This is a genomic window from Ruixingdingia sedimenti (assembly GCF_031432425.1).
GTDB lineage: Bacteria > Pseudomonadota > Alphaproteobacteria > Rhodobacterales > Rhodobacteraceae > Ruixingdingia > Ruixingdingia sedimenti.
This window is the reverse complement of sequence record NZ_JAVKPH010000002.1, coordinates 1-54,333: the sequence shown is the minus strand read 5'-3', so window position 1 is coordinate 54,333 and position 54,333 is coordinate 1. Positions and strand designations below refer to the sequence as shown.

Genomic DNA, 54,333 nt, shown 5'->3' with positions numbered 1-54,333 from the left:
CAGTACCTGCCGGCCGGAAGGGGCGGATTCTCCGGCTCGGCTCACCGCCGGTCACCGCCGGTCACCGCCTATGCGCCGCCGATGACCCCGTGCTGCGATTGCGGTGTCACAGCAGGAGGTCCCGGATGACACCCATACAATCGCGGTCAAACAAGAGAATGCGCTGGTCTCTGCACGCAGGAGGCTGCCGACAGGTCCGGAGAGCGCCCATGAGGGATCAGCTCGGGCGCGCGCATCCTCCTCATCACGGCACGGACGGAAAGCGCTTCGCTCTCGGCAGCCGGTCCGACATGCGTGCGAGGATCAACTGAGATGCGCCGAAATTCTTACATGAACTTCCATGCCGCGCGCTGGGCGGCTGGCGTTGGCGGGCTCGGCACCCCTGGCAGATCAATCCTGCTGACCTTGGCACACATGTCCGATAATCACGGTGTGTGCTTTCCCAACTGGCATACGCTGGCGGTTCAGTCGCAGTGTTCGAAAAGAACTATTGCACGCCATCTCACGGTTTTTGAGGAACGCAATCTTGTCGTCCGTCAAGCTCGCTTTGCCAAGCACCATGGCCGGATCAGCTCTTTCTATATTCTGATCGGTTGGCCGGGCCGGGATCTCATCCCACCGACCGGGCACCCAAAACATGGGATGGCGATCCTGGAGACGCCAAGTACGCGCTTCCTGTACGAGGACCAGCAGTCGGGATGGCATGGGGATGGTGCCACAGCGGCAGTGCGAAAGAATAACAATTTGATTTTAGACTCTACTACCGCTGCAGAGATTGCTCTGTCTCTGGAGCGTTGCCTGGACGCCCTTGGCCCTTGGGCGAATGACGAAAACCGCAGAATGCTCTCAGGTGATGTGGAGGGTTTGTCCGCGTTGCTTGAGCACTTCGACCTTGAGCAACATGTCCTGCCCGTCCTGGCAGCGAAAAGCAGTCATGGAACGAAGGCACCGCCTCTTCGAGTTTGGGGGTACTTTCGGGAGGCGATCGGAAATCTTGCGCTGAAGCTGGAGCGCGGCAGATCCTGCAGGAATTCTTCAAGGCGCGGTGGGGCGACACACGGGCAGGAGCGTCCGTGATGCGCAGCTCTTTCCTCAGGCTCTGGGTTCTCGGCGGTCTTTCCGAGCGGGAGGATGTCAACGGGTCCTTCCGGCTGCGCACCGCATACGGGGGGCTACGGCCCGGTAAGACGCTAGTGACAAAAGATAATTCTGGGTTCGCGGCTTTGGGTGCGCGGTGCCGCGCACCCAAGGGTTGGTTGTTTCGACCGTGTGATATCTATGGGACGAATTCCGATCACTTGCAGTGCTTCGTCTTTTCCAACGCGGAGGCGGCATGACCATGAAGCTTGCCGGTCCCAATCCTCTTTCGCCGTTCCAAATGACCCCGGGCGAGCGGCGTGCCGAGCTCTGCGCGATTCTTGCAGTTGGTCTCCTGCGGCTCAAGATTCGGAAAAGGTGAATATAAACAATGGAATATGGAGATCACTCGACTACACAATCCCGCCGGATCATGCCGTCATGCAACTCCAACTCACCGGAGAAATGCATGAACAAGCCCGATCCCATCCCCGCGCGCCTGGCCGCGCTGAAGACCACGCCGACGCCAGATTTGAAAGCGCAATGGCGCGAGTTGTTCGACAGCGAGCCGCCGCCGTTCAATCGCCGCTACCTTGAATCCCGGCTGGCCTACCGCATTCAGGAACTCAGCCTTGGCGGGTTGAAACCGGAGACGATCCGGCGGCTGGAACGGCTGGGCGAGGAACTGGATGGCGGCGACCGATTGAGGCGCAGCATCCGCGCCGACCGCAACCGCCCGATCACCGGCACGCGGCTGCTGCGCGAGTGGCAGGGCGTCGAACAGATCGTCACCGTCACCGCCGACGGATTCGAATGGCAGGGGCGGCCCTACAAGTCGCTGTCGGCCATTGCCCGCGCCATCACTGGCACGCGCTGGAACGGCTGGGTGTTCTTCGGGCTCAAGAACCACAGGGGGCGGAGATGACCAAGCCCATGGAAAAATCGAAACCCGTCCGCAAGCTGCGCTGTGCCGTCTACACCCGGAAATCGTCTGAGGAAGGGTTGGAGCAGGAGTTCAACAGCCTCCACGCCCAGCGCGAGGCATGCGAAGCCTACATCGCCAGTCAGCGGTCGGAAGGGTGGGTGCTGGTCCGCGATCAGTATGACGACGGCGGTATCTCGGGCGGCACGCTGGAACGGCCCGGCCTGAAGCGGCTGCTGGAGGACATCGAGGACGGGCTGGTCGACGTGGTGGTGGTCTACAAGATCGACCGTCTCAGCCGCTCGCTCGCGGACTTCGCCAAGCTGGTGGAGGTGTTCGACCGGAACGGGGTGACCTTCGTCTCCGTCACCCAGTCGTTCAACACGACCACCTCCATGGGCCGACTGACGCTGAACATCCTGCTGTCCTTCGCCCAATTCGAACGCGAGGTGACCGCCGAGCGCATCCGCGACAAGGTCGCTGCCAGCCGGAAGAAGGGCATGTGGATGGGTGGGGTGCCTCCCTACGGCTACCGTGTCGAGAACCGGAAACTGGTGGTCGACGAAGAAACCGCCGCGCATGTGCACTGGATCTTCGCCCGCTTCCTCGAGATCGGCTCCTGCACGGAACTGGCGCGAGAGGTCGGCGGACGCGGCATCCGGACGCCGCGCGGCAACCGGATCGACAAGAAATACCTCTACCGGATGTTGAACAACCGCGCCTACATCGGGGAAGCGGTCCACAAGGGCGACAGCTACCCCGGCGAGCACGACGCCATCATCGACCGCGAGACGTGGGACCGCGTTCACGCTATCCTCCAGGAGAGCCCCCGCATGAGGGCCGCCCGCACCCGCGCCGAGACGCCTGCGCTGCTGAAGGGGCTGCTGTTCGGTCCCGATGGTGCCGCGTTTTCGCCGACCCATACGCGCAAAGGCGACAGGCTCTACCGCTACTACGTCAGCCAGACAGTGCTGAAGCACGGTGCCGGGTCATGCCCCGTGGGCCGCGTGCCAGCAGGGGAGATCGAGGCCACGGTCATCGACCAACTCCGTGCCGTTTTTCGCCAGCCCGAGATCGTGGCGGGGACCTTGAAGGCGGCGCGTGCCCACGCCGACGGCATCAGTGAGGTCGACGCCCGCGCGGCATTGCAGCAGCTCGACCCGTTGTGGGAGGAACTGTTCCCTGCTGAACAGGCGCGCATCGTGGCGCTGCTGATCGAGCGCGTGGAGATCGGCACGGACGGGCTGAACGTCCGGCTCCGCATCGACGGCCTCGGTGACCTCGCGCGGGAGATGCTGGCCGGAGATGTGGGCGCAGCAGCATGACCCGCGGCGCGCCGATCCCCGACACCGTGACGCTCCACGTCCCGTTCCGCGTCGTGAAGCGCGGCGGGCGGAAGGAGATGCAGTTGCCCGAGGGCGCCACGCAATCGCAGCGGACTGACAGCACGCTGGTCAAGGCGCTGGCCCGTGCGTTCCGATGGAAGCGGATGCTCGAGTCGGGCGAATACGCCACCATCGCCGAACTGGCCGAACGAGAGGGCATCGCGCCCTCCTACATGACCCGCGTCCTGCGGCTCACGCTGCTCGCGCCTGACATCATCGACGCGATCCTGGACGGGAAGCAGGGGCCGGAGGTGACGCTCGCGCAGGTGCTGGAGCCGTTCCCGCTCACATGGCAGCATCAGGCGCTGCATTTTTCTCTGTAGGGTGAAAACTGCAATTTGAAGGATTGACTCTAGGGGCGGGTTCTCCTAGATCTCTGTAAATCGCCTTACAGAGGTTTCTTTCATGCGGCTCGCGGAGCTCTCGGACATTCACTCCGGCTACACGGCGCGCGGCAGGCTCGATCCGCTGTCGGAGGGTGGCGTGCCGGCGCTTCAGCTGCGTGACGTCGGAACGAACGGCGAAGCGCCAGGACCAGACTTCCAGAGGTACGACCTGGCCAAGCTGTCCGACCGATACTTCGTCCGCGGCGGCGAGGTCGTCTTTCGATCGCGTGGCGAGCCGAACGCCGCGGCGGCCATTCCCGCTTCGCTGCCGGAGCCCGTCGTGGTCATCGTTCCGCTGGTGATCGTTCGCCCTGACAGGGCCCGCGTTCTCCCAGAATACCTCGCTTGGGCCATCAACCAGCCCGACGCGCAGCGCAGGCTCGGCGCGGAAGCGCAGGGCACAAGCCTCAGGATGATCCCGATGGGGGTCCTCGAGAACCTCGAGATTGCCGTGCCTGACCTGCCCACGCAGAAACGTATCGTTGAACTCGATGCCCTCGCCCGGCAGGAGGGACAACTGCTCCGTCAACTCGCCGCTCGCCGCGAAGAACTCGTAAGCGCCATTCTCGGCGAGGCCGCAAAGGCCGCCGACCAGAAGGAAATTGCCTGATGACCGATCAGATTACGCAACAGCAGATCAACCAGACCGCCTGGGCGGCCTGCGACACCTTCCGGGGCGCCGTCGATGCCGGCCAGTATAAGGACTACATCCTCGTGATGTTGTTCCTGAAGTACATTTCGGACCTCTGGAACGACCATCTCGAGACCTACCGCAAGCAGTATGGCGACGACGTGGCCCGCATTCGCCGCCGCCTCGAGCGCGAGCGCTTCATCCTGCCAGAGGGCGCCAGCTTCTACGACCTCTACGCCCAGCGGAACGAGGCCAATATCGGCGAGCTGATCAACATCGCGCTGGAGAAGATCGAGGACGCGAACCGGGCCAAGCTCGAGGGCGTCTTCCGCAACATCGACTTCAACTCCGAGGCCAACCTCGGCCGCCCGAAGGATCGCAACCGCCGCCTGAAGAATCTTCTCGAGGACTTCGCCAAGCCTGCGCTCGACCTGCGCCCGTCGCGGGTGACCGAGGACATCATCGGCGAGTGCTACATCTACCTGATCTCGCGTTTCGCCTCGGACGCCGGAAAGAAGGCGGGCGAGTTCTACACGCCCACCGCCGTGTCGCGGCTGCTGGCCAAACTCGCAGCCCCGCAGCCCGGCAGCACGATCTGCGACCCGGCATGCGGCTCCGGCTCGCTGCTGATCCAGGCCTCGCAGGAGGTCGGGTCCGAGAACTTCGCCCTCTACGGGCAGGAGGTGAACGGGGCAACCTGGGCGCTGGCCCGGATGAACATGTTCCTGCACGCCAAGGACGCCGCACGTATCGAATGGTGCGACACGCTCAACAGCCCGGCGCTGGTCGAGGGCGACCACCTGATGCGGTTCGACGTGGTGCTCGCCAATCCGCCGTTCTCGCTCGACAAGTGGGGCGCGGAGGATGCCGACAGCGACCAGTACAAGCGCTTCTGGCGCGGCGTGCCACCCAAGTCAAAGGGCGATTATGCCTTCATCACTCACATGATCGAGATCGCCAAGCGCCAGTCCGGCCGCGTGGCGGTGATCGTGCCCCACGGCGTGCTGTTCCGGGGCGGGGCCGAGGGGCGCATCCGGCAGCAGCTGATCGAGGAGAACCTGCTCGACGCGGTCGTGGGATTGCCCGCCAACCTGTTCACCACCACGGGTATTCCGGTCGCCATCCTGATCTTCGATCGCTCGCGCGAGGAAGGCGGCGCGAACGCGGACCGGCGCGACGTGCTGTTCATCGATGCCAGCAAGGAGTTCACGCCGGGCAAAACCCAGAACGTGATGGACGACGCACATGTGGCGAAGGTGCTAGAGACCTACAGCACCCGCGCCGAGGTCGAGCGGTATTCGCACCGGGCCAGCCCCGAGGAGATCGCCCAGAACGGCTTCAACCTCAATATCCCCCGCTACGTCGACACCTTCGAGCCCGAGGAGGAGATCGACGTGGCTGCCGTGCAGAAGGATATCCTGCGGATCGAGGCCGAGCTGGCCGAGGTTCGGGCGAAGATGGCTGGGTATCTGAAGGAGCTCGGCGTTGATGCTTGAAGGTTGGCGTCATACCGAATTGGGCGAGCACATCGACTTGCTCACAGGCCACCCATTCAAGAGCGCTGAATATTCGCAGGATAGCGATGGCATCAGGCTCCTGCGTGGGGACAACGTTATTCAAGGCGTCATCCGTTGGGACGACGCTCGCCGCTGGCCGCGAGACAAGGTCGATGGTCTCGAACGATATCAACTTGCCGAAGGTGACGTCGTCGTTGCGCTGGATCGAACATGGGTGAAGGCAGGACTGAAGGCCGCGGCAATCACGCGTGGGGACTTGCCCTGTATGTTGGTTCAGCGAGTTGCTCGTATTCGAGCAGCTGACACCCTCGACCAACGGTTTCTCGCGGCGATCATTCAGTCGCACCGTTTCGTCGAGATGGTGAAGTCTTCCAAGACAGAGACGGCGGTTCCGCACATCAGCCCAAACGACATTCGCGAATTCGTCATTGACCTCCCCCCGCTCCCCGAACAGCGCAAGATCGCCGAGATCCTGCGGACCTGGGACGAGGCGCTCGAAAAGCTCACCGCCCTCCGCGCGGCGAAGGCGCGGCGGCTGGCTGGGGTGGGCCGAGCCCTTCTTGCCCGGGCGGCGGATGATCCAGCGACGGTGACGAAACCGCTCGCCACCCTGACGCGCATCGTCAAGGGTCAGCAATTGAACAAGCTCGACATTTCGGATGGCGACTACCCCGTCTGGAATGGCGGCATCACCCCTTCAGGTTTTCATAACGAATGGAATACCGAAGGCGGCACGATTACCATAAGCGAGGGCGGAAACTCCTGCGGGTTTGTAAATCTTGCCCATCAGCCATTTTGGCTCGGCGGCCATTGCTACGCACTTCAAGGCCTTTCGCCGATAGTCGAACGGGATTTTCTGTTTCATACGCTGAAATCTCGCGAGCCTGAGATCATGCGCCTTCGCGTTGGGTCCGGGCTCCCGAATATTCAACGCGCTGACCTTGAACGTCTAACGGTGGTGGTGCCGCCCCGTGACCTTCAAGAAAAGATCGCCAGTGCCCTCACCGCGGGCAACGCTGAAATCGCTCTTCTCGGTGATGAGATCGAAGCCCTAACCCGCCAGAAACGCGGCCTGATGCAGAAGCTGCTGACGGGCGAGTGGCGGGTCAAGCCGGAGGCACCGGTTGCCTGACTTCTCGGACTTCATCGTCTATGCCGACGAGAGCGGCGATCACGGGATGGTCAGCATCGACCCGCAATATCCCGTCTTCGCGCTGACCTTCTGCGTCATGCGCAAGGACGAATACGTCAGCGCCATCGTGCCCGCCATGCAGCGGTTCAAGTTCGGCATCTGGGGCCACGACTCGGTCGTCCTGCACGAACATGAAATCCGCAAGAGCCTCGGCCCCTTCGGCCTGCTTCGCACCGACCGGGCGCTGCGCACCCGCTTCTTCGACGAACTGAACGCGCTGATGGACGCGGCCCCGATGAAGATCTTTGCCTCGGTCATCGACAAGGAGAAGCACCGCGCGAAATACGCGAACCCCTGGAACCCCTACGAGATCGCCCTGCATTTCTGCATGGAGCGGCTGCAGGCGATGATGAACCGCTTCGAGCAGCACGGGAAGACGGTGCATGTCGTGTTCGAGAGCCGGGGCGCCAAGGAAGATGCCGAGCTTGAACTGGAGTTCCGCCGCATCGCCAGCAACCAGAGCCATTGGGGCTACCGCCGGCACGACTTCAGCCGCTTCGACTTCCAGCCGGTTTTCATCCCGAAGGCCGCGAACGCCTCGGGTCTGCAGCTGGCCGACCTGACGGCCCGGCCCATCGCGCTGTCGCGGCTGCGCCCGGGCCAGCCGAACCGCGCGTTCGAGATCATCGAGCCCAAGCTGGGAGGGCTCAAATGCTTCCCCTAAGCGCTTGTCAGACAGGAAAAAACAAAGGGGCCCCGGAAGCTCCAGGACCCCTTTGTCGACCGGGAAATGCCCAATCCTTTGATCCGTATATAGCCACAGAGCCCCTTAACTGCAAGTTAATCTGGGCCGGGGAGCGCGCCCCATGACCTTCAATGCCGCCGAGAAACACCAGTCCCAGGTGCCAGCACTGCAGCTGCTGGTGGCGCTCGGGTTCACTCCGCTCTCACAGGAGGAAGCCCTGCGCCTGCGCGGCGGGCGCCTGCGGAACGTGGTGCTGGACGATATCCTCGCCGAGCAACTCATGCGCATCAACCGCTTCACGCATCGCGGCCGTGAATACGGTTTCGACCTCGAAGACGCGCACGAGGCGATGCGAAGGCTCAAGCCCACGCCCGATCGGCTGAAGGGGCTGCGCGGCACGAACCAGGACATCTACGACACGCTCGTCCTCGGCACGACCATCACGAAGTCCATCGACGGCGACTCGAAGAGCTACTCGTTTCGCTACATCGATTGGGATCGGCCGGAGAACAACGTCTTCCATGTCACTGCCGAGTTCTCGGTCGAGAGGACAGCGTCGAGCCAGACCAAGCGTTGTGACATCGTCGCGTTCGTGAACGGCATCCCGATCCTGGTGATCGAGAACAAGCGGCCGACCGAAAGCCTGAAGAAGGCGGACAGCCAGCTGATCGGCTACCAGAACGAGGACAACATCCCGCAGCTCTTCCACTTCGCCCAGCTGCTGATCGGCATGAACCGGAACGAGGCGCGCTATGCTACTGTCGGGACGCCGAGGAAGTTCTGGCAGACCTGGCGCGACGAGGAAGACACTGACGAGGCCATCGCGCCCTTTGCGAACCGCGTTCTCACCGGGGCGGAGAAGGACGCCATATTCTCCGGAGACTTCGCAGGTGCACGTGCATACTTCGACGCGATGGCCGCCGAAGGCGACCGCGCGGTCACGGTTCAGGACCGGACAGTCTACGCGCTATGCCGCCCCGAGCGGCTTCTCGATCTCATCCGTCGCTTCACGGTGTTCGATGGCGGTGTCCGCAAGGTCGCGCGCCATCAGCAGTTCTTCGGGATCCGGCGCGCGGTCGAGACGGTCAAACAGCATGATGTCGGCGGCGCCCGCAAGGGCGGCGTGATCTGGCACACGCAGGGTTCAGGGAAGTCACTGACCATGGTGATGCTGGGGCGCTCGCTCGCTCTCGAGCGCAGCATCGAGAACTCGCGGATCATCATCGTCACGGACCGCGACGATCTCGACAAGCAGATCAAGGACACCTTCAAGTCCTGCGACCTCGAGCCGGTCCGCGCGACGAGCGGGGCTCACCTTCTGGAGCTCGTCCAGAACAAGGCTCCGCTGGTCACCACAATCATCAACAAGTTCGACACGGCGCTGAAGAACAGCAAGCTGATGGACGAGGACCCGAACGTCTTCGTGCTGGTCGACGAGAGCCACAGGACGCAGACGGGTCGCTACGGCGGCCACAGCCAGTTCGCCGCCAAGATGCGACGCCTCCTGCCCAAGGCCTGCTACCTCGGCTTCACTGGCACGCCCCTGCTGAAGAAGGAGAAGAACACGCTTTCGACCTTCGGGCGGCTGATCCACCGCTACGCCATCGACGAGGCGGTCGCCGACGGCGCCGTCGTGCCGCTGCTCTACGAGGGACGGCTTGTCGAGCAGCAGGTCTCGGGCACCGTGATCGACCGCTGGTTCGACAAAATCAGCGAGGGCTTGACTGACAGCCAGAAGGCCGACCTCAAGCGCAAGTTCTCCCGGATGGATGCGCTGTCGAAGACCGACCAGGCGATCCGAGCCAAGGCGTTCGACATCTCCGAGCACTATCGCCAGCACTGGCAGGGGACCGGCTTCAAGGCGCAGCTCGTTGCCCCCTCGAAGGCCGCGGCCGTCCGCTTCAAGGAGGTTCTCGACGAGATCGGCCACGTCTCGAGCGCGATCGTTATCTCGCCGCCGGACGAGAACGAGGGCAACGAGGAGGTCGACCAGGAGTCCAAGGACCTCGTGCGCCGCTTCTGGTCGCAGATGATGGCGCGGTACAAGACCGAAGAGGAGTACAACCGCCAGATCATCGATGCCTTCAAAGGCTCCGGCGATCCGGAGATTCTAATCGTCGTTTCCAAGCTCCTCACCGGCTTCGACGCGCCCCGGAACACGGTGCTTTACGTCTGCAAATCCCTGAAGGAACACAATCTCCTGCAGGCGATTGCGCGGGTGAACCGGCTCTACGAGGACGGCGGAACGGAGAAGCAGTTCGGCTTCATCGTCGATTACGAGGGGCTACTCGGCGAGCTCGACAGCGCCCTTACAACGTACAGCGCCTTTGAGGGTTACGAGGCGGCCGACCTCGCCGGGACGGTGCATGACATCCGCGAGGAGATCCGCAAGCTGCCCCAGCTGCACGACCAGCTCTGGGACCTCTTCAAGCCGGTGCGGAACAAGAAGGACATGGAGCAGTACGAGCAGCATCTTGCCGACGAGTCGCTTCGCCATGAATTCTACGCGCGCCTCAAGGCATTCAGCCGGTGCCTGCACATCTCGCTCTCGTCCGACAAGCTGTTCGATGTCTTCGACGAGACCAAGGTCGATGCCCTGAAACGCGACTGGAAACAGTTCTCCGAACTCAAGCGCTCGGTCCAGCTCCGCTACCAGGAGACGGTCGATGTCCGCGAGTTCGAGCCGAAGATCCAGAAGCTGCTCGATGACCATGTCGTGGCGATGCCTGCCGAGACCATCATCGAGGTGGTGAACATCAACGATCCTGATGCGCTGAAGGCGGTCGTCGAGGAGACGGGCGTCTCCGAAGCCTCGAGGGCGGACCGCATCGCCAGCGCCACCCGGCGGGCAATCACCGAGAAGATGGATGAGGACCCGACGTTCTACAAACAGTTCTCCGAGCTGCTCGAAGAGACCATTCGCGCCTATCGCGAGAAGCGGCTCTCCGAGCGCGAGTACCTGAACAGCGTCGTGGACCTCGCGAGCAAGGTGGCACGCAAGGATCGGGGCCGGGATGTTCCCGAAAGCATCCGGGGCGATGAGGATGCACAGGCGTTCTTCGGCGTCCTGGAAGGTCAGCTCAAGATCAAGGACGATGAGCCGGTGGCCGGCGACGAAGCAGCATCCATCGCCCTGGAGATCATCGACATCATCAAGTCCCACCTGATCGTCGACATCTGGTCGAACGAAGTGGCCCAGAACAAACTGCGCAATGCCATCGATGACTACTTCTTCGATGTTCTGCGTGACGAGAGGGGCGTCGACCTGCCCGTGGAGGTGCTCGACGACCTCGAACTCAAGATCATGGATCTTGCTCGGGCCCGGTTCGCGGCATGACGCGGGAACTGCACTGCCTGCAGTACGGCGAGCAGGAGATCCGGTACGAGATCGTCCGCCGTCCGAGGAAGACGCTAGAGATCGCTGTCGAGCCGGATGCTTCGGTGGTGATCGCGGCCCCGGAGGACGCGACGCTCGACGCCATAGAAGCAAAGCTGCGGAAGCGCGCGGCATGGGTGACGCGGCAGCAGCGGTACTTCGCCCAGTTCCTTCCAAGAACACCGGAGCGCAGGTTTGTCGCCGGTGAGACGCATCTCTACCTCGGGCGCCAGTACCGGCTGAAGGTAGTCCCGCATGTCCAGGAAAGCGTGAAGCTGATCCGCGGCTTCATCGTCGTGCAGACACACCGGCCGACCAGACCGGAGGTGACGCGCGAACTGGTCGAGGCATGGTACCGGGATCGGGCACACATCAAGTTTCCGGAGCGGATCGAACTCTGTCTCGGTCTCTTCCCCGATCCCGAGGCATTCCGGCCGATGGGGCTCATCGTGCGTCAGACCCGGCAGAGGTGGGGATCCATGTCTCCGGCAGGACGCCTGCTGCTGAACCGCCGCCTCGTGCAGGCGCCGGTCGATGCCATCGACTATGTGATCACCCACGAACTCTGCCACGTGGCCGAACCCCATCACGGGGCAGCCTTCTTCGATCTCCTCGACAAGGTGATGCCCGACTGGGAGCGCCGGAAGCAGAGACTGGAACGGGCCATGGCCTGAGAACTTCCGAACCCGGTCGCGGCAGCCCCAAACGCGACTCCAATCCAAGCAATTTCAATGGCTTGGATTTCGCCAATATCTACAGGGGCTTATGAGAAATTCACCAAAATGGCGCAGTCATCAGGTCCGGAGAATATCAGCCCCGAGAGACCGCTTCGGGGCCTCGCGACGGCAGGGCCAGTGCTCAGCCCCTCCCGCATAACCCTCGAAAACAACGGAAAAATCCGGCCGGAGCCGGATCGGGAGAACGCTTTCGCGAGGGCAAGTGGCGGAGGGGATGGGCCTGACGTCGAACCTTCTCCACCCTAAGTCATTGATTTTAAATGACGCGCCTCAGTCCACAGCCGAGCTTCACTCAGCGGCTGGCATAGTTTGCTACGCCCACAACGCTGAACGACAAGAGCCGCGATGCTCTCATAAGCTGTTGTCGATCGCCCGAGCTCGCGGCTAGGGTCAGGACCCATTGATCTGCTTGAGGCTGCCGTTGCTGCGTGATTCAAGGCCCCGAACTGACGGGGGTGACGATGAGCAATCTTTACTGGCTGACGGACGAGCAGATGGAGCGGCTGAGGCCGTTTTTCCCGAAGAGCCATGGCAAGCCCAGGGTTGATGATCGGCGGGTTCTGAGCGGGATAATCTTCATCAATCGCAATGGCTTGCGATGGTGCGATGCGCCTCGGGAGTATGGACCGCCCAAGACCCTCTACAACCGCTGGAAGCGGTGGGGCGACATGGGGGTGTTTGCCCGGATGATGGAGGGTCTGGCCGCCGAAGGCACCGAGCACAAGACCATCATGATCGATGCGACCTACCTGAAGGCGCACCGCACGGCTTCGAGCCTGCGGGCGAAAAAGGGGGGCCCGACGACCAGCGCGGGCGTCTGATCGGGCGCACGAAGGGTGGCTTGAACACCAAGCTGCACGCCGTCACGGACGCCAAGGGTCGTCCGCTGAAGTTCTTCATGACCGCAGGACAGGTCAGCGACTATACCGGTGCCGCCGCCCTGCTGGGCAGTCTGCCAGCCGCCGACTGGATGATCGCAGACCGGGGTTATGACGCCGATTGGTTCCGGGATGCGTTGAAAGACAAGGGGATACGCCCCTGCATCCCCGGCCGGAAGTCGCGCGGCAAAGCCGTCCGTTACGACAAGCGGCGCTATCGCCGCCGCAACCGGATCGAGATCATGTTCGGCCGGTTGAAGGACTGGCGCAGGGTCGCCACCCGTTACGACAGGTGCGCCAAGACCTTCCTCTCCGCCGTCGCCCTCGCCGCAACCGTCATGTTCTGGCTTTGACAATCAATGAGTCTAGAGCCTAGGACTTGGCGAACCCACCGCAGCCCCCGCTGGCGACCTGATCAAGGACGGCACCGAGGCGACGTTCATGGCCGACGTGGTCGAAGCCAGCCGCGACGTGCCGGTGATCGTGGATTTCTGGGCCACGTGGTGCGGCCCGTGCAAACAGCTTGGCCCGGCGCTGGAGGCCGCGGTGACCGCCGCCAAGGGCAAGGTGCGCATGGTCAAGATTGACGTCGATCGCAACCAGGCCATCGCGGCGCAGATGCGCATCCAGTCGATCCCGACGGTCTACGCCTTCTTCCAGGGCCAGCCGGTCGATGGCTTCCAGGGTGCGCTGCCGGCCTCCGAGGTGAAGAAGTTCGTCGACAAACTGGCGGCCATGGCCGGCGACGGTGGGCTGGCCGATGCCCTCGCCGCGGCCGAAGAGATGCTGGAGCAGGGCGCGCTGGCCGATGCCTCGGAAACCTTTGCCGCCATCCTCGGCGAAGAGCCGGAGAACGCTGCTGCCTATGCGGGCCTCGTGCGCTGCCATCTGGCGGCCGGCAATCTGGATCAGGCCGAGGCCTTCGCCACTGCCGCGCCCGCTGCGGTCGCCAAGTCCAAGGAGCTTTAGGCAGCCAAGGCGCAGATCGAACTGGCCCGGCAGGCGGCCAACGCCGGCCCCGAGGCCGAGTTGCGCGCGGCGGTCGACGCCGACCCCGCCAACCATCAGGCCCGCTTCGACCTTGCCGTGGCGCTGAACGCGGCCGGCAAGACCGAAGAGGCCGTGGATCAGCTGCTGGAACTGTTCCGGCGGGACCGCGAATGGAACGACGGCGCGGCCAAGGCGCAGCTGATGACCATCTTCGAGGCGCTGAAGCCGCAGGATCCCATCGTCCTGAAAGGCCGTCGCCGCCTGTCGTCGATGATCTTTGCCTGATCGTCCGGGCGGACTAGATTACCTCCCATGATCCGGCCCGCTGACCTTCCCGAGACGATCCCGGTCTTCCCGCTTCCCGGGGCGCTCTTGCTGCCCCGGGGCCGGTTGCCGCTGCATATCTTCGAGCCACGCTACCTGGCGATGGTCGAGGATTGCCTGAAGACCAAGACCCGCCTGATCGGCATGGTGCAACCGCGCGAGACGCCGGGCGGCGAAACCCGCCTGCAATCCATCGGTTGCGTCGGCCGGCTGACCTCGTTCTCGGAAACCGAGGACGGGCGCTACATGATCACGCTTTACGGCATCAGCCGGTTCCGGATTCGTGAAGAGGTTCAGGGCTTTACCCCCTATCGCCGCTGCGCGGTCGACTGGGCCTCCTTCACCCGCGACCTTGGTCAGGCCGAAGAGGACCCGCGCTTTGACCGCCCGGCATTTCTGGAGCTTCTGGCACGGTTCTTCACCGCCGAGGGGCTTTCGGCCGATTGGGACAGCCTGAAAGAGGCCGAGACCGAGTTGCTGATCAACTCGCTGTCCATGCTGTCGCCCTTCTCGCCCGAGGACAAACAGGCCCTGCTTGAGGCGCCCGACCTGGGCACTCGGCGCGAAACGCTGGTGACGTTGATCGAATTCGCCCTGCGGGGCGGCAGCGCGGACGAGGTGTTGCAATGACCGGTGTCGTCGTTCCCGACCGCCGCATGCTTGAGGCGCTGGTCTGCCCGGTCACCCATGCCGTCCTGACCTGGGATGCCGACCGGCAGGAACTGATCTCCAAGGCCGCGCATCTGGCCTTTCCGGTGCGCGATGGCATCCCGGTGATGCTGGTCTCCGAAGCCCGCCCGCTGGACTGACCGGGGCGATTCCCCGCGCTTTCCGGCGATTCCGCAATCTGGCGGTCCAGACTGGCAAGCGGCATGGTCTCCGCGCCCGGAAAGGACAATATGTCGCATGACAGGCTTTTCGCGGGCCGACTGCCAAACTGTCAGAAACGCCGTCCGGTAAGATCGTGCATTTCGGACGTATCCTTGCGGCGCCTGCCAAACTGGCACCTCTCCAGCGGACATCGTGCCATCTAACCCACAGAAAACGCTGACATTTATCCAACCACTTTGTTAGCACTCCGGCTGGCGGAGCGCTCTGCTCACGGTTGCGGGTGCAGCCGGTGAACCGGGAGTGCTCCGAATTTGACTGGGGGAAGCCATGCGCCATCCGACGATCCTGCTGACCGCTTGCCTGTCCGTCTGGGCCAGCACGGCGCCCGGGCAGGATCTTCCGGTGGCGGGAACGGCGCCGTGGGAACGGCCTGCTGGCGCCCCGGTCATCACCGAGATGGTCAAGGATGCGGCCTGGTATGCGCTGGCACTTACCGGCGTGGACCAGCCCTATCCGGCCAGCCTGCGCTTCCTGGAAGACCAGGGCGCCTGGTTCTCGCCTTTCACCCATCCGGGCATGACCGGCCCGTACGACATCCGCCATTGGCATGGCGGTGAATGATCCCGGCCCTTTCGGACTGGGGTGGCAAGGGGTTCCCGCAAGCGTTCGGGACCTGGAACAAGACAGAGGAGTATTAGGGATGAGGAAGTCGATGAAGGTCGGTCTGGCTGCGATCCTGTGCGCCGGTTCCATCGTTTCGGTCGCGTCCGCGCAGACAATGTCCGGGATGGACGGCATGGATGGCATGTCCGGCATGGGCGGAATGGCTGGCATGGACGGCATGTCGGGCATGGGCGGCATGGCGGGGATGGACGGCATGTCCGGTATGGGCGGCATGGCCGGGATGTCTGGCATGAGCGGCATGTCGGGCAACGCCTCGGGCTGGAGCTGCACCCAATACACCTTCACCGGCCAGGCCGGGATGGGCGGCATGTCGGGCATGTCCGGCATGGGTGGAATGAGCGGCATGGGTGGCATGTCCGGTATGGGTGGCATGTCCGGCATGGGCGGCATGGCCGGGATGGACGGCATGTCGGGCATGGGTGGCATGGCCGGGATGGACGGCATGTCGGGCATGGGCGGCATGGCCGGGATGGATGGCATGTCCGGCATGGGCGGTATGGCTGGCATGGACGGCATGTCGGGCATGGGTGGCATGAGCGGCATGTCGGGTATGGCCGGGATGTCGGGCAATGCCTCGGGCTGGACCTGCACCCAATACACCTTCACCGGCCAGGCCGGGATGGGCGGCATGGGGGGCATGTCCGGGATGGGTGGCATGTCCGGGATGGGCGGCATGAGCGGCATGGGTGGCATGTCGGGCATGGGCGGCACCTGGACGCCTCCGTCGAACTGATCCCCTGACCCAGCCGGGGGCGGCGCCCTGCCGCCCCCGGCCTTCCCCCCTGAAGAGAACACCAAGATGAACATCACGCGCGCCGCCATCCTTGTCGTCATTGCTGCCGCAGTCGGCTTCGGCATTTTCCAGCTTATCGGCGGCAGCGGAGGCGGCTCCGGGCCCGCGGGCGGCGCCGGAGATCCGGCCCCGCAATCCGGCATGTCGGGCATGAGCGGCATGGAAGGTATGGGCGGCATGCAGGGCATGGACGGCATGTCGGGCATGCAGGGCGCCGCCGAGCCGGCCTGCATCCGCTACGACCTGATCGACGGGGCCTGGACCTGCACGGCCACCGATTCCGGGAACTGAGGCCTCAGCCCCGGCGGGCGCGGGCAGGACCCGCCCCGCCGCCGCCAGCCAGGAGCAAGCCATGAAAACGACGGAACGATTGATCGGCGCCCTTGCGGGACTGGGCTTCGCCCTTCTGGCCTTCTACGCCCTCTTCGTGGTCGGCGCGCTGATCTACAAGGGCACCGGCCCCGCGCCTGTGGCCTTCATCGCCCCGGCCGAGCCCGCGGCGACCGCGGCGGCCGATACAGCGGAAGCCGGGGCTGATCCTGCGGCAGAGCCCGCCGCCGAACCTGCGGCGCAGGGCGGCGTCGATCTGGCGGCGGGGGAAAAGGCCTTCAAGCCATGCAAGGCCTGCCACACCATCGCCGAGGGGGGCAAGAACGGCACCGGGCCGAACCTCTGGGGTGTCCACGGCCGGGGTGTCGCCACGGCCGAGGGTTTCGCCTATTCCGATGCGCTGAAGGCGCTGGCCGGGCAGGTCTGGGACGAGGCGGCGCTGGATGCCTTCCTCGAAAACCCCAAGGCCTATGCCAAGGGCACCAAGATGGCCTTTGCCGGGGTGAAGAAGGCCGAAGATCGCGCAAACCTGATCGCCTGGCTGGCCACGCAATCCGGCACTCCCGTCACTCTGGCCGGGGCGGCGCCCGCGGCATCCGACGTTCCGGTGGCCGAGGAAACCCCGGCCGAGCCCTATGCCGACCTTGCCGATGACGCCGTGGTCACGCTGGACCCGGTGCCCTATCCCGAAGGCGTGACCTATGCCGACGCGCCCGCGTTGACCGAAGCCGAACTGGCCGCGATCGAGACCAAGGTTGCCGAACTGGAAGCCGCGATCCCGGCGATGGACTACGAGGCCGCGCGCTATCACCCGCTGCACTTCCAGCCGGCCATCGCCACGGCCTCGAGCGCCGAGTGCCTGGCCTGCCACAAGGAAATCCTGAACCACCAGCCGCGCGCGACCAGCCCGGCAGGGGTGAAGGCTGCGGACAGCCTGGCCTGGTATCAGACGCTGGATACCTATTCCGGCCCGCAGGCCGACTTCCACTGGCGCCATACGGAAAGCGATTTTGCCAAGTCGGTGATGAAGCTGGAATGCAACTTCTGTCACAAGGGCAACGACCCGCGCGAGGAAAGCCCCGACATGATGCCGGGCCGCGATCACTTTACCGCCGCGGCCAGCCCGGAATTCACCCTGCGCAAGATGGTGAACCCGTCCGAGACCTGTCTCCTGTGCCATGGCGCGATGCCCGATCCGGTGGAGATCATGGGCCTTTCCGGCCCCTGGCCCGAGGCGCGGGTCGACATGGAATATGCCGAGGCCCCGAACGGCTGCCTGTCGTGCCATGCCGAGAGTTTCCGCACCAACCGCCACCAGGTGAACTACCTGAACGCGGCGACCATCGAGGATCTGGCGCGCAACGGCACCTCGGACACCTGCTACGGCTGCCACGGCGGCAGGGCCTGGTATCGCATCAGCTATCCCTATGCCCGCACGCCCTGGCCGGGGATGGACCTTGAGACCGTGCCGGACTGGGCCGCAGGCCGCCCGGCCGCGCCGAAACCCGAACACCGGATCGCAGAGTAGCGAAGGACCCATGACCATGACCAAGACCTTCGACCTGTCCCGCCTTGCGGCCCTGCTGACGCCGACGCGCCGCGCCTTCCTGCAAGGGGCCGCCGCCACCGCCGCCGCCGCGCTGGTGGGCGGCAAGGCGACCCCGGCGCGCGCCTTCGCCTACGAGCCCTATCCGCGGGATGATGAGCTGACGACCGTCGTCACCTCCTGCGCGCACAACTGCGGCAGCCGCCACATGCTGGTCGCGCACAAGAAGGGCGACGTGATCGTGCGGTTGTCGACCGACAACGGCAGCTACCAGGGCGATGCCTATGGCACCGACACCGAGGAAAAGCCGCAACTGCGCGCCTGCCTGCGCGGGCGATCCTACCGATCGCGGCTCTATTCCCCGGAACGGCTTCTTTACCCGATGAAGCGGGTCGGCAAGCGCGGCGAGGCCAAGTTCAAGCGCATCACCTGGGACCAGGCCCTGACCGAGATCGCCGAGCGCATGGTGCACCTGAAGGACACCTACGGCCCGACCGCGATCCTTGACCAAAGCTATGCCGGGGCCAGCTATGGCGTCCTGCACAAGTCCGACCAGATCGAGGGCCTCTTGGGCCGCTTCCTGGGCATGTTCGGCTGCCGCACCAGCAGCTGGTCGGTGCCGTCCTACCAGGGCACCACCTCGTCCAGCCGCTGGACCTTCGGCACCATCGAGGACGGCAACGAGGACGATGCCTTCGCGCATTCCAAGCTGATCGTGATGTGGGGCTGGAACCCGGCCTATACCTTCCACGGCGGCAACACGTTCTACTACATGCGCATGGCCAAGCAGCGCGGCTGCAAGTTCGTGCTGGTCGACCCGCAATATACCGACAGCGCCAGCGCCTATGACGCCTGGTGGATCCCGATCCGCCCGAACACCGATGCGGCGATGATGGCGGGCATGGCCTACCACATCTTCGCCACCAACCGGCAGAACCAGGACTACATCAACCGCTTCGTGCAGGGCATGGACCCCGGCACCATGCCGGACTGGGCGAAGGATCAGGAAAGCTTCCGCGAGTACATCGAGGGCACGCGCGACGGCATCCCGAAGACGCCGGACTGGGCCAGCGCGATCTGCGGCGTGCCGGCCGCCGACATCATCAAGCTGGCCGAGCTTTATGCCGACACCAAGCCCGCCGCGCTAAAAGCCAGCTGGGCCCCGGGCCGGGCGGCCTATGGCGAACAGTACAACCGCATGGCCGCGGCCCTGCAGGCGATGACGGGGAACATCGGGGTGCTGGGCGGCTGCGCCGAAGGCGTGGGCAAGGGCTGGCACCCGGAATCCATCGCCTACCCTTACGACCAGAACGCCAACATCTGGTTCGCCTCGATCAAGTCGGACCGCTGGGCGCATATCGTTCTGAACTACCCGAACGTGAAGCGGGAAGAGGCCGGACTCTGGCCGCGCGGCGACAATCTGGATGGGGTCATCCCCAACATCCGCGGCATCTTCTGGCAGGGGTCGGACTGGTTCAACCAGTTGACGAACATCAACAAGGAAATCGAGGCGATCCGCAAGCTGGACAGCTACGGCGAAGGCGAAAGCCTTCTGGTCTGCATGGACAGCACGATCACGCCGACCGGCATCTGGGCCGACTATCTGCTGCCGATCGCCACGCATTTCGAACGGCACGACGTGGCGCTGCCCTGGTACAAGGGGCACTACTACATCCACCGCCCCAAGGTGATCGAGCCCCTGGGCGAAAGCCGCACCGACTTCCAGGTCTTCACCGAACTGGCCTATCGGCTGGGGTTCGGGCCGGCCTACAATCCCAAGGCCAGCCGCGACTACTTCTACGACAACGATGCCGTCGACGAAGCCTATCTGGTGGATTGGTGGCACAAGGTCCAAAGCCACCAGGGCGTGACGTGGAGTTGGGAGGAATTCAAAAGCCGTGGGGTTTACAAGTTCATCCTGCCCCGGCCCCACGTCGCGTTCCAGGACCAGATCGAACAGGGCATCCCGTTCCAGACCCCCTCGGGCAAGATCGAGATCTTCTCGACCACGCTCGCCCAGGTGCAGGACTGGACGCGGACGCAATGGGGCTATCCGATCCCGGCGATCCCGAAATGGATCGAGCCATGGGAAAGCCTGAACCACGAAAAGGCCAAGGACTATCCGTTCCACATGATCACGCCGCATCCGCGCTGGCGGACGCATTCGATCTTCAACAACATCCCCTGGCTGCGCGAGACCTTCAGCCAGGAGACGACGATCAACGCCTCGGACGCCAAGCGGCTGGGCATCCAGACCGGCGATACGGTCGAGGTCTGGAACGACCGCGGGCGGGTGGTGACACCGGTCTACGTGACCGAACGCTGCATGCCGGGGGTTCTGGTCCTGCACGAAGGGGCCTGGATGGACATCGACGAGAACGGCGTCGACCGGTCGGGCAACCCCGATTTCCTGACGCTGGACAACCCCTCGCCGGCGGGCGCCTTCGCCTACAACACGCTGCTGGTCAACGTGAAGAAGACCGACCTGCACCATCGGCCCGGCTGGGACCAGCTGGCCACCGCGCGGGCCCACGTCTTCCGGCGCGACAACTGAGGGGGCGGAAATCATGGGAAACACCAACCTCGACAAGGGCAAGATCAAGGCCGCCGCGCTGAAGAAGAAGCGCGAGGTCTATGTGCCGGTGGTGCCGGACCTGCAACTGGGCTTCGTCCACAACAACGTGGACTGCATCGGCTGCCGGGCTTGCGAAATCGCCTGCAAGGACAAGAACGGCTTGCCGGCCGGCCCGCGGTTCCGCCGGGTGCAATACATCGAAGGCGGCACCTACCCCGAGGTCTTCGCCTTCAAGGTCAACATGTCGTGCAACCATTGCGCCGAACCGGCCTGCCTGCCGGCCTGCCCGACGGGGGCGATCTTCAAGCGCAAGGACAACGGGGTGGTGGACATCGACTCCACGCTCTGCATCGGATGCCGCAAATGCGAGGCGGCCTGTCCCTTCGGCGCGCCGCAGTTCAACGTGGAACTGAACATCGTCCAGAAATGCAACATGTGCATCGACGAGCTGGAAGCGGGCCGCAAGCCCTATTGCGTCTCGGCCTGCATGATGCGCGTCCTCGACATCGGCCCGATCGACCAGATCGACGCCGGCACCTACGAGACCAAGGCCATCGGCCCCAACGACCAGACCGTCCGGCAGGTGAAGTCGATGGCCGATCCCGAGCTGACCAATCCCTCGATCCGGTTCGTGCCGCATTCGAAAGGACGGGTGGACAATGGCTGAAGACAGGGTCCCGCCGGCCGCTCCCCTGCGCGATCTGGGGGAAGAAGACCGGCAGCGCTACGCGATCTGGGCCGAGGCGCTGGGTCCGGTCATCCGCCTGCATGACCGCGAGGTGGACAATGCCGTGATCGAAGGGCTGTGGACGGCCGAGTTTCCGGCGCTGGCTGCGCTGTTGCTGGAAGGATCGGGCGATGAAGCCGTCGCCGAAGGCTTTGCCCGCGCGCTGGCCGGTCTGCCGCGGCCGCTGCCGCAGGCCATGGCGGACGACCTGGCGGCAGACTTCGCCGATGCCTACCTGACCCACGGCTTCCGCGCCTCGCCCAACGGGTCGGTCTGGCTGACCGAGGATCACCTGGAACGCCAGCAACCCATGTTTGACGTGCGCGATTTCTATGCCTTTTACGGCATCACCGTGCCCGACTGGCGCCGACGTTCGGATGACCACATCGTGCATGAAATGCAGTTCCTGGCGCATCTTCTTGCGCTGGGCACGCCGGCGTCGCTGGCCGATGCGGCGCTGTTCCTGGACCGGCATCTGCTGCCCTGGGCACCCGACTTCTGCCTGCGTGTCGCGGCGCGGGCGCGCGAGCCGTTCTACGCCGGCTCCACCTTGCTGACCCGCTCTCTGCTTCTGGCGCTGCGGCAGGATCTGGAACGGACCACCGGTCTGGTCTCCAGGGTCGAGCCGCACGCCTGGGCCGTGCAAGAGGGCCGCGCCGAACGGCAGGCCCGGGCCGACGAGGAAAGCCCCTTTGTTCCGGGAATAGCGGAAAGCTGGTAGTCCGCCCCGGATGGGCGGACTCGTGCCGGAACGCGGTCGGCAAGGGCGCAATCTTGATTCCGATCAAGGCGGGACGGCACAGGATTCGCTATGTGGCAAATGCAACTTCTTTCCAGTGGTGTGGGCCGGTGCAGCAGCCTGAACTGAAGCGCGTTTCCCTGTATTTCCGGCATGCTGTGGTGGCGTGCGCGCGGATGCGGCACGTCTCGGCCACCGGACGCAGGGTCCGATGAGGCAAAGGCGCGGCCTGCTCACTCTCGCCGGCCGGTCGGGCAGCACGCCCGGCTTGCGGTTCGGGTTGCGCGCATGACTGCGGCAAACCCTTTGCGCCGGGCCACGCTCTGGGTGGCGTCCCGCTTGCAACGCCGCGTCATGGTCACGCTGGCGCTGGTTCTGATCTGCCTGTCGGCGCTGTTCCTGATCCTTGTCGCAGGCACCTACCGTGCGCGCATCGCCTCGGAACAGGAACGCGCCTCTATGCAGATCAACAGCCTGCTGCAGGCTGCGCTTGAAAACGCCATGCTCAAGCGCGACCTGCCCGGCCTGCACGCCATCATCGACGACCTGGGTCGCGATCCCAACATCGTGGCCGTGCGCATCCTGAACCCCGATCTGGAAACCCGCTTCGCTTCGGATCCGGCGCTTGAAGGCACGGTGCTGGATCTGCCCGAGATCCGTCTGGCCCTGGAAAGCCGCAAGCCGCAGGCGATCAGCCTGCAGGACTCGGGGGTCGAGCGGTCGATCAACCCGGTGCTGAACCAGGACCCCTGCCAAGTCTGTCATGGGCCGATGGCGGATCATCCGGTCAACGGGCTTCTGGTGGTCGACTATGCGACCGGCGCGCTGGATGCCGAAGCACGACAGACGGTGCTTGCCCTGGCCTCGCTGGGACTGGCCGTGATCGGGGCGACGCTGCTGGCCAGTTGGCTGGTGCTGCGGCGCACGGTCGTCGCCCCGCTGCGGCTCCTGGAACAGGGCACCGAACGGCTGGCCGCAGGCGACCTTGCCCATCGCATCGCCGTTCAGGGTGCCGACGAACCCGCGCGGCTGGCCGACAGCTTCAACCAGATGGCCGGACGGCTGGACCAGACCGTGCAGCGGCTGGATGCGGCGGGGCGGATTCTGCAGGCGCTGATCGACGCCATTCCCGATGGCATCCGGGTGATTGGCCCGGATCACCGCGTCCTGCAGGCCAACGCGGCCTTTGCCCGCCATGCCGGGCTGCGCCATGACCAGATCATCGGGCACCCCTGCCATCTCACCTCGCACCATCGCGACACGCCCTGCCCGGAAACCCTGGTCCTGTGCCCGCTGGTCGAGGCGAGGGCCGCCCGGCTGCCCCTGACCTGCCGGCAGATGCACCAGGGCCCTGCGGGCGAACGGCACGTCGAAGTGGCCGCCGCGCCGATTGCCTGGCCTGGCCCTGACGGCACCACGATCCCGGCGGTGGTCGAATCGATCCGCGACCTGGACTTGCAGGCCAAGCTCAGCCAGGAGCAGCGGCTGTCCGAGCTGGGCCTGCTGGCGGCGGGCCTTGCGCATGAAATCCACAATCCGCTGTCCTCGATCAGCCTGCTGCTTGAGGCCGCCGAGGCCGACCTTGCCGCCGGCAGGGCACCCGAGGCCACCCAGCGCCTGCGCAGCGCCGAAACCGAAGTGCAGCGCACGCTGAAGATGACCAACAGCCTGCTCTCCCTGTGCATGCCCCCTGCGACCGAGGCCGTCCTTCTGGACATCGACCGCATCGTGCCCGAGGCACTGTCGATCCTGACATTCCAGGCCCGTCAGACCGGCTGCACGCTGCAGGTGGACATCGCTCCCGGACTGCGGCTTCTGGGGTCGGACAGTGATCTGCGCATGCTGGTGACCAATCTCGCGCTGAACGCGTTTCACGCCATGCCGAAGGGCGGCACTGTCCAGGTGCGCGGCTGGCGTGACGGCGCGGACGTGGCGCTGTCGATTGCCGACCAGGGCATCGGCATCGCGCCCGAGGACCAGTCGCGCATCTTCCTGCCGTTCTGGACCCGCCGGGCCGACGGCAGCCCCGGACGCGGCCTTGGCCTGTCGATCGTCCAGGCCATCGTCACCCGCTGGGGCGGCCGCATCGCGGTGCAAAGCCAGGTCGGCGTTGGTACCACATTCATCGTTCACTGGCCCGACCCGGACGCCGTGGACGCCCGTTCCCCTTCAGCCCAGGCCATCGCCCCATGACCCCAGCCAGACCCGGCGCCGGCCCGCGGCGCATCCTTGTCATCGAAGATGATCCCACCCTGAACCGGCTTCTGGTCGAACAGCTGGGCCGGCTTGGCCATGACGCGCGGGGCGTCGGCTCGCGCGCGGATGCGCTGGGCGAACTGGCCCATCACCGCCCGGAACTTGCCGTGCTGGACCTGCGCCTGCCGGATGCCGATGGCATGGCCTTCCTGCCGGAACTGCGGGAATACTGCCCGGCCATCGTCCTGACGGCGCAGGGGTCGATCGACCAGGCCGTGCAGGCAGTGCGGGCCGGGGCCTCGGATTTCCTGGTCAAGCCGGCCTCGGCACAGGCGCTGGATCTGGCGCTGTCGCGGGTGTTCGACACCATCGACCTGCGCCGCGATCTTGCCTTCTGGCAGACCCAGGCCACGCGTGGCCAGGACCAGCCGCTTGAAGGCCAGTCCCCGCAGATGGCCGAGGTCCGTCGCCTGATCACGCTCTTCGCCGGCGCGGACAGCCCGCTTCTGATCCTGGGCGAGGGCGGCACCGGCAAGGAACGTGCCGCGCGGGCGCTGCATGCCCTGTCGCCGCGGGCGAATGGCCGCTTCGTGGCCGCCGATTGCGAAGCCGGCATGACGGCCGAGGAATTGTTCGGCGAATTCCGCACCGGCGACGGTGGCGCGCTTCGCCGCAGCGAAGGCCTGCTGGCCGCCGCCGACACCGGCAGCATCTACCTCTCGGGCGTTGACCGGTTGTCTGCCGACCTGCAGATGAAACTGCTGCGCGTGATCGAAACCGCTGCCTACCGCCCTGTCGGATCGGCGACCCAACTGGTCTGCCGTGCGCGCTTCATCCTTGGCGCCTCGTTGTCGGCCGAAGACATCGCCCGCCCCGGTCCGCAGCACAGCGAGCTTCTGTTCCGCCTGCTGGCCTTCGTGATCCGTCTGCCGGCCCTGCGCGAACGCCCGGACGACATCCTTCCCCTTGCCCGGGGCTTCCTTGCCGACCGCAGTTTCCAGCGCAACACGCCCAAGTCGTTCAGCCCGGCCGCCATGGCCGCCCTGCGCGCCCATTCCTGGCCCGGCAACCTGCGCGAATTGTCGAACGCGGTGGAACGCGCCATCATCCTGTCCGCCGGCTCCGAGGTGATCGAGCCCGCCCATCTGGGCCTTGCCCCGCAGCAGGCGCCGCAGCGCGACGGTCAGGTCCGGCTGGCCTTCGACGCCCCGCCCACGCTGGACGAACTGCGCGACGCCTACCTGCGGCTTGCGCTGGAAATGACCGGCGGCAACCGCCGCGAGATGGCCGAGATGCTGGGGATCAGCGAACGCAACCTCTACCGCCTGTTGCCCGGCATCGAAACCAGGCCGCGCGGCGAGGAGTAGGGGTCAGATCGGCTTTCCGGCCAGAAGGCGCGGCAAGTCTCCCTGCAAACCTGCGGCCTGCCGGATGAAGCGGCGGCGCAGCCCCGGCATGGCGCTGACCAGGCCCAGGCCCAGGTCCCGGCCCAGCCGCAAGATCGGATTGTCGTTCGAAAACAGCTTGTTGACGGCATCCATCCCCAAGGCCAGCGCCGTTGAATCAAACCTGCGCCAGCGCTGATAGCCTTCCAGCACCACGTCCGATCCGATGTCCTCGCCCCACCGCGCGGCCGTGACCAGCACTTCGGCCAGCGCGCCCACGTCGCGCAGGCCAAGGTTCAGGCCCTGACCGGCAATCGGATGCACGCCATGCGCCGCATCGCCCACCAGAGCCACCCGGCGCGACACGAACGTCTCGGCCAAAGACAGCGACAGCGGATAGGTGAACCGGGCGCCGGCCAGCGCGATCTCGCCCAGGAAATCGCCGAAACGCGGCCGTAGGGCTGCCAGGTAGCCCGCGTCATCCAGCGCCTGGATGGCGGCGGCATTGGCGTCGGTCTCGCTCCAGACGATGCTGGAATGATGCCCGCCCGGCAGCGGCAGGATCGCCAGCGGGCCCGAGGGCATGAAGAACTGCTGCGCGGTGCCGTCGTGGTCCTTTTCGTGCCGGATCGCGGTCACCAGCGCGGTCTGGCCATAGCCCCAGCCCTGCCGACGGATCCCGGCCCGTGCCGCGACACCAGAGCCGCGCCCGTCACAGCCCACCAGCACACGCCCCGTCAGCTGCCGGCCCGAGGCGAGGGTGACCGTCACCTCCTGCGGCCCCGCGTCCTGCGCCGTGACCGTCTCGCCGGACAGAAGGGTGATCCGGGGCTCGTTCGCCATCGCTGCCAGGAAGGCCGCGTAAAGGAACCGGTCCTCCAGCATGAAACCCATCGGTCCTTCCTCGATCTCGTCCGAATCGAAGGCCAGGAAGAAGGGCGCGGCGCCTTCGCCGGCATGGCCATCGCTGGCTTTGATCTTCAGGATCGGCTGGCTGTGCCCGGCGACCGCCGTCCAGACGCCGATCGCCTGCAACAGCCGCTTGGAGGCAATCGCCAGCGCATAGGCCCGGCCGTCAAAGCCTGCCTCGGCCCGCGCCGGGGCAGGGCGCGCGTCGATCACGGTGACCCGAAGGCCACCCTGCGCCAGGGCCAGGGCCAGCGCGGGGCCGTTCAGCCCACCGCCGGCAATCAAGATATCGGCATCATGTTCCATTCCTGCATGGCTAGGCCCGCCATCGCCCATTGTCCATGCTGCAACCTGTCGCTACCGTTCGGTTGGGTGTTTTGGGGGTAGGCATGAGCGGAACCTGGTTCCACATGACGGCGGCCGATCTGGGCCGCGAAATCGGCAAGGGCCGGATCAACCCGGTCGAACTGACCGAGGCGTTCCTCGATCGGATCGAAACCCATCCGCTGGCGCCCCGGGTTTATGCCCGGATGACCGAAACCCGCGCCCGGGGCGAAGCGATGGGGGCCGCCACCCGGGCCAAGCAGGGGTTCCGGCGCGGGCTTCTGGATGGCGTGCCGATCAGCTGGAAAGACCTGTTCGATACCGCGGGCGTCGCCACCGAAGCGGGCTCGGCCCTGCTGCGCGGCCGCACGCCAGACCGCGATGCCGCCGTGCTGGAGCAGGCCACGCTGGCTGGCACGGTCTGCCTTGGCAAGACCCACATGTCCGAACTGGCCTTTTCCGGCCTTGGCATGAACCCGGTGACCGCCTCGCCGCCCTGCCTGAACGATGACAAGGCCGTCTCCGGCGGCTCGTCCTCCGGGGCCGCCGCCTCGGTCGCCTTCGGCCTGGCACCGGCGGCAATCGGCTCGGACACCGGCGGCTCGGTGCGCATCCCCGCGGCCTGGAACGATCTGGTCGGGCTGAAGACCACCTCCGGCCTTCTGCCCTTGGACGGAGTGGTGCCGCTGTGCGAACGCTTCGACACCATCGGCCCGCTGGCCCATTCGGTCGAGGATTGCGCGCTTCTCTTGGGCGCTCTGCAATCCGCGCCGCCGGTTGACCTGACCGGGGCCGAACTTGGCGGCGCGCGGATCGCCGTGCTGGAAACCGTGGCGCTGGATGACATGCGGCAGGCCCCCGCCAAGGGCTTTGACGACGCCTGCGCCCGCCTGACCCGCGCGGGCGCCCGGCTGGAACGCCTGGCCGCGCCGGAAGTGGCCGAGGCGATGGGCCTGGCCGCCGCCCTGTTCACCGCCGAAGCCTATGGCATCTGGCGCGACACCATCGAAACCGCGCCCGAGAAGATGTTCTCGCGCATCCTGGAACGGTTCCGGTCGGGCGCGCAGGTGGCCGCCACCGATTATGTCGCCGGATGGCGCCGGCTCGAGGTGCTGCGTCGGCAATGGGTGGCGCGCACCAGCGGCTTCGATGCGGTAATCCTGCCGACCTCGCCGATCCTGCCGCCGCAGGCCGACCGCCTGATGACCGACAACGACTATTACGTGACCGAAAACCTTCTGGCGCTGCGCAACACCCGCATCGGCAACCTGATGGGCCTCTGCGTCCTGACGCTGCCCACCTCGCAGCCGTCCTGCGGCATCTCGATCATGGCCCCCGCCTTTCAGGAAGGCCGCCTCCTGCGCCTGGGGGCGGCCGCCGAGCGGGCCCTGCAATGACCGGCGACGCCCCGCGCCCCGGCGAAGTGGCCTTGCCCTTCGATCCGGCGGCGCGGGCGGATGCATCCCTGGTCTTCATCGGACGGGTGGCCTCGCCCTGGTCGCGCGGCGATTGCCCCAAGAACCTGCGCGAGGCCCGCGCGCGGGGCGGCGATTTCGCCCTGCTGGTCGACGCGGACTTTCGGGCCGGACTGGCGGGCCTGCGGCCTGGGGCCGAGGTGATCGTGCTGTACTGGACCGGGCAGGCCCGGCGCGACCTGATCGTGCAGTCGCCCGCGCACCGTCCCGGCCCGACCGGGGTCTTCGCCCTGCGCTCGCCCGCGCGGCCCAATCCCGTCGCGGTGGCGGTGACGCGGATCACCACGCTGGATGCCGCCACCGGGCGCATCGGGATCGAGGCGATCGACGCCTTCGACGGCACGCCGCTTCTGGACCTCAAGCCCTGGCTGCCCGGCGTGGACATTCCGCCCCAGACCCAGGGCCCCTGACGTAGGATGGGCAATATTGCCCATCCTACGATCCGGCGGCAGGGGGGGCAAAAAAGCCACATTTCCCGACCCCAACCCCAAGGGATGGTTGCGAAATTCTGGACCGGCGCAATTTCCGCGGCTAATGTCGGTTCAAACCGGGACGACACGATCCCGGACCTGAGGCAGTCATGGCGTTTCCAGAGCGGTTCTCGAACCTGCCGGATTATGCGTTTCCGCGCTTGCGGAAACTTCTCGATGCGCACGCTCCGGGCGGCGAACCCATCGCCATGACCATTGGCGAGCCCCGCCACGCCATGCCCGATTTCGTCGGCCGCATCCTGGCCGGGGATGTTGGGGAAGCCCCGGAAGTTGGCGACATTGGCGAACTTCGTGCCGCAGCTCGTGATGCGCTTGTCGCACCCGGCGCGAATGGTGAACGTGTCGGTTCCGGCGATGCCCCGTACCGGGGCTTCCAGCAGGGTCAGGATGGCGACACCATCGACGAGGTCATGGGCCAGCACCTCTGCTTGCCGCCCGCCATTGGCCCCGCTGGTCCAGTCGAGGGTGCCGAAGGTGAACCAGCCGGAGGTGAAGCCGCCAAGCCCCGAGGCGGTGAAGGCACGGTCGCGCAGCAGGTCGATGATCGTGCCGGTGCCCTTGAACGCAGGGGCCTCGAGATTGACCCCGCAGCGCGCATCGCCAAGGGCGGCATCGCAGCTCGCCTGAAACGTCCGACCAACGGTCTGACCGAGGACATGGGCCAGCGATCGCACCTCGGCGACGAAGGCGAGCCGCCCGCGCCGTATCTGGCCAATTGCCCCGCGCCGCATCAGCAGGCGCTGGGAGGTCGCGGCCCAGTTCACCCGCCACACTTCGACAGCCGCATTGTCCCAGCGGCCATCGAGGATATCGGTCTCGGCGATCCGGTCGGAGGTCAGCACGCCTTGGGCGTCCTGCGCATCGACCGACAGGTCCGACCCCGACCGGACCTCGGATGCCGTCAGCCCGCTCTCCGGCTCGAACTCGGTGCCATCGAAGGTGAGGGTCTGGTCATGGTCGGTGAAGCCGAAGGTCACGCCATCCGCTCGCGTGATGCGCCAGCACCACGCAAGCGTCGTCGTGCCTTCGTCGAGGTGGGCCTGCAGGGCGGGGTTCAGAGATTTCACTTCCGCCCCCATCCGCGCCAGAGCGCGATCGAGGCCAGCGCTGAAGACACGACACCGCCTGCCGCGCCAGTCAGGGCGTAGAGGTTGAAGGGTCTGAGGTCGAAGGTTCCCGTCGCCAGGTCGAAATCTGCGAGCCCCGCCATGGCGAGGCCGGAGGCGACGAGGCAGGCGAGATAGACGAGGCTGCGGGCGAAGGTCCAGTTCATGTCGTTTCCTTTCCGGTGAAGAGGTTGGCGAGCCGCTGGCACCAGCTGGGCGCTGCGGCGGGCTGGGCGGGTGGCGGCATCGGTGCGCCGGTCGGGCGCAGCAAGACCAGCGCCTCTGCCTCGGTCAGCCGCCGGATCGGTCGCGAGAAATCGACCTGGCCGTTGCGGTCGACCGACCAGACCGGGATCGTGCCGGTCGGATAGCGGCCATCGGCGAAGAGATCGCGCTCGGCCTCGCGCCGGGACCGGATGGCAGCGGGTTTGAGCCAGCCCATGAAGGCCGCTGCGGCCGCCCCGCGGTTGCCTGCGTTCAGGTGGCGCGTCAGCGCGGCCTTGGCGATGCCGCCGGTGTTGTAGTGGAAACTGACCAGCGCATCGAACTCGTGGGGCGCGAGCGGCACCTTCACCGCGCGCAGCACCTCGGCCTCGTAAGCGGCGAGGTCGGTGCGGAAGATGCGGAAGGCCTCGCGGATCCCGGCATCGAGATCGGGGGGCATCCCGCGCGGCATCCGCGCCGGATCGGGCGGACCAGCGGCGGCGGTATGGCCGATGCCGAAGGTCCAGACGTCCTTCACGTCGAGATAGGGTCCGGGCACGACGCCTTCGTGCCGGATCAGGGTGAGACACCCCCGGTCGGTGGTCTGCATGGCGGTTGTCCTTTTGGGGAAATCAGGGCGCGTCGTGGCGGCGCTCGAGCGCGGCGGTCAGCGCCTCGATCCGGGCGAGGATGTTGGCGATCCGCTCGTCGATGACCGCGATGCGGCGGTCGGCCTCGACGATCTGGCGGTGGTAGAGGGGCGAGGCAGAGAGAAGTTCGGCGACCCGTGCTTCGAGCGAGGTCAGGCGGGTGTTCTGCGTGCCGGCCCACCAGATTGCGGCCCCGCCCTGCGCCGAGAGCGCCAGCGCAAGGCTCAGGTAGGCGGCCAGTGCGCCCATGCGCACGGTCGTGGGTTCCGACATGGGATCGGTCCTTCAGAGGCGGAGTTCGATGAGGGGGATGGAAGTGATCGACCCGAGGCGTTCGAGGTCGAGGGTGACGTCGAGGGCGTCGGTGTCGAAGCGGACGGGAACGTCGAACTCGAAGCCCGCAGTGATGGCGACGCCTGCGGCGGGAGCCGTGGTGAAGGTCACCACGCCTGTCGCGGTGGAAACCGACCAGCCGGAGGCCTGCGGCGTGCCGTTCAGCGCGACGGTGACGGTCCCGGCGACAGGCTTGGTGATCGCGCGCGTCCAGGACTGCGCGCCGGAAATGTAGTGCTTCGTGAGCTGAAACAGCGTAGCCGCCCCGTTCCCGGTGCCAATCGGCTGGTTGGTCGGCCCCGGCGTCTGCGATGGCGGGCAGGACTTGAAGTCGGCCCAGTCCTTGAAGCGGAAACCGTGGAGGCGACCGTTGCGGGCCTCGAAGAAGGCAACGACGGCCGCCAGATCGTCGGCGCGGCGAATGCCGTAGGCGACGTCATACCGGCGGCGGCTGTTGGCCCAGCTCGCGTTGCGTTCCTCAGCGCCCGAGGCCAGCTCGACGATCTGCGTGCGGCGCTCGGGACCACCGCGCGCCCCACGGCTGATGTTGTCCGGAAACCGGACCTCGTGAAACGCCATCAAGTTCCTCCATGGTTCGTTCTCTGGCCCCCGCAACCGGTTCCCACTTGCGGGGTCGCACTCACATGCCCCTCCGGCCCAGCGAAACGGCGCGGGCGATGTCGCTGGCGACCTGCGTGCGCGACTGGCGAAAGCTCTCGGCGTCGCGGGCGTTGATCGTGACATTCACGGTGGAGGCGCCCGCCTGGCCGTACCCTGCCGCCTCCCGTCGCGAGAGGACGCGCTCCCCGCGTTGCAGGATCGCGGGCACCTCATCGGGCCGCAGCCCGGCCCAGCCCCCGTTGTGCATGCGCGGGGCTCTCGCGAAGGCCCCGGCCGGGACCATCCGGCCGGGGCCCTGAGACCCGACGATACCGCCCGTGTGCAGGATGTTGGCGAAGATGCCACCCGCCCCGCCCAGCGCGCCGGAGAGCGCGTTTGCAATCGGGCCGAGGATGAAACGACGGGCGGCGAGCTTGGCCAGATCCGCAATCATCGAGGTGACCAGGTCGCGGAAGTCGAGTTTGCCGGTCTTTACGAAGTCGCCGATGGCGTTCTCGGCACTCTGAAACGCGCCGACCAGCGCGCTGCCGATATCCCCGCCGATGTCGCGCGCCTTGGCGGCATAGTCGGCGAGCGCGGCCGTGACAGCCTGCCAGCCGGTGAGGGCCGCGTCCGCGCCTTCGGCTGCAGCGGCCCCGGCATCGCGTGCTGCCCCGCCAGCGCCATCGGCGGCGGTGGCGGTGTCATTAAGCCCGGCCGTGAGGGCATCGGCAGAAGCGGCCGCATCGACGAGTGCGGTTTCAGCCTCGGTCCCCGTGCCGGTCACGGCATCCTTCAGCGCCTGCCAGCTGGCCAGCGGCCGTCCGGCGGCATCAGCCAGCATCCCGGCGGCCTCGCGATAGCCGTCGGCCCGAGCGCGAGCATCGTCGGCCATGGCGCCGAGGCCCAGGTCGGGCGGCTCGAGGTAGGTGCGTGCGAGGGCCGCCGAGAAGGCATCCGCCGCGGCAGCCCCTGCAGCCGTTGCGGCCCCCTCGAACGGATTGCCGATCCGGCCCAGTTCCACCGCATCGAGCGTGCCGATCCGCACGCCGCCTTCGCCGGTCGCCCATTCAGGCAGCAGGGCCAGCGCGGCGTTCAGGGTCTCGATGAAGCTGTTGATGCGGGTGACGACGCCGTTCAGCATGGCCTCCACCCCGCCGATCAGACCGTTCGCGGCCTGGTAGGCGAAATCGCCGATAGCCCCCGGCAGGCTGCCCCAGATCGCCACCGCGCCGTCATAGGCCCCTTGGAAGGTCGCGACGGTGTGATCCCCGAAACCCACGACGCCTGCGACGGCGCCGTCGAGCGCCGAGAGCGCGGCGGCCTTCAGCCCTTCCCATCCCGCCGCCATGCGGGCCAGCGCGGCGTCGAGCGCGAGCCCGATGCGCGACCAGACCTCGGAGGCCAGATCGGAGAGCAGCCGGAACGCTTCGCCGACCCCGCCCACGCGGGCGACGATTTGGGAAAGTTGATAGATCAGCTCCCCGACGCCGACGATCAGAGCGCCGATGCCGGTGCGGATCAGCGCCCCGCGCAACACGACGAGCGCGGTGGCCAACCCACGGACCGACAGCGCGGCGGCGGCCAGCCCGGCGACCCAGCGGCCCGCGAGGAAGGTCGCGAAGGTCACGGCATAGGTGGTCAGGCGGCCGATATTGTCGAAGAGGCCACGAATGGCGATACCGAGCGGGCCGGTCCGGCTGGCGACCGCCGCCATGGCGTTGGCGACGGCTTCCAGCGCGGGGGCTGCGGCAACGGCCAGCTGGTTCGACAGCCCCCGCCAGATCAGCCCAAGCCGGGAGATGGCATCGTTCGTGCGCTCGATCTGGTCGGCGTCCTGTTCGGAAACGGCGACGCCGAAGGCAAGCACGTCCTCGGTCGCCTGGCGCAGTGTCGCAGTGTCGATGCGCGACATGGCGATGGAGCCTTCCTCGCCAAAAAGCTGACCCGCGACGGCCGCACGCTCGGCGGCAGGCACGAAATTCTCGATGGCTGCGTTGATCGCGCCGACGCGCTGGTCCAGCGGCAGCGCGATCAGGTCGTTGGCCGAAAGACCCAGCCGGTCCAGCGCATCGGCGGCGGGACCGGTCCCGGCGGCCGCCTGGCTGAGACGGCGCGTCAGATCCTTGGTGGCCTGCTCGATGCCGGACATGGACACGCCCGCCAGTTCGCCCGCGCGCTCCAGCGTCTGGATCGAGGCGACGGTGGTCCCCAGCGACTGCGCGAGCTTGGCCTCCGCATCGACGGTCTGGAGGCCGGAGCGGATCATCGCCACGCCAGCGGCGGTGGCCGCTGCCACGGCGGCTGCGGCGGCCACACGCACCCGGCGCGAGAAGGCTGCGAGCCGGGCGTTTGCGGCTTCCATCTCGCGGCTCAGCCGTCCGAGGCCTCGAGCACCGGCTTCGCCGACGCCTTCCAGTTCGGCGCGCACCTGCCGACCACCGACTGCCGCAAGGCGGACGCTGACGCGTTTTTCAGCCATTGGGGCGTTCCATCTGTTCGTTGAGTTTGGCGACCATCACCGCTTCGATGACGGGCAGCAGTTCGGCCATGGCGAGCGGCGGCACGCCGAGGGCGTCACCGAGCGCTAGTGCCGCCGACATGTCCCAGCCGATCACCGCACCGGGCAGGACGCGCAGTTGGCCGCCGAGACGGCCGACCAGGTCCCAGACCTGCCAGCCTTCATACGTGAGCGGGCGGTTCAGCCGCGCCGGGCAGTCTTCGCACGCTTGCGTACAGGCTTCGCAGTACCGCTCGCCCCCGCCGAAGGACCATTCGGCGAGAGCGCGGAGGCGTTTTTTTCCCGCTCCAGAAGCAGACCCTTGGAGACGTAGGTCAACTGGAACGCCTCGAAGATCGGCCAGATGTCGAGCAGCGCGTCGATGGCCTCAGGGCTGGGATCGATCGGCTTGCCGTCCGCATCGCCGATACCCTCCCAGGCGAGCACCGCCCGCCGCGCCAGCGCCTTGGCGAAGGCGACGGCACGTTCCTCGTCGGAAGCCTCCTCGGACACCGCTTCGACGGCGGCATCGCTGCGCGTTGTCACCATCAGCGCGGTCGTCAGTGGGCGCAGCTGCACGCGCACACCGGGCGCGAGGTCATGCCAGCGGGGCGCATTGGTCAGGTCGAGCGTCAGCATTCTCAGTATACCTCGATGTCGTTGATCAGGGTTGCCGTGCACATACGGCCGACCACACTGTCGCGCGCGGCCTGCCAGTCGAAGGTCGCCTGCACGCCCTGCGGCCCAGAAATCTCGATGCGCGGGCGCGGCAGGTAGACGGCATGCACGGTGAAGGTGAAGCTCTCGCCGGACGGCAGGACATAGGCGAACTCGAGCTCGCAAGGATCGCCATTGATCGCCTGCGTGACCAGCGTGCTGTCGGCGAAGCGCACCTCGATCCGGCCGGTCAGCGCGGCGATGGACGGGTCCGCGCCGTCGATGCGGCCATCGCTCCGGATCGTCTCGATCCGGTCGAGGTTGTTGGCATAGGTGATCTCGGCCGAGACCACGTTCCCGAGCGCGGTCCCGTTCCGCGTGATCGACCCGTTGAAGTGACCGAAGCGTTTGAGCTCCAGCGCTGCGGGCGTTCCGGCGCTGGTGGTCGTGCCGACCGTCTCGCCCTGCGCCACCAGCCGCGCCGTCGCTGTCAGCAGGCCCGAGCGCTGCATCTGCCAAGTGATCTGGTCGAGCACGCAGCCCGAGTACATCGCGTAGCGCGGCACCTCCGGCATGCCGGTCTCGATCGACATGCTGGGCAGCGTCCACGACCCCGATTGGAACTCGTGGCTGTAGGGCGCTTCCGCGCCGGTGGTCGTCGGCGCGCCAAACGCCGCCTTGAGCCAGAAGCCAAAGGCCTCCGCGTCGAGCGGCACGACGACATCGCCGTCCGCCGTCACTGCGTCCTTAATCGGCGCCAGCGGGTCGCGGCCGTAGCCGAGCAGCTCCGAGTTCAGCAGCGGCTGCTCCGCCCCCAGCGAGGTGCTGGCGAAGGGCATGCGGGTGAAGCCGCTCGCGGGCGGCGTTCCATAGGTCGTCTCGAACGCAAGCGCCATCTGCGCCCGCGCCCCCTGGGCTCGTGCCATGTTTGTCTCCTGTGGTCGGTTGGGTCAGGCCAGATGGGGTGGTTGCCGCCCTGACCTGACGGCATCGCAATGTGCCAAAGTGGTGGTGTTCACAGCCACTGAGCGGAAAGGACGGCAACCATGGCGAAGGATACGATGATCGGGGTGGATCTGGCAAAGAACAGTTTCCAGATCCACGCGGCGACACTGAACGGCGAGGTGAAGTTCCGCCGGAAGCTCACGCGGGCGCAGTTCCTCTCATTCATGTCCGCGCAGCCGCCGGCCGTCGTCGTCATGGAGGCCTGCGGGGGCGCCCATCACTGGGCGCGGGAACTGGCCCCGCTTGGTCATGACGTCCGGTTGATCGCCCCTGTCTATGTCAAACCCTTCGTGAAGCGGCAGAAGAACGATGCTGCCGATGCCGAAGCCATCGTCGAAGCGGCCCAACGTCCGGAGATGCGGTTCGTTGAGCCCAAGAGCGCCGAGCAGCAAGCCCGCGCGCTTCTGTTCCGGACGCGGGAACAACTCGTCCATCAGCGCACCGAGCTGGTGAATGCCCTCCGTTCCTACCTTTACGAATACGGTCATGCCCTGCCGATCGGGATCGCCAGCCTCCGGCGTGTCGAGGCGATCATTGAGGACACGGCCAATGATCTGCCGGACCTTGTTCGTGACATCTGCCGCGACCTGCTCCAGCAGATCGCCGAGAAAACAGCGCGTATCGATGTGCTGATGAAGCGCATAAGGGCGACCGCCGAGGACACGGAGGCCTCGCGGCGGTTACAGACGATGCCGGGCGTCGGTCCTGTCACGGCACTTGCCGTAGAAGCCTTCGCGCCGCCTCTGGAGAGCTTCCGGTGCGGGCGCGACTTCGCTGCCTGGCTCGGTCTGGTGCCCCGCCAGAACTCGACCGGTGGCAAGCAGCGCCTTGGGCGAGTGACGAAAGCTGGCCAGGCCGACATCCGGCGCCTGCTCATCGTCGGTGCGATGTCCCGCCTGACATGGCTTGGCAGGAAGTCGATCCGGCCCGGATCGTGGCTGGCACGCATGCTCGAGCGCAAGCCGAAGATGCTCGTCGCCATCGCGCTGGCAAACAAGATGGCGCGCGCGATCTGGGCCATGCTGACCCGAGGCGAGGATTACCGGGATCCGGTGCCGGTCGCTGCCGCCTGAGAATATCAGGCGGATCGCGAAACGGCGTCGGTGTGAGGGAGGTGCGAGAAGGCGACGACCAGCATGGGCAATACGATCGATGAGATCTGGACGGGGAAAACCAGAGATCCGCTGAGAGCCTTCGAGTTCTGAGGCCAGATTTGGACCCTGTCCGCAGATCACCATACCGGCCCGCGGCAAATCGGAAGGCCGCAACCGAGAGGCCTGACAGAAGACCGCGCTCGATCACCTGTTCATTTGTTCAACTTCCTCCTTGCATCTCGGGCGGCAACCACAGAAGTGGATCGGCCGTGGAATAATGCAGTATCACCGGAATCACGGCCGCCTTCAGGCTGGCCGCGCCGTCCACCGGCAGATCGACCGACTGCGGGGCTTCCGCCTCGACCCAGTCGCAAAGCCCGCCTAGCGTGCGGTCGGCGGCAAGCGCCGCGCCGGTACTGGCGCAGAGCGTATCAAAAGCCGTGTCCCGGCTCGCGCCCTGCACCACGGCCTCGATCTCGGCGCGGTGCTGGTAATGGTAGCGCAGGGGCGACAGCGTCACCTCGGGCTCACCCGGCTCGCCGTCGCGCAGGATCAGCAGGCCCTCGGCCGGAACGCGCTCGGGCAGCATCTCGCCGCGCAGGGCGGTGGCGGGCAGCGCCGAAAGCCGCGCGTGCAGCGCGGCGAGGATGGTTTCGCGGGTGGTGGGCATAGGGATGCTCGCGCCATTCTTGCAAGATTAGTGCTTCAAGGCTATATAGCTTCCAAGACATGAGGATCGCATGCTCTGGACCGTTTCCTTCGCCGACGAGTTCGAGCCGGAGTTCGACGAACTCGACGAGGAGGTTCAGGACGCGATCTTCGCCCGAGTGCTGCTCCTCGAGCGTGAGGGACCGTCGCTCGGACGTCCGCATGCCGACACCCTGACCGGGTCGAAGCACGCGAACATGAAGGAGTTGCGCTGCAGCGCCGCCGGCGGCGTCTGGCGCATCGCCTTCGCTTTCGATCCCGACCGGCAGGCGATCCTGCTCGTCGGCGGGGACAAGTCGGGTAGCAGCGAGAAGCGCTTCTACAAGCAACTGATCGCGCGGGCCGATGAGCGGTTCGACCGCCACCTGGCCAGACGGAAAGGATGACGATCATGGCACGCAGCCTTCAGGACAAGCTCGCAAGCCTCGACCCGGCACGCCGTGCAAGGATCGAAGCCGAGGCCGATCGTCTGCAAACCGAGTACCTGACCTTGCAGGAACTGCGCAAGGCGCGGGAACTGACGCAGGTGCAGCTTGCCGAAGCCTTGGGGGTCCAACAGGCGACCGTCGCGAAATACGAGCGCCAGAGCGATCTCCTTCTCTCGACGCTCGCGAGCTACGTCCGCGCCATGGGTGGCTCGCTGAAGCTGACGGTCGAGTTTCCCGGCAAGGAGCCAGTCGCACTCGACGGGCTTGGCGATATCGATGAATCCCGCGGTCGGCGGCGTGGAGAACGCGCCGACGCTGCTGCTGCCCGTCCGTAATCTTCATCCGGCATCCACCCAGTTCGTCACGATCAGCCCCGGCACCGCATCGCGCGCCCGTTCGGCATCCCGCGCGAGGTTCAGCCGTTTCGGCAGCCTGACCTGCGGGACCAGCAGGAAGATCGGCACGGTGGTCAGTCCTCGGCCGGTCTTCGACCGCGATGCCACGGCACGGCCCTTCTTGTTCAGTCGTCCCTCGGCGACGAGCAGGCTCGGCCCCGTGCGCCGATAGACGAAGCGCAGGCGCAAGCCTGTGCGACGTTCCCATTCACCGGGAGTGATCCGCCCGCCGCGTAGGGATTTGCCCGCCGCAGGCGTCGGGATCGCAAGCCAGAACCCGTTCTTCGAGCGGATCAGCAGGCCGGTATCGTGAGCGCCGATGATCACCGGGGCCTTCGACCAGACCAGCGCGGCAGCGTTGAGGCTCGGCTGGCCCTTGGGATAGACTTCCGACCGGATGGTGCGGGCAAGCCGCGCGCCGAGCCCCGCGCCGGTGATCTGCGCGCGCCAGGCGGTCTTGAGGCCGGTCCCGGCATCGCGCATCGCCGTGGTGACGGCCTTCTCCCCGGCCTTCACCTCCGCGTCCATCAGGCGGACGATATCGCCGACGATGCTGACGCCGAGTTTCATGCGGGCCTCAGATCCACGGTCCAGACGAGCCGTTCGCGGTCGCGGACGGGCTCTCCCTGGATCAGGAAGGCGTCACCGTCGATCTCGATCCTGTCGCCGGGGCGCGGGCTCGGCACCTCGGCCACGCGCAGGTCGATCCGGGTGGTTTCGGACCAGAGCCGCGCGTCGCCGAAATCGCTGATCGCATCGGCACGCCGGGCGACGACGCGCACCAGAGCGGGCGCGCCGCCGTCGGCGATGTAGACTGCGTCCAGGCCGATGTTCGGATCGGCGAAGAGCGCGCCCACGGCGGCGGCGAAGGCGTTCATCAGAAGGCCGCGTTGAGGCGCACGCGGCCGATGGTGTCGCCCGCGCCGCTCGCCACGGCCTCGGTCGCCACACCGATGAGGGTGTTGTCCGTCGCGACCGTGGTGCAGCGCTTGTTGGTGTTGTCCCAATAGACCTTGACGCCCGCGGCCCATGCCTGCGAACCGATCTTGGTCAGGTCGAAGACGCCGACGAGCGCAGTCTCGACGGGTTCGCCGAGGGCGGCGGTTCCGGAAGCGACGCCGAAGATGGAGCCGACGAGCAGGCCATCGCCCGAGGCGACGGCATAGGGCGCGGTCAGGGTGATGGTGTTGCCGGGCTGGACGAAGTTTTTCATGGGGGTGATCCTTTCTCAGACGCGCTGATTGGTCAGGTGCTTTCGGATGCGGCCCGTTTTCAGGGCGGCGACGTGGCTGATGGTCACGCCGAACGCCCTTGCCACCTCGCGGCGGGAGAACCCCGCGCCGAGGCAGTCGAGCATCCGGCTGCATTGATGATCGGTCAGGCGCGAGAGATGCGAGCGGTCGCCACAGGGCATCGTGCCGTGGTCGCGCTTGTGCCCGATGTTCTCGCGCTGCGTGACATAGGCGAGGTTTTCGACACCATTGTTGGACTTGTCGCCGTCGAGATGGGCGATGACCGGTCCCTGCTGTCGCGGCCCAAGGAACGTGGTCGCGACCAGAATGTGCAAGGCAATCCGCTGGCGGCTGCCTGCCGTTTCGCGGACCAGCGTGTGGTGCAGATACCCCTCTGGGTCACGCCACGGCTGCCTTAGCGTCCAGTCGCGGCGATCCAGCCAGCGAGAGCACGCACCGCGAGGGATCCTGCCCTTGCGATGCGCGCTCCAGACCCGGCCGGTCCGATCGATGTGGTAGCCGGGGAAACCGGGGATCGGCACCGCGCCCAGTCGATCATCGATCGTCATGGGAGCCAGCCGGACCTATGCCCCGGGATTTTTGTAGAGGCCGCGCCAGTCGATGGCCTTGGCGCCGAAGTCGAGGCGGCACTTGATCTCGACGCCGTCGACGTCGAAGCCGTTGCGGGTCTCGATGTAAGCGCCCTGCTGACCCTCGAGATAGGCGTACTCGATTGTGTCGATCTGGTTCGGGCTCGCGGCCAGATACCAGGCGGTCTCGCTGGCGGCGTCGAGGCGCGGCTCGCTGATCGGCGCCAGCGTCCGGATCGACTGCGGCACCACGCTCGAGGTTGCGGCAGGTACGAGGTTTTGCGCGACCAGTTGCTCGGCTTTCAGTTCCAGAGAGGCGGGCACGATCAGGAAGGCGGGGCGGACGTTCAGCACCGTCTTCTTGTCGAGGCCCGTCTGCTTGGCCATGGCGGCGCGCGCCGCGCCGACACTGCTCACGTCGAGCGCCGCACCGGTCCCTGCGAGGTTCTTGTGGGTGGTGTGGAAGAGCGCGTTGCCGTCGGCCATCGCCGGGTTCGAGGTGATGATGCCCCAGACCACGTCCGACTCCAGCTGGGCGATGGAGTTGCCGTACATCGCCGGGATGCGGGTGAAGGCGTCGAGATCGTCGTTGATGAGCACCTGCCGGGTGATCGCGACCACCCGGCCATAGGTCTTGACCTTGTAGCTTTCCTTGCTCTCGCCCAACGTCCCGCGCTTGAACTCGCCGCTCTCGCCGACCTCCAGAAGCTGCGGCGCTTCGCCCAGCTGGACGCGGTGCATGGACTTGAAGTCGGTGGCGAGCACCTGGCGGCAGAAGAGCGCAAAGGTCCGGGGATAGGCGTCATAGGCCTGCCGGAGGGTCTTGTTGGTCACGGCCGACAGGATCTCGGGGAAGTCCGAGGTCGAGTGCAGCGCGCGCGTCGCCACCTCGTCGCGCGACAGACCCCGCGTGTTGACCCCCGCATTGCCGAGGCTCTCGCGGGCGAGCTCCAGCAGTGTCATGCCGCGGTACTGGCGCGCGGCGTCCTCGAGCGGGAACAGCGTCGGGCTGTAGCGGTGCAGCAGCGCGTTCGCCACGGCGTCGCGGCGGGTGATGCGCTCGTCCCGGCCGCCGAGGGGGACGGAGACGTGGGGGAAGGTCCGGGTCTCGTCGGATTTCGCGGCGACCTGGTCGAGGATCAGGCGGCGGGATTCATCGACGCTGACGCCGCGCTTGACCAGATCCTCGGCGAAGCTGCGTTCGAGGTTCAGGCGGCCCGCCAGATCGTAGATGGTGGAGACGCGATCGCGCTCGGCCTCGCGGGCGCGCGTCGCGATAGCCTCGGTGTCGGGCGCGGGCGTTGCCTGCGTCTTCGGCTGGGCGCGGGTTTCCGCTGCGGCGACCTTCGGGTCGGGCGCAGCCGCTTTCGGTTCGGTCATGGTGGTGTCCTCGGTATCATTCGGCTCGGTCGGCTGGGTGGTGGCGGGGGTGGCGGCGTCGCTCGCCGGGGTCTTGTCGGTCATCGGGGATGCTCCTTCTTGCGTGGGGGCGTCCCGGCGGTGGAGGACGCAGTCGTGATGTTCGCCCTTGGCGCGGAAGCCCGCGGCGGGGTCTGCGCCGACCGGCACGGCCGAGACCTCGAAGGGCGTCCAGTCGACCGCCCGCCAGAGCTCGCGCCCGCCATCGGGCTTGGAGATGTCGAAGCGGTGGACCTGATAGCCGATGGAGACGGCCCGGATGTGCCCGGCCTGGATGTCGCGCCAGATCGGCTCGACATCGGCGCGCTCGGAGATTCGCACCAAGGCGATGCCGCGGCCGTTCTCGATCCGGGCAGAGCCCGGCACGACCGAGCCGATGACCGCGTCGAGCGTGTCGAGCTCATGCACCTTCAGGAACGGCGCGCCCGCGTTCAGCCGGTCGAGCCGGACATGGGCCGGGTCGAGGCTGAGCTCCTCGTCATAGGGCTCGCCGAAGAAGGTGGCGCGGCGGACGCGGGCCCCGGCCGACCAGACCACCTCGACGGTGCGGCTGTCGGCATCGGCGGTGTTCGGCGCAAGCTCCGCCGACCGGCGCATGGCCGGCAGTTCGATCATCGTGTCCATGTTGGTCAGTCCTGTCGGTCAGGGTCGGCCTGCGCCGGGTCATTATCCGCGTCGGCGGAGGGATCGTCGGTGTCTGGTTCGTCGGCAACCGGATCGCTGCTCTGCGCGCTGCCGGTCTTGGTCACCCGCCGCGGATCGCTGTCGAGCACCAGCCCGAGCGCATCGAGCTTCGCGTTGGTCGCGGCGATCTCGGCCAGCACGGCGTCGGGATTGCGGCCCTGTTTCGCGATCACCTCGGCCAGCGTCATGGTGCCGGAGCGGATCGACAGCAGGTTCGCCATCGCATCCTTCTGCGGATCGACCGCCTCGAACTTCGGCGGCGACCATTCGACCGGCACGATCGGCGACGGGATCTGCCCGGCCGCCCACGCGGCTTCCGTGAACCATCGCCAGACCGGCGCGCAGAACATCGGGATGAAGAGTTGCCATTGCACGGCGTCGATCTGGCGGCGGAACTCCACGAGCCCCGCCCGGATCGAGGAATAGTTGACCTGTGACAGATCGCCGGTGAGCAGCTCGTAGGGCACCCGGAACCCGGCCGAGATCGTGTGCAGGCTCGCACGCTTGTATTCGCCGTAGCCGCCGGTAGCTGACGGCTGGTTGAAGCGGATGTCCTTGCCGCCGCGGGCATAGGCGATCAGCCCCGGTTCGAACTGCTCGACCCGGTTGCCGTCGGCGTCGACAACGGAAGGCGCGATGCCCTGCTGCGCCTCGTCGTCACCGAAGACGATGGCGGTGACGCAGGCCTCGGTCTTCTTGCGGACCAGTTCCGCCACTTCATAGTCGTCGAGATCGCGCAAGCTGCGGATCACCGGTGCGCCCCAGGGAACGCCGCGCGCCTGCGTGCGCTGCTTCTCGTAGACATGGGCGATCTCGCTGGCCGGGACCGGGCGGCTCTGCAAACCGTTCTGCAAAGCGCCATAGGCGTCGCCCGGATGCTCGGCGTGCAGCCAATAGGCCCGGCGCTTGCCGACCGGGTCGAACTCGATCCCCTGCACGAGGCGGCCCGCGCCGAGGGCGCCGGATTTGGTGGCGTCGAGGAAGTCGGCCTCCAGCACCTGCAATTGCAGCGGCACCGGCAGGCCGTCCGCAGCGCGGCGCAGGCGACGGCGCACCAGCACTTCGCCGGCCTCGACCATCTCACGGCAGATCAGCGTCTGAAGCCCGTAGAAGTCGAGCTGGCCGTCGGCGTCACAGGCCTCGGCCCATCGTTCGAACAGATCGTCGACGCGGCGGTCCAGCGTGTCGTCGCCGCTCGCGGCGCGCGGCATGATGCCCGCGCCAATGATGTTGTTCACCAGCACGGCCACGGCCTTGGCCGCGTGCGGGTTGTTGCGGACGAGGTCGCGCATGCGGTCGCGCAAGAGCGCCCCGGCCACGCCGATCTCGGTGTCAGCCGAGGATCCAGAGGCACGCCAGCCCTCCGTGCGGCGTCCTCGCGCGGCGCCCTCGTAGCCGCGCGCGAGCGTCTCGAACGCCTGTCGCGCCAGGACACGCCGCGCGGCGGCCCTAGGGGCGACCGAAGCGATGGCGCGGTCGAACCAGTTCACCGCCATCAACGATCCCCGCGCGAGAAGCCCGCGAGCCCGGCGATTGGAAGCGGCCGCCCCACACTGGCAATCGCGCGCTCGATGGTGCGGATGCGGGCGAGCAGATCCTCCGCCGAGCCGTAGTCCACGGACTTGCCGTCATAGCTGACGCGGGTCGTGCCACTGGCATAGGCCCGGCGCAGGGCCGAGAGCTCGGCTTCGGTCCAGTCGGTCATCTCAGAACCATCCTTCCCGCCGCCCGATCCAGTCGGAACGGCGTTTGCCTTGGGCTACCTGTCCCGGCCTGTGGATCTGCCCGGCGGGATCGCTGTCGGTCGGGGCCGCCCCGAGCTGGTCTTCGAGGTCGCGCCATTTCTCTTCGGGCCAGCGGTCGGCGCCCGCGATCCAGGCGGCCGCGCGGGCGTAGACTCGGCAATCGAGCGCCTCGTTGCGCTCACGCAGCTTCTGCCATTCGAGCTTCGCGAAGCCGCGCTTCGTGCGCACCGTGACCAGCTGTTCGGCCACGACCTGCTTCAGCCACTCGCTCTCGACCCATGTCGGCAGGTGGATCGTGCCGGGCGGGAACGCCGCGCCCTCGTCACGTTCCTCGGCCGTCGGGCGCTCCAGCCGCAGGAAGCGGTAGGTTTCGGCCTTGAAGGTCGAGACCGCCACCGTCCAGAGCCGGGCGCCGCGACGCAGGCGCTTCCCGCCCTCGGTCGCATCCACGAAAGTGGGGCCGGAGACCGGACTGGACCGATTGAAGCCTTCGAGCCCCTTGACTGGCGCGACCTGCGCAAAGCCGACCTTGCGCGACCAGGCGTAGACGGCCGGGGCTTCGTAGCCAGTATCGATGGCAAGCCGCGCGATCCGAAGGTGTGCGCCGTTTTCATGCGGCCACGACCGGTCGAGGAGTGCCGTCAACTGGTCCCAAGCATCATGCCGATCCGGCCCGCCCTCGATCACGACGTGATCGACGAGCCAGCTCTCAAGCCCTCGGCCCCAGGCCCAGACATCGACCTCGATGCGGTCCTTCTGGACATCCGCGCCCGCCGTCAGGAACAGCCCGCCCGCTGGCACCGTGCCTGGCTGCCACTCCTCGCGGCGATCGTATAGCCGCTGCCAGTCCGGCGCCTCTCCGGTTTCGATCCATGTCTCGCCGAGGATCGTGTTGCGGAACGCCTTGATCGCCTCGTCGGAGCCTTGCGCCGCCTCCCAGCTGCGCGCAATCCGTGACCAGCTGAGCCAGCCGACAGGTGAATAGAGCGCCGAGAGGTGGTAGCCAACCGTGGTGGGATCAGCGGCGACAGCGGTCGCCCGCCATTCGCCGCGCTCCAGCATCGCCGTCTTGTGGTGCTCCGCGATGGGTTGATCGCAGCTCTCGCAGAGATACTCCGCCGTCTCCGGCTTGCCCTTCTGCCAGCGCAGCCGATCGAACTTCATCCACTGCATCGCCCGGCAATGCGGGCACGGGACGAAGTAGCGCCGCTGGTCGGACGCCTCGAACTCGCGCTCGATGCGGCTGAGCCCCCGGATCGTCGGCGTCGAGATCAGGAACACCTTGCGCCGGTGGGCGAAGGTCAGCGACCGTGCCTCAGCCAACGTCACCGGGTCGCCTTCCTCGTCGGCTGAGGCCGGATAGGCGTCGACCTCGTCGAGGAAGATGTAGCGCGCCGGGGTCGAGCGCAGCCCGACCGCCGAGTTCGCGCCCGTCATGATCAGGATGCCGCCCGCGAATTCCTTGGACAGCATCGTGTTCCCGGCATCGCGGGATCGGGCCGGTTTGACCCGCTCCCGGAGCTCGGGACTTTCGTCGATCAGCGGGTCGATCCGCTGGCGCGAGTTGCGCTTGGCCAGTTCGACCGTGGGCTGGACCGCCAGCATCGGGCCCGGGGCCTGATGGATGGCGAAGCCGATCCAGTTGTTGCCGGCTTCCGTCGCGCCGACCTGCGCAGCCTTCATGAACACGACCCGTTGCGCCGCGTCGCCGGGCGACAGCCGGTCCATGATCTCGCGCATGTAGGGCGTGCGCGCAGTGCGATACCGCCCGGGTTCGGCCGAAGCGCGGCCCGAGAGCATCCGGTGCCGGTCCGCCCATTCCGAGACGTTCAGATCCGGGTCGGGCCGCAGCCCGTTGCCCCAGGCGCGCAGGATCTCCGCCGCGCCGTCGAAGTCCGTCAGGCCATCGCCGTTCTCACCGGAAGTCGGGCCGGACCTCGGCGAGTTCGTCGAGGTGGGCGCGTACATGTTTCTCCAAGGCCTTCTGCATGGTGGCCGCCTCCACGCCGAGTTCGGCCGCCATCAGCGCCGCCGCGCGCGCCGGCCAGTTCACCCAAGCATCGCGCTCCTCGCGCGCCAGCCGGAACACGACCGCAACCGCCCGGGCGCGGTCGACGAGTTCTCCCTTGAGCTTCTGAAGCCGGATGCGCCGCTCCTGGGCCTTCAGCACCTCATTCGCGGTCTTGGCCTGCAGGAAGGTCGTGCCGCTGCCGACGGGTGGCGCGGCAAGCCCTTGTTCCCGCAGAGTGTCGCCAACGGCGGACACGGCCGCGTCGGGGACAGGTTTCAGCTTCGGCGCGGGCGGTTTCCGGGTCTTGGACGGGTCCGTCATCGCCGCCCGGCGTGTATCGCTCGCCTCTGCGTCGATGCTGCCATCCTCATGGAGGACCAGCCGTCCCGCCGCCTTCGCCTTCTGGATCGCGCCCCGCGAGAGACCGACGCGCGCGGCGTATTGGCGCTCGCTCATGCCTAGCATCGGTCGCTCCGATTATCATTCAGATTCATGTGCTTATTGAGTTGATAAGCAGCGCGACCGGAGCGAACGTCACTCCAACGACGCGATGCAACTCGACCACGGAGCCACCACGATGACCCGCTGCACACAGGACAACACGAAGGCCCTCGACGCCTTCCTCGCCGCCAAGTTCGAGATCGACGCGATGCTGGAACGCCTCGCTGCTCTCAGCGCGGACCACTTCGAGGTCCACCCCGACGAGATCCACTGGGGCCATGTCGGCACCCTGAACCACTACAGCGCCAGACTGCGGGAGATCACCGATATGGCGTTCTGCGAAGGCGAACACGCCGAGTAGCGCCAGCCTCTCCGAAGCCTGCCCGCCGCGAGGCGGGCTTGGGGTCGTAGAAGGGCCGCGATGGGCGCGGCCCCGACCATGGAGACGACCCCGATGACCCAGCTTTCCGACACTCAAGCCGTGATCCTCAGCGCTGCTGCTCAGCGCGACGACGGCAACGTCCTGCCGCTGCCCGGTTCCCTGCGCGGAGGCGCCGCCGTCAAGGTGGTGGGCGCGCTTCTCTCTCGCGGACTGGTCGCGGAAACGGTGACCGACAGCCAGACGAAGGCCGACGCCGCGCTCAACCGCATCTGGCGCAACGACGAGAACGGTTGCGCCATCCTCCTGCACATTACCGACGCTGGTCTCGCCGCCATCGGCATCGAGCTGGAGGGGCCCGACACCGCGCTCACGGACGCCAACGAAACGCCGAGCGCGGACGCCCCGGAGAACACCCCGCGTGAGAGCGATCCCGCGCCCAAGGCGCGCACGCGGCGCGAGGGCACCAAGCAGGCTACCCTGATCGCCATGCTGCGCGCACCGGAAGGCGCGACCATCGCGGAGATCATGACCGCGACCGGCTGGCAGTCGCACACGGTGCGCGGCGCGATGGCCGGGGCGCTGAAGAAGAAGCTCGGGCTCGAAGTGACTTCGGAGAAGATCGAGGGACGCGGACGGGTCTACAGGCTTCCACCTGTCTGAAGGCCGAAGCGTCGAACCGGATGCGCCGCCCTTCGGGGCGGCGGTTTACGTTTCGGCACAGCCGTGATATGCGCGTTCCCGCGAAAATCATCCCGACTTCGACCCTCATCGCTGGTTCTTCATTCGCGGCCCTCCGGACCGCAGGCATTCGCATGTCTGCAAATCCCGGAGGACGAATGATGAACTACAAGCGCAAGAAATCTCGAACCAGAAGCAGGAGCGTCGGCGCGTTCCCGAACGGAACGCCGTCGCACTGGAACATCCTGTTCCACAGCCGTCCGCGCCGCCGCCGCAACGCCCGGACGATCACCCGGCTGCTGCACGGCGCCGATCCCGATACGCTGATCTGGGATCTCGGCAACCACAAGCCGCACAAATACTACTGGTGATGCCATGACCGATGTCTCTGCCGATCACGGCACTGTCCTACCGCCGGGCTCGTCCGCCCTCGTCGTCTCTGCGGAGGGCGAACTTTCCTTCTATCTGCCCGAGAACCCGCCCGATGCACCAGTCCCGCGTCTGGTCCAGCTTCTCGCGGCCGTGCTGATGCGGAGCGAGGACGAGGAATGGGTGGAGGAGATGCTCTGCCTCTTCGAGGATCAGTCCCGGAACTGACCGCTGACCCGGATCGCCTCGAACAGCCTCCGCAGCAGGAAGCTGCGCAGAATCGAGACGACGGTGAAGATCGCCCCGATCGCCAGCGCGTTGTCGAGACGCGCGGGCAGGCCAAACCACGGGAAGACCATCAGCTGGGTCGCAACCGCGACGCCATAGCCGACGGCCACGTTGGTGATGGCTTCGACCAGCGACATGAGGCGCGACTGCCTCATGCCGGCACACCTTCACCTTCGTCCATCGGCCAGCAATTCAGCTGCGAGAGTTCTGAGCGCATGCGCCGCAACCAGCGGGACCACTCCGTTCCCGCAGAGCCGAAGCCGGTCCACCCGGTGGGCCAGCCCATCAGCGCCTCGACGAACAGCGGGTTCAAGGTTCGGCGCGCATCGGAGGTATCGCTCCCAGCCATAGGTGTCACCAGGACCTGGCGGCCAAGCAGGCCGTTCACCGGCGTGTTCGCCAACGTCGTCGCCCCATCCTTGTGGTCGCGCGCCGTCGGCGTCATCCATATCCCCGCCGCATGGGTCAGGTCGGCACTCCTGCGGTTGCCAGCGCTCGGCTTGCAGCCGTCGCTCGCCATCGGCGTCGGCCAATCCCGCGCCATCCGGTCCAGACCCTTCTCGTCGCGCCTGTCGCCACCTCGACTGCGAAAACTGTCGGTCTGCGGCGTCGGCCACATCGCCGCCGTCGTTGCGAGGTTCATCCCGTGCTGACCCGCTTCCTGCGATGGCGTCGGCTTCGTCTGCCGGTTCTCGTTGGCGCTGGCGCGGGGCGTCGGCCAGAGCTGCAGCAATTCGGTCCGGTTGCCGCCACTCGACCGGGTTCCAGAGCAGGCGCGCGGGGTCGGCCAGTTCGTCTCCCTCGCGGATGGCGAGGATGAAGAGCCGCTCACGCTTGTGGGGCGCGCCGACTTCCGACGCCGTGAAGAGGCCTGCCGCAAGGCGGTAGCCCATGCCGACCAGTCCTGCGGCGACTTCGGGGAAGCCGAGGCAGAGATGATGGGCGACGTTCTCGAGGAAGACGAAGGGCGGCTCGACCTCGCCAATGATCCGGGCGACATGTGGCCAGAGGTGGCGCGGGTCATCCGCGCCCCGGCGTTTGCCCGCGACGGAGAACGGCTGGCACGGATAGCCCGCAGTGACGATGTCCACTGCGCCGCGCCACGGGCGGCCGTCGAAGGTTCCAACATCGTCCCAGACAGGCGCCGGATCCAGGGCCGCGTCTTCCATCCGCGCCACGAGGACGGCTGCGGCGTAGGTTTCCCGTTCGACATGGCCCACAGCACGATATCCGGGGATGGCGACGGCGAGCCCGAGATCGAGCCCGCCAGCGCCGGAGCAAAGCGAGAGGCCGAACAGGCATGCGTCTGCGGTTCCGGAAGTGCATCCGGAGGAAGGTAGAGCCAGGTCATGCATGTCACGCGGCTATTTCGGGTTCGGTTTCAGACGCGGCCGGGGCATCCCCAAGCCGCTCGGTCCTCACCTGCGCGAATGTCCGACCGTCGCCGTCGAGGATCGCTTTGCGACCCGTTTCGGCCTGCCAGCGCTCCACGGCCACATCGACATAGGCCGGGCTGATCTCCATCGCAAAGACGCGCCGACCATTGGCTTCGCCCGCCATGATCTGCGAGCCGGAGCCCGAGAAGGGCTCGTAGCAGAGCCCGCCGCGCGCCACGTGCTGGCGCATCGGGATCCCGAAGGCGTCGAGCGGCTTCGGCGTCGGATGGTCGGGCCGCTCGTCCCTCGCGAAGCTCGGCATCTCCCAGGTCGAGGGCAATGTCTCGTCCGCCACCTTCGGCGGTCGGTTGGGGCGCCGCCAGCCCATGAAGCACGGCTCGTGCTTCCAGAGGTAATGCGAGCGGGTCAGGACGCCCCGGTCCTTCACCCAGATGATCTGCTGGTGAACGAAGGCGCCGGCCTTCTCCCAGCAGGCCTCCAGCATCGCCTGGCGACGCGAGGCGTGCCAGCAGTACCAGGCGGCATCCTCGGTGATCGCCTCGGCGATGGCAGCGGCGATGAAGCCGTCGTAGAGGTCCGCGCCCTGCGAGCTGTCGTCCCAGGTCACGCCGTAGGACTGGCTCCAGTCCTTGTTGCGCGTCGGGTGGTTGGAGCCGTCATAATCGACGAGATACGGCGGGTCGGTCGCGAACAGCACTGCGCGCTCGCCGTTCATCAGGCGGCGGACATCGGCATGGGAGGTCGCGTCACCGCAGAGCAGACGATGCTCACCGAGGATCCACAGATCGCCGGTCCGCGAGGCCGGGTTGCGCGGCGGTTCGGGGATGGTCACCGGGGGCACGCTGGCACCGCCGCCTTCCTGGCCATCGCCCTCCTGCACATAAGCTAGCAGCTTGTCGAGCTCGCCGTCGGAAAACCCGACCAGCGACAGGTCGAAGTCCTCGGCCAGCAACTCGTTCAACTCGGCCGAGAGCAGCGCCTCGTCCCAGCTTCCCAGTTCCGTCAGCTTGTTGTCCGCGATGCGGTAGGCCCGGCGCTGCGCCTCGGTCAGATGCCCGAGCACGATCACAGGCGCCTCGGTGAGCCCCAGCTGCGTCGCGGCAAGCACGCGCCCATGGCCTGCGATCAGCTCCCCGTCCTCGGCCACGAGGCAGGGCACGGTCCAGCCGAACTCGGCCATGCTGGCGGCGATCTTCGCGACCTGGTCTGCCCCGTGCACCTTCGCGTTCTTCGCGTAGGGCTGGAGCCTGGCCAGCGGCCACATCTCGATCCGCTCGGGAGCGAAGCTCAGCGTCATGGGCAAGGCGTTTCCGTCGTGCGGGTGGATTGCCGGCTGGCTTCCGGACTCCGGATGCCGCGCTGGACTCCACGCGGGATCCAGCGGCGTCCGGCCACCAGGCCCGAAAGCCAGCATTCATTGGGGTCTGCGCGGGGTTCCGGCGGCTCCGACTTCCGGGTGGCTTCCCAAAAATCCGGCCCTGCCGCTGGCGATGCGCCGCGCTTCGCCCGCCAGCATACGAATATCGCCAGGAAGGAACCAAGAACTCAATGGGTTAGCCCATTGGACCCCGGCTGGACCCTTCGCTGGACCCCGGAAGCCAGCGGCGCGGCCTCTGCCTGCGCGCTCCTCTCCCGAGCATATTGGTTTTGTAACGGCCTCGTCGAAATGTGTAAGGCCCTGCGATGTACACCCGAAAATTTCCTCAGAGGACGATTTTTCTTGACAGCCGATTGGCGTTTTCGATGACGAACTGCTGCGAGCGTCGGGGCGACGGCACGCGACCGTTCAGCCGCCAGGTGATCACCGCAAGGCCGTATTGCCAGCGCTTGGTCGCGGCCGTGCGCGACAGGCCGAACTGCCAGCAGATCGGCTTCCACGCCATTCCGTCGGCGCGGGCCCAGACCAGGCGCCCATCCTCGGGCTCGAGCCAGCGCAGCCAGAGCATCGCTTCCTCGGCCTGCGTGATCTGACGCGGGCTCGGCCGCGGCCGCCGCATCTGGGGTTCCTGTCCAACCTTGTCGGCGAAGCTGTGGAAGTACTCCGGCCAGGCGTTGAAGAAACCCTGCGGCATCACGGCCGGCATCTGCCGCATCACGCCCGCCGCGAGCTCCAGCCGATCCTGCACTTGTGCTGTGGTCCACTCACCCATGACGCGCCTCCCGTTCCCGCTTGCCGTAGAGCCGCTCGCCGAGCTGGCGCACCAGCTCCCGCTCGGGCCAGGTCAGGCGGTCGTCGTCGATGGCGACCGCCAGCAGCCCCTGTTCCTTCCAGCCGTCGCGCTTGACCTCGTCGGGATTGCGGCGGCGACCGCCGTAGCCCTTGGGCGTGAACCGCATGCCGCTCATTGCACACCTCCCCGGGTCTCCAGTGCCCAGAGAAGGATCGCGATGGCGTCGGCCTCGTTGTCGTCGGCGGGCGAGAAGCCGCGCGCTCGGGCGGCCGCCATCATGGCGTCCTTGTTCGCGTTGCCCTTGCCGGTGGCGTGGCGCTTGATGGTGCCGACCGGCACGCCCTGATAAGCGACGCCCGCGGTCTCCGCCCATGACGTCAGCGTGGCCAGCAGCCCGCCATACACATGCGCCGCGTCAGTCCCGACGTGCCTGCGCACTTCCTCGAAGTGGATGGCGGTGATGGCTCCGGCGTCGTGCGCCAGCTGCTCGAGCCAGCCCCGGAACCGCAGGTAGCGCATGCCGCCGCCGTCATAGCGGCTCGGTCGGAAGGATACGGTGCCGCTGGTGATCAGACCGTCCGCAGCCTGCAAGGCCCAGCCGGTCGTGGTGCCGAGATCGAGGGCGAGGACGACCGGCACGCCGGGGCACGGGGCGCTCATGGGTGTCGGGGTCAGAGATGCGTGGGCCATAATCGGCTCCTTTCCGGTTTGGTGCTCGATGGGGTGACGGGCGGGACATCCAGCCTTTGAGATTGCCCAGGGGTAGGTGGTGACCCTCCCGCGCCTGGCGGGGAGGTCACCTACCCCTTTAGGGGGGCGTTTTCCGAATTCTGAAATCTGCTCCAAGGCATTGATCCAAAACAGAACTTCCAGAATCCGGAGCAGAATCCGGAAAGGCCCTTCCGGATTCTGGAAAGCACCTTCCAAGCCACTGAAATGAAATCGGAAAAGCCAGAATCCAGATTTCACGCGGGGAGCAGAATCTGCGGATTCTGGCCAGAATCCGGGGCTGCGGAGCCAGAATTCGCGGCGGGGAACGGCGTGAATTCTCATGCCTCGTCCTCCTCCTGATAGACCCAGACGGAGGGGTTCTCGACGGGCAGGACGGCCCCGGTCTGCGGGCATTTGTAGTGGCTGGGCAGCGCCGGGATCAGCTCCGGCGTGACCTCGCCCGTGTCGGGATCGACGGTCTCGCCGCCCGTGCCGAGCAGCATTCCCTCGACGCAGAGATAGCCGTATTTGCTCCGCTCCGCGGCCAGGCCGATGCGCGTGGCAGCGGGGCCGCGGATGAACTTGACCTTGCCCTTGGTGGCGAGAACGCTGAGCCGGTCGTGGACGATGGTCCGCCCGCCGAGCCCCCCGGTATTCTCGAATGCCTCGGAAAACTGGGCGAAGGTGTAGAGCTTGCCGCGCCGCGCCTCCTCGTAGAGCAGACCGAGGATGACGTCGTGCTTGCGCATGCGCTCGGCGTCATGCTTTGCGCCCACCTCGGCGCGCACGAGGCGCTCGTTCATCGGGTTGATCTCGACCCATTGGCCGCGCACCTTGTCGATCAGCTTCGTAGGCAGCGCCGGGCCGTTGCGCAGTTCGATCTCCAGCTTGCGCTCTGACGCGTCCTCGTCCGGGCGGTGCAGGATGAGGCCGGACGTGTAGAAGCCCCGCAGCGCGCTGGCGCCCGAAAGCGCGAGGAACGGATCCTCCTTCACCTGATGCTTGCTCAGCTTCTTGGTGTGGTGGATCAGGATGATCCCGCAGTCGGGGTTCACGTGGTCGCGAAGCACCTCGACCCGGTCCTTGAGGAAGAACATCATCGCGGCGTTGTCGTTCTCGCCACCGCCGTCAGGTCCGCCGTCGAACAGGTTGCGGATCGGGTCGATGCACAGGATGTCGACGGGCTCGGCCGGGAACGCCTGCTGGATCGCCTGCGCGACCAGCGGGCTGCCACCCTCATCGAGGAGCAGTTTCAGCTTCGGCGTGACAACAAGATTTTCGCGGGCGGCGGCCATCACCTCGGGCGGCAGGCCAATCTGCTGCATGCGCTCGCGCAGATAATGGTACTGGATCTCGGCCTGCAGATAGAACACGCGCAGCGGCCGTGGCGGCGTGAAGCCAAGGAACGGCACACCGGCAGCCATGTGCAC

57 protein-coding genes and 4 pseudogenes are annotated in these 54,333 nt (G+C 66.7%); 34 read left to right on the top strand and 27 right to left on the bottom strand.

Annotated features, from left to right (window positions below; translation table 11 throughout):
• The first annotated feature begins 330 nt into the window (after nt 1-330).
• The 24 genes and pseudogenes from RGD00_RS02355 to RGD00_RS02240 all read left to right on the top strand — a co-directional run bounded on the left by RGD00_RS02355 (nt 331) and on the right by RGD00_RS02240 (nt 25,888).
• The gene (locus tag RGD00_RS02355; RefSeq protein ID WP_310455591.1) at nt 331-1,077 is read left to right on the top strand and encodes a helix-turn-helix domain-containing protein; all 747 of its coding nucleotides are present in this window, start codon (nt 331-333) and stop codon (nt 1,075-1,077) included.
• A 256-nt stretch (nt 1,078-1,333) separates the two neighbouring features.
• Nucleotides 1,334-1,459: a hypothetical protein gene (locus RGD00_RS02350; protein WP_310455590.1), complete on the top strand. Its 126-nt coding sequence runs from the start codon at nt 1,334-1,336 to the stop codon at nt 1,457-1,459.
• Nucleotides 1,460-1,546: 87 nt separating this feature from the next.
• Nucleotides 1,547-2,002 carry a DUF2924 domain-containing protein gene (locus RGD00_RS02345; RefSeq protein ID WP_310455589.1) on the top strand — a complete coding sequence of 152 codons (456 nt, stop codon included), beginning with the start codon at nt 1,547-1,549 and terminating at the stop codon, nt 2,000-2,002.
• Nucleotides 1,999-3,324 (top strand): recombinase family protein, encoded by a 1,326-nt coding sequence (locus RGD00_RS02340; RefSeq protein WP_310455588.1) that lies wholly within the window; start codon nt 1,999-2,001, stop codon nt 3,322-3,324. The genes RGD00_RS02345 and RGD00_RS02340 overlap by 4 nt, the downstream gene beginning before the upstream one ends.
• On the top strand, nt 3,321-3,707 hold the full coding sequence (locus tag RGD00_RS02335; RefSeq protein ID WP_310455587.1) for a hypothetical protein: 387 nt from the start codon (nt 3,321-3,323) through the stop codon (nt 3,705-3,707). Before RGD00_RS02340 ends, RGD00_RS02335 begins: the two co-directional genes overlap by 4 nt.
• An 82-nt stretch (nt 3,708-3,789) precedes the next feature.
• Entirely contained in the window at nt 3,790-4,380 is a 591-nt protein-coding gene (locus tag RGD00_RS02330; protein ID WP_168783733.1) for a restriction endonuclease subunit S domain-containing protein, read from the top strand.
• Nucleotides 4,380-5,897, top strand: a complete 1,518-nt coding sequence (locus RGD00_RS02325) for a type I restriction-modification system subunit M (RefSeq protein ID WP_310455585.1) — start codon at nt 4,380-4,382, stop codon at nt 5,895-5,897. Before RGD00_RS02330 ends, RGD00_RS02325 begins: the two co-directional genes overlap by 1 nt.
• Nucleotides 5,890-7,050, top strand: coding sequence for a restriction endonuclease subunit S (locus RGD00_RS02320; protein WP_310455584.1), 1,161 nt, complete (start codon nt 5,890-5,892; stop codon nt 7,048-7,050). The genes RGD00_RS02325 and RGD00_RS02320 overlap by 8 nt, the downstream gene beginning before the upstream one ends.
• A complete protein-coding gene (locus RGD00_RS02315) occupies nt 7,043-7,774 on the top strand; it encodes a DUF3800 domain-containing protein (protein WP_310455583.1) in 732 nt (243 codons plus the stop codon). The genes RGD00_RS02320 and RGD00_RS02315 overlap by 8 nt, the downstream gene beginning before the upstream one ends.
• Nucleotides 7,775-7,916: 142 nt before the next feature.
• The gene (locus RGD00_RS02310) at nt 7,917-11,132 is read left to right on the top strand and encodes a type I restriction endonuclease subunit R (protein WP_310455582.1); all 3,216 of its coding nucleotides are present in this window, start codon (nt 7,917-7,919) and stop codon (nt 11,130-11,132) included.
• Nucleotides 11,129-11,845, top strand: coding sequence for a M48 family metallopeptidase (locus tag RGD00_RS02305; protein WP_310455581.1), 717 nt, complete (start codon nt 11,129-11,131; stop codon nt 11,843-11,845). Before RGD00_RS02310 ends, RGD00_RS02305 begins: the two co-directional genes overlap by 4 nt.
• A 524-nt stretch (nt 11,846-12,369) precedes the next feature.
• A protein-coding gene (locus RGD00_RS02300) for an IS5 family transposase (RefSeq protein ID WP_310455579.1) occupies nt 12,370-13,139 on the top strand; the annotation gives its coding sequence in 2 pieces (ribosomal slippage) (nt 12,370-12,706 and nt 12,706-13,139; 771 coding nt in all).
• A 58-nt stretch (nt 13,140-13,197) separates the two neighbouring features.
• Nucleotides 13,198-14,061, top strand: a pseudogene (trxA, locus tag RGD00_RS02295) (thioredoxin).
• A 27-nt stretch (nt 14,062-14,088) separates the two neighbouring features.
• Nucleotides 14,089-14,730: an LON peptidase substrate-binding domain-containing protein gene (locus tag RGD00_RS02290; protein ID WP_310455577.1), complete on the top strand. Its 642-nt coding sequence runs from the start codon at nt 14,089-14,091 to the stop codon at nt 14,728-14,730.
• Nucleotides 14,727-14,909, top strand: coding sequence for a Trm112 family protein (locus tag RGD00_RS02285; RefSeq protein ID WP_310455575.1), 183 nt, complete (start codon nt 14,727-14,729; stop codon nt 14,907-14,909). Before RGD00_RS02290 ends, RGD00_RS02285 begins: the two co-directional genes overlap by 4 nt.
• 349 nt (nt 14,910-15,258) lie before the next feature.
• The gene (locus tag RGD00_RS02280) at nt 15,259-15,552 is read left to right on the top strand and encodes a hypothetical protein (protein ID WP_310455573.1); all 294 of its coding nucleotides are present in this window, start codon (nt 15,259-15,261) and stop codon (nt 15,550-15,552) included.
• Nucleotides 15,553-15,631: 79 nt separating this feature from the next.
• On the top strand, nt 15,632-16,348 hold the full coding sequence (locus RGD00_RS02275) for a hypothetical protein (protein WP_310455571.1): 717 nt from the start codon (nt 15,632-15,634) through the stop codon (nt 16,346-16,348).
• A 66-nt stretch (nt 16,349-16,414) separates the two neighbouring features.
• The gene (locus tag RGD00_RS02270) at nt 16,415-16,699 is read left to right on the top strand and encodes a hypothetical protein (protein ID WP_310455569.1); all 285 of its coding nucleotides are present in this window, start codon (nt 16,415-16,417) and stop codon (nt 16,697-16,699) included.
• A 61-nt stretch (nt 16,700-16,760) separates the two neighbouring features.
• Nucleotides 16,761-18,266 carry a c-type cytochrome gene (locus RGD00_RS02265; protein ID WP_310455567.1) on the top strand — a complete coding sequence of 502 codons (1,506 nt, stop codon included), beginning with the start codon at nt 16,761-16,763 and terminating at the stop codon, nt 18,264-18,266.
• 16 nt (nt 18,267-18,282) lie between these two features.
• Nucleotides 18,283-20,838 (top strand): molybdopterin-dependent oxidoreductase, encoded by a 2,556-nt coding sequence (locus RGD00_RS02260; protein WP_310455565.1) that lies wholly within the window; start codon nt 18,283-18,285, stop codon nt 20,836-20,838.
• 13 nt (nt 20,839-20,851) lie between these two features.
• The gene (locus RGD00_RS02255) at nt 20,852-21,526 is read left to right on the top strand and encodes a 4Fe-4S dicluster domain-containing protein (RefSeq protein ID WP_310455563.1); all 675 of its coding nucleotides are present in this window, start codon (nt 20,852-20,854) and stop codon (nt 21,524-21,526) included.
• Nucleotides 21,519-22,307, top strand: coding sequence for a TorD/DmsD family molecular chaperone (locus tag RGD00_RS02250; protein WP_310455562.1), 789 nt, complete (start codon nt 21,519-21,521; stop codon nt 22,305-22,307). Before RGD00_RS02255 ends, RGD00_RS02250 begins: the two co-directional genes overlap by 8 nt.
• Before the next feature lie 372 nt (nt 22,308-22,679).
• Complete coding sequence (locus tag RGD00_RS02245) at nt 22,680-24,518, top strand: sensor histidine kinase (RefSeq protein WP_310455560.1); 1,839 nt, start codon at nt 22,680-22,682, stop codon at nt 24,516-24,518.
• Nucleotides 24,515-25,888, top strand: coding sequence for a sigma-54-dependent transcriptional regulator (locus tag RGD00_RS02240; protein ID WP_310455559.1), 1,374 nt, complete (start codon nt 24,515-24,517; stop codon nt 25,886-25,888). The genes RGD00_RS02245 and RGD00_RS02240 overlap by 4 nt, the downstream gene beginning before the upstream one ends.
• A 3-nt stretch (nt 25,889-25,891) precedes the next feature.
• Here RGD00_RS02240 and RGD00_RS02235 read toward each other — a convergent pair whose 3' ends face one another.
• Nucleotides 25,892-27,121: an FAD-dependent monooxygenase gene (locus RGD00_RS02235; protein WP_310455558.1), complete on the bottom strand. Its 1,230-nt coding sequence runs from the start codon at nt 27,119-27,121 to the stop codon at nt 25,892-25,894.
• An 83-nt stretch (nt 27,122-27,204) separates the two neighbouring features.
• Here RGD00_RS02235 and RGD00_RS02230 point away from each other — a divergent pair, with 83 nt between their 5' ends.
• From RGD00_RS02230 to RGD00_RS02220, 3 genes and pseudogenes are all read left to right on the top strand, one after another.
• Nucleotides 27,205-28,536, top strand: a complete 1,332-nt coding sequence (locus RGD00_RS02230) for an amidase (protein ID WP_310455557.1) — start codon at nt 27,205-27,207, stop codon at nt 28,534-28,536.
• Nucleotides 28,533-29,024 (top strand): TrmO family methyltransferase domain-containing protein, encoded by a 492-nt coding sequence (locus RGD00_RS02225; RefSeq protein WP_310455555.1) that lies wholly within the window; start codon nt 28,533-28,535, stop codon nt 29,022-29,024. Before RGD00_RS02230 ends, RGD00_RS02225 begins: the two co-directional genes overlap by 4 nt.
• Before the next feature lie 170 nt (nt 29,025-29,194).
• Nucleotides 29,195-29,350: pseudogene (locus tag RGD00_RS02220) on the top strand (aminotransferase class I/II-fold pyridoxal phosphate-dependent enzyme); the annotation flags it as partial.
• On the opposite strand, the pseudogene RGD00_RS02215 reads toward RGD00_RS02220, so the two are convergent.
• The 8 genes and pseudogenes from RGD00_RS02215 to RGD00_RS02180 form a co-directional block, all read right to left on the bottom strand.
• Nucleotides 29,339-30,172, bottom strand: a pseudogene (locus RGD00_RS02215) (DUF2163 domain-containing protein); the annotation flags it as partial. The pseudogenes RGD00_RS02220 and RGD00_RS02215 overlap by 12 nt on opposite strands.
• A 202-nt stretch (nt 30,173-30,374) precedes the next feature.
• Nucleotides 30,375-31,025: a lysozyme gene (locus RGD00_RS02210; RefSeq protein ID WP_310455554.1), complete on the bottom strand. Its 651-nt coding sequence runs from the start codon at nt 31,023-31,025 to the stop codon at nt 30,375-30,377.
• Between the two features lie 22 nt (nt 31,026-31,047).
• Nucleotides 31,048-31,338 carry a hypothetical protein gene (locus RGD00_RS02205; protein WP_310455553.1) on the bottom strand — a complete coding sequence of 97 codons (291 nt, stop codon included), beginning with the start codon at nt 31,336-31,338 and terminating at the stop codon, nt 31,048-31,050.
• A gap of 12 nt (nt 31,339-31,350) precedes the next feature.
• The gene (locus RGD00_RS02200; RefSeq protein WP_310455551.1) at nt 31,351-31,977 is read right to left on the bottom strand and encodes a phage distal tail protein, Rcc01695 family; all 627 of its coding nucleotides are present in this window, start codon (nt 31,975-31,977) and stop codon (nt 31,351-31,353) included.
• A gap of 61 nt (nt 31,978-32,038) precedes the next feature.
• On the bottom strand, nt 32,039-34,480 hold the full coding sequence (locus tag RGD00_RS02195; RefSeq protein WP_310455550.1) for a phage tail tape measure C-terminal domain-containing protein: 2,442 nt from the start codon (nt 34,478-34,480) through the stop codon (nt 32,039-32,041).
• The gene (locus RGD00_RS02190; protein ID WP_255453286.1) at nt 34,473-34,601 is read right to left on the bottom strand and encodes a DUF7697 family protein; all 129 of its coding nucleotides are present in this window, start codon (nt 34,599-34,601) and stop codon (nt 34,473-34,475) included. The genes RGD00_RS02195 and RGD00_RS02190 overlap by 8 nt, the downstream gene beginning before the upstream one ends.
• A gap of 98 nt (nt 34,602-34,699) precedes the next feature.
• Nucleotides 34,700-35,137, bottom strand: a complete 438-nt coding sequence (locus RGD00_RS02185; protein WP_164608646.1) for a hypothetical protein — start codon at nt 35,135-35,137, stop codon at nt 34,700-34,702.
• Nucleotides 35,138-35,139: 2 nt separating this feature from the next.
• Nucleotides 35,140-36,081 carry a phage tail tube protein gene (locus RGD00_RS02180; RefSeq protein ID WP_310455546.1) on the bottom strand — a complete coding sequence of 314 codons (942 nt, stop codon included), beginning with the start codon at nt 36,079-36,081 and terminating at the stop codon, nt 35,140-35,142.
• A gap of 120 nt (nt 36,082-36,201) precedes the next feature.
• Here RGD00_RS02180 and RGD00_RS02175 point away from each other — a divergent pair, with 120 nt between their 5' ends.
• A complete protein-coding gene (locus tag RGD00_RS02175; protein WP_310455544.1) occupies nt 36,202-37,233 on the top strand; it encodes an IS110 family RNA-guided transposase in 1,032 nt (343 codons plus the stop codon).
• A gap of 241 nt (nt 37,234-37,474) precedes the next feature.
• On the opposite strand, the gene RGD00_RS02170 is transcribed toward RGD00_RS02175, so the two are convergent.
• Entirely contained in the window at nt 37,475-37,924 is a 450-nt protein-coding gene (locus tag RGD00_RS02170; RefSeq protein WP_310455543.1) for an acyl-CoA transferase, read from the bottom strand.
• Between the two features lie 70 nt (nt 37,925-37,994).
• Here RGD00_RS02170 and RGD00_RS02165 point away from each other — a divergent pair, with 70 nt between their 5' ends.
• Both RGD00_RS02165 and RGD00_RS02160 read left to right on the top strand, forming a co-directional pair.
• Nucleotides 37,995-38,348, top strand: a complete 354-nt coding sequence (locus tag RGD00_RS02165) for a type II toxin-antitoxin system RelE/ParE family toxin (protein ID WP_310455542.1) — start codon at nt 37,995-37,997, stop codon at nt 38,346-38,348.
• A 5-nt stretch (nt 38,349-38,353) separates the two neighbouring features.
• Nucleotides 38,354-38,725, top strand: coding sequence for a helix-turn-helix domain-containing protein (locus RGD00_RS02160; RefSeq protein WP_310455541.1), 372 nt, complete (start codon nt 38,354-38,356; stop codon nt 38,723-38,725).
• Nucleotides 38,726-38,728: 3 nt separating this feature from the next.
• Here RGD00_RS02160 and RGD00_RS02155 read toward each other — a convergent pair whose 3' ends face one another.
• From RGD00_RS02155 to RGD00_RS02115, 9 genes are read right to left on the bottom strand one after another with little or no spacing between them, the layout of a single operon-like run.
• Nucleotides 38,729-39,355, bottom strand: coding sequence for a DUF6441 family protein (locus RGD00_RS02155; RefSeq protein ID WP_310455539.1), 627 nt, complete (start codon nt 39,353-39,355; stop codon nt 38,729-38,731).
• Nucleotides 39,352-39,663 carry a head-tail joining protein gene (locus RGD00_RS02150; protein ID WP_310455538.1) on the bottom strand — a complete coding sequence of 104 codons (312 nt, stop codon included), beginning with the start codon at nt 39,661-39,663 and terminating at the stop codon, nt 39,352-39,354. The genes RGD00_RS02155 and RGD00_RS02150 overlap by 4 nt, the downstream gene beginning before the upstream one ends.
• Nucleotides 39,663-39,998 carry a DUF2190 family protein gene (locus RGD00_RS02145; RefSeq protein WP_310455537.1) on the bottom strand — a complete coding sequence of 112 codons (336 nt, stop codon included), beginning with the start codon at nt 39,996-39,998 and terminating at the stop codon, nt 39,663-39,665. The genes RGD00_RS02150 and RGD00_RS02145 overlap by 1 nt, the downstream gene beginning before the upstream one ends.
• Nucleotides 39,999-40,013: 15 nt before the next feature.
• Nucleotides 40,014-40,586 carry an HNH endonuclease signature motif containing protein gene (locus RGD00_RS02140; protein ID WP_310455536.1) on the bottom strand — a complete coding sequence of 191 codons (573 nt, stop codon included), beginning with the start codon at nt 40,584-40,586 and terminating at the stop codon, nt 40,014-40,016.
• Between the two features lie 15 nt (nt 40,587-40,601).
• On the bottom strand, nt 40,602-42,650 hold the full coding sequence (locus tag RGD00_RS02135) for a prohead protease/major capsid protein fusion protein (protein WP_310455535.1): 2,049 nt from the start codon (nt 42,648-42,650) through the stop codon (nt 40,602-40,604).
• A 5-nt stretch (nt 42,651-42,655) separates the two neighbouring features.
• Nucleotides 42,656-44,206: a phage portal protein gene (locus RGD00_RS02130; RefSeq protein ID WP_310455534.1), complete on the bottom strand. Its 1,551-nt coding sequence runs from the start codon at nt 44,204-44,206 to the stop codon at nt 42,656-42,658.
• On the bottom strand, nt 44,206-44,415 hold the full coding sequence (locus tag RGD00_RS02125) for a phage head-tail joining protein (RefSeq protein ID WP_055460718.1): 210 nt from the start codon (nt 44,413-44,415) through the stop codon (nt 44,206-44,208). Before RGD00_RS02125 ends, RGD00_RS02130 begins: the two co-directional genes overlap by 1 nt.
• A 1-nt stretch (nt 44,416) precedes the next feature.
• Nucleotides 44,417-46,423 carry a phage terminase large subunit family protein gene (locus RGD00_RS02120; RefSeq protein ID WP_310455533.1) on the bottom strand — a complete coding sequence of 669 codons (2,007 nt, stop codon included), beginning with the start codon at nt 46,421-46,423 and terminating at the stop codon, nt 44,417-44,419.
• Entirely contained in the window at nt 46,371-46,931 is a 561-nt protein-coding gene (locus tag RGD00_RS02115) for a hypothetical protein (protein WP_055460675.1), read from the bottom strand. Before RGD00_RS02115 ends, RGD00_RS02120 begins: the two co-directional genes overlap by 53 nt.
• A 112-nt stretch (nt 46,932-47,043) precedes the next feature.
• Here RGD00_RS02115 and RGD00_RS02110 point away from each other — a divergent pair, with 112 nt between their 5' ends.
• The 4 genes from RGD00_RS02110 (at nt 47,044) to RGD00_RS02095 (ending at nt 48,564) form a co-directional block, all read left to right on the top strand.
• Nucleotides 47,044-47,268: a hypothetical protein gene (locus RGD00_RS02110; protein WP_055460721.1), complete on the top strand. Its 225-nt coding sequence runs from the start codon at nt 47,044-47,046 to the stop codon at nt 47,266-47,268.
• Between the two features lie 93 nt (nt 47,269-47,361).
• A complete protein-coding gene (locus RGD00_RS02105; RefSeq protein WP_055460722.1) occupies nt 47,362-47,949 on the top strand; it encodes a DUF3489 domain-containing protein in 588 nt (195 codons plus the stop codon).
• Nucleotides 47,950-48,128: 179 nt separating this feature from the next.
• A complete protein-coding gene (locus RGD00_RS02100; protein WP_310455529.1) occupies nt 48,129-48,338 on the top strand; it encodes a hypothetical protein in 210 nt (69 codons plus the stop codon).
• Between the two features lie 4 nt (nt 48,339-48,342).
• Nucleotides 48,343-48,564, top strand: a complete 222-nt coding sequence (locus tag RGD00_RS02095; RefSeq protein WP_310455526.1) for a hypothetical protein — start codon at nt 48,343-48,345, stop codon at nt 48,562-48,564.
• Here the strand turns inward: RGD00_RS02095 and RGD00_RS02090 are convergent.
• The 8 genes and pseudogenes from RGD00_RS02090 to RGD00_RS02055 all read right to left on the bottom strand — a co-directional run.
• Complete coding sequence (locus RGD00_RS02090; RefSeq protein WP_063186636.1) at nt 48,549-48,779, bottom strand: DUF7220 family protein; 231 nt, start codon at nt 48,777-48,779, stop codon at nt 48,549-48,551. The genes RGD00_RS02095 and RGD00_RS02090 overlap by 16 nt on opposite strands.
• On the bottom strand, nt 48,776-49,357 hold the full coding sequence (locus tag RGD00_RS02085; RefSeq protein WP_310455906.1) for a hypothetical protein: 582 nt from the start codon (nt 49,355-49,357) through the stop codon (nt 48,776-48,778). The genes RGD00_RS02090 and RGD00_RS02085 overlap by 4 nt, the downstream gene beginning before the upstream one ends.
• Nucleotides 49,358-49,457: 100 nt before the next feature.
• Nucleotides 49,458-49,979 (bottom strand): annotated as a pseudogene (locus RGD00_RS02080) (DNA cytosine methyltransferase); the annotation flags it as partial.
• Between the two features lies 1 nt (nt 49,980).
• Nucleotides 49,981-51,318 carry a site-specific DNA-methyltransferase gene (locus RGD00_RS02075; protein WP_310455523.1) on the bottom strand — a complete coding sequence of 446 codons (1,338 nt, stop codon included), beginning with the start codon at nt 51,316-51,318 and terminating at the stop codon, nt 49,981-49,983.
• A 406-nt stretch (nt 51,319-51,724) separates the two neighbouring features.
• A complete protein-coding gene (locus tag RGD00_RS02070) occupies nt 51,725-52,171 on the bottom strand; it encodes a DUF6362 family protein (protein WP_310455522.1) in 447 nt (148 codons plus the stop codon).
• Entirely contained in the window at nt 52,164-52,367 is a 204-nt protein-coding gene (locus tag RGD00_RS02065) for a hypothetical protein (RefSeq protein WP_143794663.1), read from the bottom strand. The genes RGD00_RS02070 and RGD00_RS02065 overlap by 8 nt, the downstream gene beginning before the upstream one ends.
• On the bottom strand, nt 52,364-52,882 hold the full coding sequence (locus RGD00_RS02060; protein ID WP_310455521.1) for a hypothetical protein: 519 nt from the start codon (nt 52,880-52,882) through the stop codon (nt 52,364-52,366). The genes RGD00_RS02065 and RGD00_RS02060 overlap by 4 nt, the downstream gene beginning before the upstream one ends.
• 359 nt (nt 52,883-53,241) lie before the next feature.
• Nucleotides 53,242-54,333: AAA family ATPase (locus tag RGD00_RS02055; protein ID WP_310455519.1), on the bottom strand; the 1,092-nt coding region annotated here is incomplete at its 5' end.

Excerpts from the sequence above, each read along its gene's own strand:
- RGD00_RS02230 (WP_310455557.1), top strand. The coding sequence starts at position 27,205 with ATGAGCGGAACCTGGTTCCACATGACGGCGGCCGATCTGGGCCGCGAA.
- RGD00_RS02355 (WP_310455591.1), top strand. The coding sequence starts at position 331 with ATGAACTTCCATGCCGCGCGCTGGGCGGCTGGCGTTGGCGGGCTCGGC.
- RGD00_RS02330 (WP_168783733.1), top strand. The coding sequence starts at position 3,790 with ATGCGGCTCGCGGAGCTCTCGGACATTCACTCCGGCTACACGGCGCGC.
- RGD00_RS02235 (WP_310455558.1), bottom strand. The coding sequence starts at position 27,121 with ATGGAACATGATGCCGATATCTTGATTGCCGGCGGTGGGCTGAACGGC.
- RGD00_RS02155 (WP_310455539.1), bottom strand. The coding sequence starts at position 39,355 with ATGAAACTCGGCGTCAGCATCGTCGGCGATATCGTCCGCCTGATGGAC.
- RGD00_RS02340 (WP_310455588.1), top strand. The coding sequence starts at position 1,999 with ATGACCAAGCCCATGGAAAAATCGAAACCCGTCCGCAAGCTGCGCTGT.
- RGD00_RS02170 (WP_310455543.1), bottom strand. The coding sequence starts at position 37,924 with ATGCCCACCACCCGCGAAACCATCCTCGCCGCGCTGCACGCGCGGCTT.
- RGD00_RS02135 (WP_310455535.1), bottom strand. The coding sequence starts at position 42,650 with ATGGACACGATGATCGAACTGCCGGCCATGCGCCGGTCGGCGGAGCTT.
- RGD00_RS02290 (WP_310455577.1), top strand. The coding sequence starts at position 14,089 with ATGATCCGGCCCGCTGACCTTCCCGAGACGATCCCGGTCTTCCCGCTT.
- RGD00_RS02175 (WP_310455544.1), top strand. The coding sequence starts at position 36,202 with ATGGCGAAGGATACGATGATCGGGGTGGATCTGGCAAAGAACAGTTTC.
- RGD00_RS02115 (WP_055460675.1), bottom strand. The coding sequence starts at position 46,931 with ATGCTAGGCATGAGCGAGCGCCAATACGCCGCGCGCGTCGGTCTCTCG.
- RGD00_RS02160 (WP_310455541.1), top strand. The coding sequence starts at position 38,354 with ATGGCACGCAGCCTTCAGGACAAGCTCGCAAGCCTCGACCCGGCACGC.
- RGD00_RS02140 (WP_310455536.1), bottom strand. The coding sequence starts at position 40,586 with ATGACGATCGATGATCGACTGGGCGCGGTGCCGATCCCCGGTTTCCCC.
- RGD00_RS02125 (WP_055460718.1), bottom strand. The coding sequence starts at position 44,415 with ATGACCGACTGGACCGAAGCCGAGCTCTCGGCCCTGCGCCGGGCCTAT.
- RGD00_RS02190 (WP_255453286.1), bottom strand. The coding sequence starts at position 34,601 with ATGTCGGCGGCACTAGCGCTCGGTGACGCCCTCGGCGTGCCGCCGCTC.
- RGD00_RS02145 (WP_310455537.1), bottom strand. The coding sequence starts at position 39,998 with ATGAAAAACTTCGTCCAGCCCGGCAACACCATCACCCTGACCGCGCCC.
- RGD00_RS02205 (WP_310455553.1), bottom strand. The coding sequence starts at position 31,338 with ATGTCGGAACCCACGACCGTGCGCATGGGCGCACTGGCCGCCTACCTG.
- RGD00_RS02090 (WP_063186636.1), bottom strand. The coding sequence starts at position 48,779 with ATGAGGCAGTCGCGCCTCATGTCGCTGGTCGAAGCCATCACCAACGTG.
- RGD00_RS02185 (WP_164608646.1), bottom strand. The coding sequence starts at position 35,137 with ATGCTGACGCTCGACCTGACCAATGCGCCCCGCTGGCATGACCTCGCG.
- RGD00_RS02280 (WP_310455573.1), top strand. The coding sequence starts at position 15,259 with ATGCGCCATCCGACGATCCTGCTGACCGCTTGCCTGTCCGTCTGGGCC.
- RGD00_RS02240 (WP_310455559.1), top strand. The coding sequence starts at position 24,515 with ATGACCCCAGCCAGACCCGGCGCCGGCCCGCGGCGCATCCTTGTCATC.
- RGD00_RS02270 (WP_310455569.1), top strand. The coding sequence starts at position 16,415 with ATGAACATCACGCGCGCCGCCATCCTTGTCGTCATTGCTGCCGCAGTC.
- RGD00_RS02200 (WP_310455551.1), bottom strand. The coding sequence starts at position 31,977 with ATGGCGTTTCACGAGGTCCGGTTTCCGGACAACATCAGCCGTGGGGCG.
- RGD00_RS02260 (WP_310455565.1), top strand. The coding sequence starts at position 18,283 with ATGACCAAGACCTTCGACCTGTCCCGCCTTGCGGCCCTGCTGACGCCG.
- RGD00_RS02120 (WP_310455533.1), bottom strand. The coding sequence starts at position 46,423 with ATGTACGCGCCCACCTCGACGAACTCGCCGAGGTCCGGCCCGACTTCC.
- RGD00_RS02100 (WP_310455529.1), top strand. The coding sequence starts at position 48,129 with ATGAACTACAAGCGCAAGAAATCTCGAACCAGAAGCAGGAGCGTCGGC.
- RGD00_RS02110 (WP_055460721.1), top strand. The coding sequence starts at position 47,044 with ATGACCCGCTGCACACAGGACAACACGAAGGCCCTCGACGCCTTCCTC.
- RGD00_RS02060 (WP_310455521.1), bottom strand. The coding sequence starts at position 52,882 with ATGGCCCACGCATCTCTGACCCCGACACCCATGAGCGCCCCGTGCCCC.
- RGD00_RS02095 (WP_310455526.1), top strand. The coding sequence starts at position 48,343 with ATGACCGATGTCTCTGCCGATCACGGCACTGTCCTACCGCCGGGCTCG.
- RGD00_RS02105 (WP_055460722.1), top strand. The coding sequence starts at position 47,362 with ATGACCCAGCTTTCCGACACTCAAGCCGTGATCCTCAGCGCTGCTGCT.
- RGD00_RS02225 (WP_310455555.1), top strand. The coding sequence starts at position 28,533 with ATGACCGGCGACGCCCCGCGCCCCGGCGAAGTGGCCTTGCCCTTCGAT.
- RGD00_RS02305 (WP_310455581.1), top strand. The coding sequence starts at position 11,129 with ATGACGCGGGAACTGCACTGCCTGCAGTACGGCGAGCAGGAGATCCGG.
- RGD00_RS02320 (WP_310455584.1), top strand. The coding sequence starts at position 5,890 with ATGCTTGAAGGTTGGCGTCATACCGAATTGGGCGAGCACATCGACTTG.
- RGD00_RS02065 (WP_143794663.1), bottom strand. The coding sequence starts at position 52,367 with ATGAGCGGCATGCGGTTCACGCCCAAGGGCTACGGCGGTCGCCGCCGC.
- RGD00_RS02325 (WP_310455585.1), top strand. The coding sequence starts at position 4,380 with ATGACCGATCAGATTACGCAACAGCAGATCAACCAGACCGCCTGGGCG.
- RGD00_RS02345 (WP_310455589.1), top strand. The coding sequence starts at position 1,547 with ATGAACAAGCCCGATCCCATCCCCGCGCGCCTGGCCGCGCTGAAGACC.
- RGD00_RS02335 (WP_310455587.1), top strand. The coding sequence starts at position 3,321 with ATGACCCGCGGCGCGCCGATCCCCGACACCGTGACGCTCCACGTCCCG.
- RGD00_RS02350 (WP_310455590.1), top strand. The coding sequence starts at position 1,334 with ATGACCATGAAGCTTGCCGGTCCCAATCCTCTTTCGCCGTTCCAAATG.
- RGD00_RS02075 (WP_310455523.1), bottom strand. The coding sequence starts at position 51,318 with ATGACGCTGAGCTTCGCTCCCGAGCGGATCGAGATGTGGCCGCTGGCC.
- RGD00_RS02245 (WP_310455560.1), top strand. The coding sequence starts at position 22,680 with ATGGTCACGCTGGCGCTGGTTCTGATCTGCCTGTCGGCGCTGTTCCTG.
- RGD00_RS02265 (WP_310455567.1), top strand. The coding sequence starts at position 16,761 with ATGAAAACGACGGAACGATTGATCGGCGCCCTTGCGGGACTGGGCTTC.
- RGD00_RS02130 (WP_310455534.1), bottom strand. The coding sequence starts at position 44,206 with ATGGCGGTGAACTGGTTCGACCGCGCCATCGCTTCGGTCGCCCCTAGG.
- RGD00_RS02150 (WP_310455538.1), bottom strand. The coding sequence starts at position 39,663 with ATGAACGCCTTCGCCGCCGCCGTGGGCGCGCTCTTCGCCGATCCGAAC.
- RGD00_RS02310 (WP_310455582.1), top strand. The coding sequence starts at position 7,917 with ATGACCTTCAATGCCGCCGAGAAACACCAGTCCCAGGTGCCAGCACTG.
- RGD00_RS02275 (WP_310455571.1), top strand. The coding sequence starts at position 15,632 with ATGAGGAAGTCGATGAAGGTCGGTCTGGCTGCGATCCTGTGCGCCGGT.
- RGD00_RS02210 (WP_310455554.1), bottom strand. The coding sequence starts at position 31,025 with ATGCAGACCACCGACCGGGGGTGTCTCACCCTGATCCGGCACGAAGGC.
- RGD00_RS02285 (WP_310455575.1), top strand. The coding sequence starts at position 14,727 with ATGACCGGTGTCGTCGTTCCCGACCGCCGCATGCTTGAGGCGCTGGTC.
- RGD00_RS02250 (WP_310455562.1), top strand. The coding sequence starts at position 21,519 with ATGGCTGAAGACAGGGTCCCGCCGGCCGCTCCCCTGCGCGATCTGGGG.
- RGD00_RS02195 (WP_310455550.1), bottom strand. The coding sequence starts at position 34,480 with ATGGCTGAAAAACGCGTCAGCGTCCGCCTTGCGGCAGTCGGTGGTCGG.
- RGD00_RS02180 (WP_310455546.1), bottom strand. The coding sequence starts at position 36,081 with ATGGCACGAGCCCAGGGGGCGCGGGCGCAGATGGCGCTTGCGTTCGAG.
- RGD00_RS02070 (WP_310455522.1), bottom strand. The coding sequence starts at position 52,171 with ATGGGTGAGTGGACCACAGCACAAGTGCAGGATCGGCTGGAGCTCGCG.
- RGD00_RS02165 (WP_310455542.1), top strand. The coding sequence starts at position 37,995 with ATGCTCTGGACCGTTTCCTTCGCCGACGAGTTCGAGCCGGAGTTCGAC.
- RGD00_RS02255 (WP_310455563.1), top strand. The coding sequence starts at position 20,852 with ATGGGAAACACCAACCTCGACAAGGGCAAGATCAAGGCCGCCGCGCTG.